This is a genomic window from Staphylococcus sp. T93, assembly GCF_016743875.1.
Lineage (GTDB): Bacteria > Bacillota > Bacilli > Staphylococcales > Staphylococcaceae > Staphylococcus > Staphylococcus aureus.
Window position 1 is genome coordinate 2,652,886 of the sequence record NZ_CP068247.1, and the last position, 44,776, is coordinate 2,697,661.

General features: G+C 35.6%; 39 protein-coding genes, 8 tRNA genes and 4 rRNA genes. All 51 read left to right on the forward strand.

Annotation, left to right across the window (positions count from 1 at the left end):
• Positions 1-38: 38 nt before the first annotated feature.
• The 51 genes from JG553_RS13005 (at position 39) to JG553_RS13255 (ending at position 44,759) form a co-directional block, all read left to right on the forward strand.
• Positions 39-1,588 (forward strand): 16S ribosomal RNA (locus JG553_RS13005).
• A 369-nt stretch (positions 1,589-1,957) separates the two neighbouring features.
• Positions 1,958-4,881 (forward strand): 23S ribosomal RNA (locus JG553_RS13010).
• Between the two features lie 75 nt (positions 4,882-4,956).
• Positions 4,957-5,071 (forward strand): 5S ribosomal RNA (rrf, locus tag JG553_RS13015).
• Together the 16S, 23S and 5S rRNA genes form the textbook arrangement of a ribosomal RNA operon.
• Positions 5,072-6,511: 1,440 nt before the next feature.
• A complete protein-coding gene (locus JG553_RS13020) occupies positions 6,512-7,849 on the forward strand; it encodes an aminotransferase class V-fold PLP-dependent enzyme (RefSeq protein WP_000812832.1) in 1,338 nt (445 codons plus the stop codon).
• Position 7,850: 1 nt separating this feature from the next.
• A complete protein-coding gene (tmk, locus tag JG553_RS13025) occupies positions 7,851-8,468 on the forward strand; it encodes a dTMP kinase (protein WP_001272126.1) in 618 nt (205 codons plus the stop codon).
• Between the two features lie 27 nt (positions 8,469-8,495).
• Positions 8,496-8,825, forward strand: coding sequence for a cyclic-di-AMP receptor (locus JG553_RS13030; RefSeq protein ID WP_000781979.1), 330 nt, complete (start codon positions 8,496-8,498; stop codon positions 8,823-8,825).
• 213 nt (positions 8,826-9,038) lie between these two features.
• Complete coding sequence (locus tag JG553_RS13035) at positions 9,039-9,965, forward strand: DNA polymerase III subunit delta' C-terminal domain-containing protein (protein WP_000344337.1); 927 nt, start codon at positions 9,039-9,041, stop codon at positions 9,963-9,965.
• On the forward strand, positions 9,966-10,769 hold the full coding sequence (locus tag JG553_RS13040; RefSeq protein ID WP_001134194.1) for a PSP1 domain-containing protein: 804 nt from the start codon (positions 9,966-9,968) through the stop codon (positions 10,767-10,769).
• 16 nt (positions 10,770-10,785) lie between these two features.
• Positions 10,786-11,133: a DNA replication initiation control protein YabA gene (gene yabA / locus JG553_RS13045; protein WP_000375686.1), complete on the forward strand. Its 348-nt coding sequence runs from the start codon at positions 10,786-10,788 to the stop codon at positions 11,131-11,133.
• Between the two features lie 273 nt (positions 11,134-11,406).
• Positions 11,407-12,132 carry a tRNA1(Val) (adenine(37)-N6)-methyltransferase gene (locus JG553_RS13050; RefSeq protein WP_000910689.1) on the forward strand — a complete coding sequence of 242 codons (726 nt, stop codon included), beginning with the start codon at positions 11,407-11,409 and terminating at the stop codon, positions 12,130-12,132.
• Positions 12,125-12,373 (forward strand): GIY-YIG nuclease family protein, encoded by a 249-nt coding sequence (locus JG553_RS13055; RefSeq protein WP_000377064.1) that lies wholly within the window; start codon positions 12,125-12,127, stop codon positions 12,371-12,373. The genes JG553_RS13050 and JG553_RS13055 overlap by 8 nt, the downstream gene beginning before the upstream one ends.
• A 1-nt stretch (position 12,374) precedes the next feature.
• Positions 12,375-13,214, forward strand: coding sequence for a 16S rRNA (cytidine(1402)-2'-O)-methyltransferase (gene rsmI, locus JG553_RS13060; protein WP_000279926.1), 840 nt, complete (start codon positions 12,375-12,377; stop codon positions 13,212-13,214).
• Positions 13,215-13,498: 284 nt separating this feature from the next.
• Positions 13,499-15,472, forward strand: coding sequence for a methionine--tRNA ligase (gene metG / locus JG553_RS13065; protein WP_001051127.1), 1,974 nt, complete (start codon positions 13,499-13,501; stop codon positions 15,470-15,472).
• Positions 15,473-15,502: 30 nt separating this feature from the next.
• Complete coding sequence (locus JG553_RS13070) at positions 15,503-16,276, forward strand: TatD family hydrolase (protein ID WP_000904312.1); 774 nt, start codon at positions 15,503-15,505, stop codon at positions 16,274-16,276.
• 166 nt (positions 16,277-16,442) lie between these two features.
• A complete protein-coding gene (rnmV, locus tag JG553_RS13075; protein WP_000700080.1) occupies positions 16,443-16,979 on the forward strand; it encodes a ribonuclease M5 in 537 nt (178 codons plus the stop codon).
• A gap of 10 nt (positions 16,980-16,989) precedes the next feature.
• On the forward strand, positions 16,990-17,883 hold the full coding sequence (rsmA, locus tag JG553_RS13080; RefSeq protein ID WP_000886500.1) for a 16S rRNA (adenine(1518)-N(6)/adenine(1519)-N(6))-dimethyltransferase RsmA: 894 nt from the start codon (positions 16,990-16,992) through the stop codon (positions 17,881-17,883).
• 99 nt (positions 17,884-17,982) lie between these two features.
• The gene (veg, locus tag JG553_RS13085) at positions 17,983-18,246 is read left to right on the forward strand and encodes a biofilm formation stimulator Veg (protein WP_001126664.1); all 264 of its coding nucleotides are present in this window, start codon (positions 17,983-17,985) and stop codon (positions 18,244-18,246) included.
• A 309-nt stretch (positions 18,247-18,555) separates the two neighbouring features.
• Positions 18,556-19,404, forward strand: coding sequence for a 4-(cytidine 5'-diphospho)-2-C-methyl-D-erythritol kinase (gene ispE, locus JG553_RS13090; RefSeq protein ID WP_000638870.1), 849 nt, complete (start codon positions 18,556-18,558; stop codon positions 19,402-19,404).
• Between the two features lie 13 nt (positions 19,405-19,417).
• Entirely contained in the window at positions 19,418-20,242 is an 825-nt protein-coding gene (gene purR / locus JG553_RS13095) for a pur operon repressor (protein WP_001269643.1), read from the forward strand.
• A 16-nt stretch (positions 20,243-20,258) separates the two neighbouring features.
• Positions 20,259-20,639, forward strand: a complete 381-nt coding sequence (locus JG553_RS13100; protein ID WP_000691766.1) for a RidA family protein — start codon at positions 20,259-20,261, stop codon at positions 20,637-20,639.
• A gap of 71 nt (positions 20,640-20,710) precedes the next feature.
• On the forward strand, positions 20,711-21,013 hold the full coding sequence (gene spoVG, locus JG553_RS13105; protein WP_000868999.1) for a septation regulator SpoVG: 303 nt from the start codon (positions 20,711-20,713) through the stop codon (positions 21,011-21,013).
• Between the two features lie 189 nt (positions 21,014-21,202).
• Positions 21,203-21,334, forward strand: coding sequence for a hypothetical protein (locus tag JG553_RS13110; RefSeq protein ID WP_001789654.1), 132 nt, complete (start codon positions 21,203-21,205; stop codon positions 21,332-21,334).
• A 22-nt stretch (positions 21,335-21,356) separates the two neighbouring features.
• Positions 21,357-22,709, forward strand: a complete 1,353-nt coding sequence (gene glmU / locus JG553_RS13115) for a bifunctional UDP-N-acetylglucosamine diphosphorylase/glucosamine-1-phosphate N-acetyltransferase GlmU (protein ID WP_001252539.1) — start codon at positions 21,357-21,359, stop codon at positions 22,707-22,709.
• A gap of 146 nt (positions 22,710-22,855) precedes the next feature.
• On the forward strand, positions 22,856-23,821 hold the full coding sequence (locus JG553_RS13120; protein WP_000933774.1) for a ribose-phosphate diphosphokinase: 966 nt from the start codon (positions 22,856-22,858) through the stop codon (positions 23,819-23,821).
• 149 nt (positions 23,822-23,970) lie between these two features.
• Positions 23,971-24,624: a 50S ribosomal protein L25/general stress protein Ctc gene (locus JG553_RS13125; protein WP_000157650.1), complete on the forward strand. Its 654-nt coding sequence runs from the start codon at positions 23,971-23,973 to the stop codon at positions 24,622-24,624.
• A gap of 310 nt (positions 24,625-24,934) precedes the next feature.
• Entirely contained in the window at positions 24,935-25,507 is a 573-nt protein-coding gene (gene pth / locus JG553_RS13130; protein ID WP_000649791.1) for an aminoacyl-tRNA hydrolase, read from the forward strand.
• The gene (gene mfd / locus JG553_RS13135) at positions 25,507-29,013 is read left to right on the forward strand and encodes a transcription-repair coupling factor (protein WP_000154228.1); all 3,507 of its coding nucleotides are present in this window, start codon (positions 25,507-25,509) and stop codon (positions 29,011-29,013) included. Before pth ends, mfd begins: the two co-directional genes overlap by 1 nt.
• Positions 29,003-30,529, forward strand: a complete 1,527-nt coding sequence (locus JG553_RS13140; RefSeq protein WP_000680733.1) for a polysaccharide biosynthesis protein — start codon at positions 29,003-29,005, stop codon at positions 30,527-30,529. Before mfd ends, JG553_RS13140 begins: the two co-directional genes overlap by 11 nt.
• Positions 30,529-31,722 (forward strand): MazG nucleotide pyrophosphohydrolase domain-containing protein, encoded by a 1,194-nt coding sequence (locus JG553_RS13145; RefSeq protein WP_000951450.1) that lies wholly within the window; start codon positions 30,529-30,531, stop codon positions 31,720-31,722. The genes JG553_RS13140 and JG553_RS13145 overlap by 1 nt, the downstream gene beginning before the upstream one ends.
• A complete protein-coding gene (locus JG553_RS13150; protein WP_001234988.1) occupies positions 31,719-31,982 on the forward strand; it encodes an RNA-binding S4 domain-containing protein in 264 nt (87 codons plus the stop codon). Before JG553_RS13145 ends, JG553_RS13150 begins: the two co-directional genes overlap by 4 nt.
• Positions 31,983-31,999: 17 nt before the next feature.
• Complete coding sequence (gene divIC / locus JG553_RS13155; RefSeq protein ID WP_000792417.1) at positions 32,000-32,392, forward strand: cell division protein DivIC; 393 nt, start codon at positions 32,000-32,002, stop codon at positions 32,390-32,392.
• Positions 32,393-32,496: 104 nt separating this feature from the next.
• Positions 32,497-32,898 (forward strand): S1 domain-containing RNA-binding protein, encoded by a 402-nt coding sequence (locus JG553_RS13160; protein ID WP_000021445.1) that lies wholly within the window; start codon positions 32,497-32,499, stop codon positions 32,896-32,898.
• Between the two features lie 179 nt (positions 32,899-33,077).
• Positions 33,078-34,373 carry a tRNA lysidine(34) synthetase TilS gene (gene tilS / locus JG553_RS13165; RefSeq protein WP_001176715.1) on the forward strand — a complete coding sequence of 432 codons (1,296 nt, stop codon included), beginning with the start codon at positions 33,078-33,080 and terminating at the stop codon, positions 34,371-34,373.
• Between the two features lie 4 nt (positions 34,374-34,377).
• Positions 34,378-34,917 (forward strand): hypoxanthine phosphoribosyltransferase, encoded by a 540-nt coding sequence (gene hpt, locus JG553_RS13170; protein WP_000551283.1) that lies wholly within the window; start codon positions 34,378-34,380, stop codon positions 34,915-34,917.
• A 256-nt stretch (positions 34,918-35,173) separates the two neighbouring features.
• Complete coding sequence (gene ftsH / locus JG553_RS13175) at positions 35,174-37,267, forward strand: ATP-dependent zinc metalloprotease FtsH (RefSeq protein WP_001167888.1); 2,094 nt, start codon at positions 35,174-35,176, stop codon at positions 37,265-37,267.
• A 228-nt stretch (positions 37,268-37,495) separates the two neighbouring features.
• Positions 37,496-38,377 (forward strand): Hsp33 family molecular chaperone HslO, encoded by an 882-nt coding sequence (gene hslO / locus JG553_RS13180; protein WP_000148605.1) that lies wholly within the window; start codon positions 37,496-37,498, stop codon positions 38,375-38,377.
• A 178-nt stretch (positions 38,378-38,555) separates the two neighbouring features.
• Positions 38,556-39,488: a cysteine synthase A gene (cysK, locus tag JG553_RS13185; RefSeq protein ID WP_000057594.1), complete on the forward strand. Its 933-nt coding sequence runs from the start codon at positions 38,556-38,558 to the stop codon at positions 39,486-39,488.
• Between the two features lie 215 nt (positions 39,489-39,703).
• Positions 39,704-40,507 carry a dihydropteroate synthase gene (gene folP / locus JG553_RS13190; protein ID WP_000167924.1) on the forward strand — a complete coding sequence of 268 codons (804 nt, stop codon included), beginning with the start codon at positions 39,704-39,706 and terminating at the stop codon, positions 40,505-40,507.
• Entirely contained in the window at positions 40,485-40,850 is a 366-nt protein-coding gene (gene folB, locus JG553_RS13195; RefSeq protein WP_001154302.1) for a dihydroneopterin aldolase, read from the forward strand. Before folP ends, folB begins: the two co-directional genes overlap by 23 nt.
• On the forward strand, positions 40,847-41,323 hold the full coding sequence (folK, locus tag JG553_RS13200) for a 2-amino-4-hydroxy-6-hydroxymethyldihydropteridine diphosphokinase (RefSeq protein WP_000613716.1): 477 nt from the start codon (positions 40,847-40,849) through the stop codon (positions 41,321-41,323). Before folB ends, folK begins: the two co-directional genes overlap by 4 nt.
• A gap of 393 nt (positions 41,324-41,716) precedes the next feature.
• A complete protein-coding gene (locus tag JG553_RS13205) occupies positions 41,717-41,809 on the forward strand; it encodes a hypothetical protein (protein WP_001790128.1) in 93 nt (30 codons plus the stop codon).
• A 52-nt stretch (positions 41,810-41,861) separates the two neighbouring features.
• Positions 41,862-43,349: a lysine--tRNA ligase gene (lysS, locus tag JG553_RS13210; RefSeq protein WP_001288202.1), complete on the forward strand. Its 1,488-nt coding sequence runs from the start codon at positions 41,862-41,864 to the stop codon at positions 43,347-43,349.
• Positions 43,350-43,906: 557 nt separating this feature from the next.
• Positions 43,907-44,021, forward strand: a 5S ribosomal RNA gene (rrf, locus tag JG553_RS13215).
• Positions 44,022-44,033: 12 nt separating this feature from the next.
• Positions 44,034-44,109, forward strand: a tRNA-Val gene (locus JG553_RS13220).
• A gap of 16 nt (positions 44,110-44,125) precedes the next feature.
• A tRNA-Thr gene (locus JG553_RS13225) sits at positions 44,126-44,201 on the forward strand.
• A gap of 6 nt (positions 44,202-44,207) precedes the next feature.
• Positions 44,208-44,280: transfer RNA gene (locus tag JG553_RS13230), tRNA-Lys, on the forward strand.
• A gap of 33 nt (positions 44,281-44,313) precedes the next feature.
• Positions 44,314-44,388: transfer RNA gene (locus JG553_RS13235), tRNA-Gly, on the forward strand.
• Between the two features lie 7 nt (positions 44,389-44,395).
• Positions 44,396-44,484, forward strand: a tRNA-Leu gene (locus JG553_RS13240).
• A 5-nt stretch (positions 44,485-44,489) separates the two neighbouring features.
• Positions 44,490-44,566 (forward strand) — tRNA-Arg (locus JG553_RS13245).
• Between the two features lie 20 nt (positions 44,567-44,586).
• Positions 44,587-44,660 (forward strand) — tRNA-Pro (locus tag JG553_RS13250).
• 23 nt (positions 44,661-44,683) lie between these two features.
• Positions 44,684-44,759 (forward strand) — tRNA-Ala (locus JG553_RS13255).
• Positions 44,760-44,776 lie beyond the last annotated feature (17 nt).

The window sequence follows — 44,776 nt, forward strand, 5'->3', positions numbered from 1 at the left end:
ATTATTTAGTATTTATGAGCTAATCAAACATCATAATTTTTATGGAGAGTTTGATCCTGGCTCAGGATGAACGCTGGCGGCGTGCCTAATACATGCAAGTCGAGCGAACGGACGAGAAGCTTGCTTCTCTGATGTTAGCGGCGGACGGGTGAGTAACACGTGGATAACCTACCTATAAGACTGGGATAACTTCGGGAAACCGTAGCTAATACCGGATAATATTTTGAACCGCATGGTTCAAAAGTGAAAGACGGTCTTGCTGTCACTTATAGATGGATCCGCGCTGCATTAGCTAGTTGGTAAGGTAACGGCTTACCAAGGCAACGATGCATAGCCGACCTGAGAGGGTGATCGGCCACACTGGAACTGAGACACGGTCCAGACTCCTACGGGAGGCAGCAGTAGGGAATCTTCCGCAATGGGCGAAAGCCTGACGGAGCAACGCCGCGTGAGTGATGAAGGTCTTCGGATCGTAAAACTCTGTTATTAGGGAAGAACATATGTGTAAGTAACTGTGCACATCTTGACGGTACCTAATCAGAAAGCCACGGCTAACTACGTGCCAGCAGCCGCGGTAATACGTAGGTGGCAAGCGTTATCCGGAATTATTGGGCGTAAAGCGCGCGTAGGCGGTTTTTAAGTCTGATGTGAAAGCCCACGGCTCAACCGTGGAGGGTCATTGGAAACTGGAAAACTTGAGTGCAGAAGAGGAAAGTGGAATTCCATGTGTAGCGGTGAAATGCGCAGAGATATGGAGGAACACCAGTGGCGAAGGCGACTTTCTGGTCTGTAACTGACGCTGATGTGCGAAAGCGTGGGGATCAAACAGGATTAGATACCCTGGTAGTCCACGCCGTAAACGATGAGTGCTAAGTGTTAGGGGTTTCCGCCCCTTAGTGCTGCAGCTAACGCATTAAGCACTCCGCCTGGGGAGTACGACCGCAAGGTTGAAACTCAAAGGAATTGACGGGGACCCGCACAAGCGGTGGAGCATGTGGTTTAATTCGAAGCAACGCGAAGAACCTTACCAAATCTTGACATCCTTTGACAACTCTAGAGATAGAGCCTTCCCCTTCGGGGGACAAAGTGACAGGTGGTGCATGGTTGTCGTCAGCTCGTGTCGTGAGATGTTGGGTTAAGTCCCGCAACGAGCGCAACCCTTAAGCTTAGTTGCCATCATTAAGTTGGGCACTCTAAGTTGACTGCCGGTGACAAACCGGAGGAAGGTGGGGATGACGTCAAATCATCATGCCCCTTATGATTTGGGCTACACACGTGCTACAATGGACAATACAAAGGGCAGCGAAACCGCGAGGTCAAGCAAATCCCATAAAGTTGTTCTCAGTTCGGATTGTAGTCTGCAACTCGACTACATGAAGCTGGAATCGCTAGTAATCGTAGATCAGCATGCTACGGTGAATACGTTCCCGGGTCTTGTACACACCGCCCGTCACACCACGAGAGTTTGTAACACCCGAAGCCGGTGGAGTAACCTTTTAGGAGCTAGCCGTCGAAGGTGGGACAAATGATTGGGGTGAAGTCGTAACAAGGTAGCCGTATCGGAAGGTGCGGCTGGATCACCTCCTTTCTAAGGATATATTCGGAACATCTTCTTCAGAAGATGCGGAATAACGTGACATATTGTATTCAGTTTTTGAATGTTTATTTAACATTCAAATATTTTTTTGGTTAAAGTGATATTGCTTATGAAAAATAAAGCAGTATGCGAGCGCTTGACTAAAAAGAAATTGTACATTGAAAACTAGATAAGTAAGTAAAATATAGATTTTACCAAGCAAAACCGAGTGAATAAAGAGTTTTAAATAAGCTTGAATTCATAAGAAATAATCGCTAGTGTTCGAAAGAACACTCACAAGATTAATAACGCGTTTAAATCTTTTTATAAAAGAACGTAACTTCATGTTAACGTTTGACTTATAAAAATGGTGGAAACATAGATTAAGTTATTAAGGGCGCACGGTGGATGCCTTGGCACTAGAAGCCGATGAAGGACGTTACTAACGACGATATGCTTTGGGGAGCTGTAAGTAAGCTTTGATCCAGAGATTTCCGAATGGGGAAACCCAGCATGAGTTATGTCATGTTATCGATATGTGAATACATAGCATATCAGAAGGCACACCCGGAGAACTGAAACATCTTAGTACCCGGAGGAAGAGAAAGAAAATTCGATTCCCTTAGTAGCGGCGAGCGAAATGGGAAGAGCCCAAACCAACAAGCTTGCTTGTTGGGGTTGTAGGACACTCTATACGGAGTTACAAAGGACGACATTAGACGAATCATCTGGAAAGATGAATCAAAGAAGGTAATAATCCTGTAGTCGAAAATGTTGTCTCTCTTGAGTGGATCCTGAGTACGACGGAGCACGTGAAATTCCGTCGGAATCTGGGAGGACCATCTCCTAAGGCTAAATACTCTCTAGTGACCGATAGTGAACCAGTACCGTGAGGGAAAGGTGAAAAGCACCCCGGAAGGGGAGTGAAATAGAACCTGAAACCGTGTGCTTACAAGTAGTCAGAGCCCGTTAATGGGTGATGGCGTGCCTTTTGTAGAATGAACCGGCGAGTTACGATTTGATGCAAGGTTAAGCAGTAAATGTGGAGCCGTAGCGAAAGCGAGTCTGAATAGGGCGTTTAGTATTTGGTCGTAGACCCGAAACCAGGTGATCTACCCTTGGTCAGGTTGAAGTTCAGGTAACACTGAATGGAGGACCGAACCGACTTACGTTGAAAAAGTGAGCGGATGAACTGAGGGTAGCGGAGAAATTCCAATCGAACCTGGAGATAGCTGGTTCTCTCCGAAATAGCTTTAGGGCTAGCCTCAAGTGATGATTATTGGAGGTAGAGCACTGTTTGGACGAGGGGCCCCTCTCGGGTTACCGAATTCAGACAAACTCCGAATGCCAATTAATTTAACTTGGGAGTCAGAACATGGGTGATAAGGTCCGTGTTCGAAAGGGAAACAGCCCAGACCACCAGCTAAGGTCCCAAAATATATGTTAAGTGGAAAAGGATGTGGCGTTGCCCAGACAACTAGGATGTTGGCTTAGAAGCAGCCATCATTTAAAGAGTGCGTAATAGCTCACTAGTCGAGTGACACTGCGCCGAAAATGTACCGGGGCTAAACATATTACCGAAGCTGTGGATTGTCCTTTGGACAATGGTAGGAGAGCGTTCTAAGGGCGTTGAAGCATGATCGTAAGGACATGTGGAGCGCTTAGAAGTGAGAATGCCGGTGTGAGTAGCGAAAGACGGGTGAGAATCCCGTCCACCGATTGACTAAGGTTTCCAGAGGAAGGCTCGTCCGCTCTGGGTTAGTCGGGTCCTAAGCTGAGGCCGACAGGCGTAGGCGATGGATAACAGGTTGATATTCCTGTACCACCTATAATCGTTTTAATCGATGGGGGGACGCAGTAGGATAGGCGAAGCGTGCGATTGGATTGCACGTCTAAGCAGTAAGGCTGAGTATTAGGCAAATCCGGTACTCGTTAAGGCTGAGCTGTGATGGGGAGAAGACATTGTGTCTTCGAGTCGTTGATTTCACACTGCCGAGAAAAGCCTCTAGATAGAAAATAGGTGCCCGTACCGCAAACCGACACAGGTAGTCAAGATGAGAATTCTAAGGTGAGCGAGCGAACTCTCGTTAAGGAACTCGGCAAAATGACCCCGTAACTTCGGGAGAAGGGGTGCTCTTTAGGGTTAACGCCCAGAAGAGCCGCAGTGAATAGGCCCAAGCGACTGTTTATCAAAAACACAGGTCTCTGCTAAACCGTAAGGTGATGTATAGGGGCTGACGCCTGCCCGGTGCTGGAAGGTTAAGAGGAGTGGTTAGCTTCTGCGAAGCTACGAATCGAAGCCCCAGTAAACGGCGGCCGTAACTATAACGGTCCTAAGGTAGCGAAATTCCTTGTCGGGTAAGTTCCGACCCGCACGAAAGGCGTAACGATTTGGGCACTGTCTCAACGAGAGACTCGGTGAAATCATAGTACCTGTGAAGATGCAGGTTACCCGCGACAGGACGGAAAGACCCCGTGGAGCTTTACTGTAGCCTGATATTGAAATTCGGCACAGCTTGTACAGGATAGGTAGGAGCCTTTGAAACGTGAGCGCTAGCTTACGTGGAGGCGCTGGTGGGATACTACCCTAGCTGTGTTGGCTTTCTAACCCGCACCACTTATCGTGGTGGGAGACAGTGTCAGGCGGGCAGTTTGACTGGGGCGGTCGCCTCCTAAAAGGTAACGGAGGCGCTCAAAGGTTCCCTCAGAATGGTTGGAAATCATTCATAGAGTGTAAAGGCATAAGGGAGCTTGACTGCGAGACCTACAAGTCGAGCAGGGTCGAAAGACGGACTTAGTGATCCGGTGGTTCCGCATGGAAGGGCCATCGCTCAACGGATAAAAGCTACCCCGGGGATAACAGGCTTATCTCCCCCAAGAGTTCACATCGACGGGGAGGTTTGGCACCTCGATGTCGGCTCATCGCATCCTGGGGCTGTAGTCGGTCCCAAGGGTTGGGCTGTTCGCCCATTAAAGCGGTACGCGAGCTGGGTTCAGAACGTCGTGAGACAGTTCGGTCCCTATCCGTCGTGGGCGTAGGAAATTTGAGAGGAGCTGTCCTTAGTACGAGAGGACCGGGATGGACATACCTCTGGTGTACCAGTTGTCGTGCCAACGGCATAGCTGGGTAGCTATGTGTGGACGGGATAAGTGCTGAAAGCATCTAAGCATGAAGCCCCCCTCAAGATGAGATTTCCCAACTTCGGTTATAAGATCCCTCAAAGATGATGAGGTTAATAGGTTCGAGGTGGAAGCATGGTGACATGTGGAGCTGACGAATACTAATCGATCGAAGACTTAATCAAAATAAATGTTTTTGCGAAGCAAAAATCACTTTTACTTACTATCTAGTTTTTGAATGTATAAATTACATTCATATGTCTGGTGACTATAGCAAGGAGGTCACACCTGTTCCCATGCCGAACACAGAAGTTAAGCTCCTTAGCGTCGATGGTAGTCGAACTTACGTTCCGCTAGAGTAGAACGTTGCCAGGCAAAAAATGGATGCGATGAGCCGCATTGAGACCGCAAGGTCTCTTTTTTTTATGTCTAAAACGTCAAAATAAAAAGCAAACACAAAGAAAAATGGCTTGGCGAAGTGAAAACGTTTGAATCTGACGAAACGAGAAAAGAGCGCAACGAGTTTAGTAGAGCTAAATGAGTAAGCGAGAGCCGAAGAAGAGGAAAGAAGCAAGCGATTGTCACAAGTCAAGAAAGGTTCTTAGCGTCGATGGTAGCCAACTTACGTTCCGCTAGAGTAGAACGTTGCCAGGCAAAAAATGGATGCGATGAGCCGCATTGAGACCGCAAGGTCTCTTTTTTTTATGTCTAAAACGTCAAAATAAAAAGTAAACACAAAGAAAAATGGCTTGGCGAAGTGAAAACGTTTGAATCTGACGAAACGAGAAAAGAGCGCAACGAGTTTAGTAGAGCTAAATGAGTAAGCGAGAGCCGAAGGAGAGGAAAGAAGCAAGCGATTGTCACAAGTCAAGAAAGGTCTTTAGCGACGATGGTAGCCAACTTACGTTCCGCTAGAGTAGAACGTTGCCAGGCAAAAAATGGATGCGATGAGCCGCATTGAGACCGCAAGGTCTCTTTTTTTTATGCCTAAAACGTCAAAATAAAAAGTAAACACAAAGAAAAATGGCTTGGCGAAGTGAAAACGTTTGAATCTGACGAAACGAGAAAAGAGCGCAACGAGTTTAGTAGAGCTAAATGAGTAAGCGAGAGCCGAAGGAGAGGAAAGAAGCAAGCGATTGTCACAAGTCAAGAAAGGTCTTTAGCGACGATGGTAGCCAACTTACGTTCCGCTAGAGTAGAACGTTGCCAGGCAAGTTGAGACCGTGAGGTCTCTTTTTTTATGTCTAAAACGTCAAAATAAAAAGTAAACACAAAGAAAAATGGCTTGGCGAAGTGAAAACGTTTGAATCTGACGAAACGAGAAAAGAGCGCAACGAGTTTAGTAGAGCTAAATGAGTAAGCGAGAGCCGAAGGAGAGGAAAGAAGCAAGCGATTGTCACAAGTCAAGAAAGGTTCTTAGCGAGGATGGTAGCTAACTTACGTTCCGCTAGAGTAGAACGTTGCTAGACAAGAAATGAATGCGATGAGCCGCATTGAGTGTGAAATTGATATTTTAATAATGTGCACTTTTGATTATTTAAATCTGTGACTAGAAGTATAAGTGAAGACATTCAGAAGTATTATAAAAAGTGAACAGCAGTAAGATAGTTTTTAATCATAAATCATCTTACTGCTGTTTTTAGATTTTATGTCTAATATCTTTTAAATCGAAGTACAAAAAGGAAATTAATTATTATACAATAGACAAGCTATTGCATAAGTAACACTAACTTTTGTCAAAGAAGTGTTACTATATAATTAATACTTTTGAAAGTAACTAATTCCAAAACAGTGTAAATAAAGGAAGCGTATATCATGAAGCAACCTATTTTAAATAAATTAGAAAGTTTAAATCAAGAAGAAGCGATTTCTTTGCATGTTCCGGGTCATAAAAATATGACTATCGGTCATTTATCTCAATTATCAATGACAATGGATAAAACTGAAATACCTGGATTAGATGATTTACATCATCCTGAAGAAGTCATTTTGGAAAGTATGAAGCAGGTGGAGAAACATTCAGATTATGATGCTTATTTCTTAGTGAATGGCACCACTTCAGGAATATTATCTGTCATCCAGTCTTTTTCACAGAAAAAAGGCGATATCTTAATGGCAAGAAATGTACATAAATCTGTGTTACATGCGCTCGATATTAGCCAACAAGAAGGGCATTTTATTGAAACGCATCAAAGTCCGTTAACGAATCATTATAATAAAGTTAATTTAAGCCGTTTGAATAATGACGGTCACAAACTTGCTGTGTTGACTTATCCTAACTATTACGGTGAAACATTTAATGTAGAAGAGGTTATCAAATCTTTGCACCAATTAAATATTCCTGTACTCATTGACGAAGCACACGGCGCGCACTTTGGATTGCAAGGATTTCCAGATTCTACATTAAATTATCAAGCTGACTATGTTGTTCAATCTTTTCATAAAACGTTACCAGCTTTAACGATGGGCTCGGTACTTTATATTCATAAAAATGCACCTTATAGAGAAACTATTATAGAATATCTAAGCTACTTCCAAACATCTAGTCCTTCGTATTTGATTATGGCTAGTTTAGAGTCAGCTGCCGAGTTCTATAAAACATATGATAGTACCGTGTTTTTTGATAAGAGAGCGCAATTAATCGAATGTTTGGAGAAGAAGGGTTTTGAAATGCTTCAAGTTGATGATCCGTTGAAGTTGCTGATAAAATATGAAGGTTTTACAGGTCATGATATTCAAAATTGGTTTATGAATGCACATATCTATTTAGAATTAGCGGACGACTATCAAGCATTAGCGATATTGCCGTTATGGCATCATGATGATACGTATTTATTTGATTCGCTTTTACGTAAAATTGAAGATATGATTTTACCGAAAAAATCAGTTTCTAAAGTTAAACAAACACAACTTTTAACAACTGAAGGTAACTATAAACCAAAACGCTTTGAATATGTTACTTGGTGTGATTTGAAAAAGGCAAAAGGTAAAGTTCTGGCGCGACATATTGTCCCGTATCCGCCAGGGATTCCTATTATTTTCAAAGGAGAAACAATAACTGAAAATATGATAGAATTGGTAAATGAATATCTGGAAACTGGAATGATAGTTGAAGGAATTAAAAATAATAAAATTTTAGTTGAGGATGAATAAAATGTCAGCTTTTATAACTTTTGAGGGCCCAGAAGGCTCTGGAAAAACAACTGTAATTAATGAAGTTTACCATAGATTAGTAAAAGATTATGATGTCATTATGACTAGAGAACCAGGTGGTGTTCCTACTGGTGAAGAAATACGTAAAATTGTATTAGAAGGCAATGATATGGACATTAGAACTGAAGCAATGTTATTTGCTGCATCTAGAAGAGAACATCTTGTATTAAAGGTCATACCAGCTTTAAAAGAAGGTAAGGTTGTGTTGTGTGATCGCTATATCGATAGTTCATTAGCTTATCAAGGTTATGCTAGAGGGATTGGCGTTGAAGAAGTAAGAGCATTAAACGAATTTGCAATAAATGGATTATATCCAGACTTGACGATTTATTTAAATGTTAGTGCTGAAGTAGGTCGCGAACGTATTATTAAAAATTCAAGAGATCAAAATAGATTAGATCAAGAAGATTTAAAGTTTCACGAAAAAGTAATTGAAGGTTACCAAGAAATCATTCATAATGAATCACAACGGTTCAAAAGCGTTAATGCAGATCAACCTCTTGAAAATGTTGTTGAAGACACGTATCAAACTATCATCAAATATTTAGAAAAGATATGATATAATTGTTAGAAGAGGTGTTATAAAATGAAAATGATTATAGCGATCGTACAAGATCAAGATAGTCAGGAACTTGCAGATCAACTTGTTAAAAATAACTTTAGAGCAACAAAATTGGCAACAACAGGTGGGTTTTTAAGAGCGGGTAATACAACATTCTTATGTGGTGTCAATGATGACCGTGTAGATGAAATATTGTCTGTGATTAATCAAACGTGTGGTAATAGAGAACAGTTGGTTTCACCTATTACACCTATGGGAGGCAGTGCGGATTCGTACATTCCATATCCAGTTGAAGTTGAAGTTGGCGGTGCTACTGTATTTGTTATGCCAGTTGATGCATTCCATCAATTTTAATTCTATAATACAATCATCAATTAGAGATACTTAAAATAGTGTATTAATAAGTTATTAACAATTTTGGGTTGCTTGACTGCGACTAGTTCAGATGCCAATAGATTTGATTTTTGTGGTTCTAAAAATAATCACAAATCATGGTCGCTATTGTTGCAGTAATTAGTTGCTCTTTGGCAACCTTTTTATATAAAAGCAAAAGGGAGTTTGTAATGAATGGATGAACAGCAACAATTGACGAATGCATATCATTCAAATAAATTATCGCATGCCTATTTATTTGAAGGTGATGATGCACAAACGATGAAACAAGTTGCGATTAATTTTGCAAAGCTTATTTTATGTCAAACAGATAGTCAATGTGAAACAAAGGTTAGTACATATAATCATCCAGACTTTATGTATATATCAACAACTGAGAATGCAATTAAGAAAGAACAAGTTGAACAACTTGTGCGTCATATGAATCAACTTCCTATAGAAAGCACAAATAAAGTGTACATCATTGAAGACTTTGAAAAGTTAACTGTTCAAGGGGAAAACAGTATCTTGAAATTTCTTGAAGAACCACCGGACAATACGATTGCTATTTTATTGTCTACAAAACCTGAGCAAATTTTAGACACAATCCATTCAAGGTGTCAGCATGTATATTTCAAGCCTATTGATAAAGAAAAGTTTATAAATAGATTAGTTGAACAAAACATGTCTAAGCCAGTAGCTGAAATGATTAGTACTTATACTACGCAAATAGATAATGCAATGGCTTTAAATGAAGAATTTGATTTATTAGCATTAAGGAAATCAGTTATACGTTGGTGTGAATTGTTGCTTACTAATAAGCCAATGGCACTTATAGGTATTATTGATTTATTGAAACAGGCTAAAAATAAAAAACTGCAATCTTTAACTATTGCAGCTGTGAATGGTTTCTTCGAAGATATCATACATACAAAGGTAAATGTAGAGGATAAACAAATATATAGTGATTTAAAAAATGATATTGATCAATATGCGCAAAAGTTGTCGTTTAATCAATTAATTTTGATGTTTGATCAACTGACGGAAGCACATAAGAAATTGAATCAAAATGTAAATCCAACGCTTGTATTTGAACAAATCGTAATTAAGGGTGTGAGTTAGATGCCAAATGTAATAGGTGTTCAGTTTCAAAAAGCGGGAAAATTAGAATATTATACACCTAATGATATACAAGTAGATATAGAAGACTGGGTAGTTGTCGAATCTAAAAGAGGCATAGAGATAGGTATTGTTAAAAATCCATTAATGGATATTGCTGAAGAGGATGTTGTGTTACCTCTTAAAAATATTATTCGCATTGCTGATGACAAAGATATTGATAAATTTAATTGTAATGAACGAGATGCTGAAAATGCATTAATACTATGTAAAGACATTGTAAGAGAACAAGGTTTGGACATGCGTTTAGTCAATTGCGAATATACATTAGATAAATCGAAAGTTATTTTTAATTTTACGGCGGATGATCGTATTGATTTTAGAAAATTAGTAAAAATATTAGCGCAACATTTAAAAACACGTATCGAGTTGAGACAAATTGGTGTAAGGGATGAAGCCAAATTGCTTGGCGGTATCGGACCTTGTGGTAGGTCGTTATGTTGTTCTACATTTTTAGGGGATTTTGAACCAGTATCGATTAAGATGGCTAAGGATCAAAATTTATCATTAAATCCAACTAAAATTTCTGGTGCATGTGGTCGTTTGATGTGTTGTTTAAAATATGAAAATGACTATTATGAGGAAGTACGTGCACAATTACCTGATATTGGTGAAGCAATTGAAACGCCTGATGGTAACGGGAAAGTAGTTGCTTTAAATATATTAGACATTTCTATGCAGGTGAAGCTTGAGGGACATGAACAGCCACTTGAATATAAATTAGAAGAAATAGAAACTATGCATTAAGGAGGCATTATTACATTTGGATCGCAATGAAATATTTGAAAAAATAATGCGTTTAGAAATGAATGTCAATCAACTTTCAAAGGAAACTTCAGAATTAAAGGCACTTGCAGTTGAATTAGTAGAAGAAAATGTAGCGCTTCAACTTGAAAATGATAATTTGAAAAAGGTGTTGGGCAATGATGAACCAACTACTATTGATACTGCGAATTCAAAACCAGCAAAAGCTGTGAAAAAGCCATTACCAAGTAAAGATAATTTGGCTATATTGTATGGAGAAGGATTTCATATTTGTAAAGGCGAATTATTTGGAAAACATCGACATGGTGAAGATTGTCTGTTCTGTTTAGAAGTTTTAAGTGATTAATCAAGCACACTCAAATAGTGTTATAATTATAAATGAATATGGTTTGGATAAGTCTGAGACAATGCATGTTTCAGGCTTTAATTGTGTATAAAGTTTTGGTGATTGCATAAGAGATGGCGGTACTAAATGTTATTATTAAGTGTGCACGCAGTATCATTAGTTATAAAATGTAGCTGTTAAAAGTCAAAAATACATCGAATGTAGTTAGGCATATAATATAAAAAGAGTTTTCAATTACTCAATAGAAAAAGGTTGTCTTCATAGGAGTTAAAAATGTTAAAAGAGAATGAACGATTTGATCAACTAATCAAAGAAGATTTTAGTATTATTCAAAATGATGATGTTTTTTCATTTTCAACGGATGCTTTGTTGTTAGGGCATTTTACAAAACCTAGAACAAAAGATATTGTGTTGGACTTATGTTCAGGCAATGGGGTGATACCCTTGTTATTGTTTGCGAAACATCCACGACATATAGAAGGTGTTGAGATTCAAAAAACACTTGTCGATATGGCGCGACGCACATTTCAATTCAATGATGTTGATGAATATTTAACAATGCATCACATGGATTTGAAAAACGTTACTAAAGTATTTAAACCTTCACAATATACTTTAGTAACGTGTAATCCGCCTTATTTTAAAGAGAATCAGCAACACCAACATCAAAAAGAAGCACATAAGATAGCGAGACATGAGATTATGTGTACACTTGAAGATTGCATGATTGCAGCCCGTCATTTATTAAAAGAAGGTGGCAGGCTAAACATGGTACATCGTGCAGAGAGACTAATGGATGTCTTGTTTGAAATGAGAAAAGTGAATATTGAACCTAAGAAAGTCGTTTTTATATATAGTAAAGTAGGGAAATCAGCACAAACGATAGTAGTAGAAGGTCGAAAAGGTGGAAATCAAGGTTTAGAAATCATGCCCCCATTTTATATTTATAATGAAGATGGTAATTATAGCGAAGAAATGAAGGAAGTATATTATGGATAGTCATTTTGTATATATTGTAAAATGTAGTGATGGAAGTTTATATACAGGATACGCTAAAGACGTTAATGCACGTGTTGAAAAACATAACCGAGGTCAAGGAGCCAAATATACGAAAGTAAGACGTCCGGTGCATTTAGTTTATCAAGAAATGTATGAGACAAAGTCTGAAGCATTGAAGCGTGAATATGAAATTAAAACTTATACCAGACAAAAGAAATTGCGATTAATTAAGGAGCGATAGTATGGCTGTATTATATTTAGTGGGCACACCAATTGGTAATTTAGCAGATATTACTTATAGAGCAGTTGATGTATTGAAACGTGTTGATATGATTGCTTGTGAAGACACTAGAGTAACTAGTAAACTGTGTAATCATTATGATATTCCAACTCCATTAAAGTCATATCACGAACATAACAAGGATAAGCAGACTGCTTTTATCATTGAACAGTTAGAATTAGGTCTTGACGTTGCGCTCGTATCTGATGCTGGATTGCCCTTAATTAGTGATCCTGGATACGAATTAGTAGTGGCAGCCAGAGAAGCTAATATTAAAGTAGAGACTGTGCCTGGACCTAATGCTGGGCTGACGGCTTTGATGGCTAGTGGATTACCTTCATATGTATATACATTTTTAGGATTTTTGCCACGAAAAGAGAAAGAAAAAAGTGCTGTATTAGAGCAACGTATGCATGAAAATAGCACATTAATTATATACGAATCACCGCATCGTGTGACAGATACATTAAAAACAATTGCAAAGATAGATGCAACACGACAAGTATCACTAGGGCGTGAATTAACTAAGAAGTTCGAACAAATTGTAACTGATGATGTAACACAATTACAAGCATTGATTCAGCAAGGCGATGTACCATTGAAAGGCGAATTCGTTATCTTAATTGAAGGTGCTAAAGCGAACAATGAGATATCGTGGTTTGATGATTTATCTATCAATGAGCATGTTGATCATTATATTCAAACTTCACAGATGAAACCAAAACAAGCTATTAAAAAAGTTGCTGAAGAACGACAACTTAAAACGAATGAAGTATATAATATTTATCATCAAATAAGTTAATCACTTTATCGATTATATGAAATTTTAAACGATTTTATAAACGCAAGCTGTAATTTTAAATGGTAAGTTATCATTTTGCATTGATACTGATAAAATGATGTTGACTATGATAAAAAAATGATGACATCGACGTTTTTTAATGTAAAATAAATACATTGAAAGTAATAAATACCTTAACATTGAATAAGATGAAAATGAGATGACGAGATAAATGTTCGCGTCCGTTGAAATGCATAGAAATCTTAGATATTATTTGAAGTGAGACATTACGAGGAGGAACAGTTATGGCTAAAGAAACATTTTATATAACAACCCCAATATACTATCCTAGTGGGAATTTACATATAGGACATGCATATTCTACAGTGGCTGGAGATGTTATTGCAAGATATAAGAGAATGCAAGGATATGATGTTCGCTATTTGACTGGAACGGATGAACACGGTCAAAAAATTCAAGAAAAAGCTCAAAAAGCTGGTAAGACAGAAATTGAATATTTGGATGAGATGATTGCTGGAATTAAACAATTGTGGGCTAAGCTTGAAATTTCAAATGATGATTTTATCAGAACAACTGAAGAACGTCATAAACATGTCGTTGAGCAAGTGTTTGAACGTTTATTAAAGCAAGGTGATATCTATTTAGGTGAATATGAAGGTTGGTATTCTGTTCCGGATGAAACATACTATACAGAGTCACAATTAGTAGACCCACAATACGAAAACGGTAAAATTATTGGTGGCAAAAGTCCAGATTCTGGACACGAAGTTGAACTAGTTAAAGAAGAAAGTTATTTCTTTAATATTAGTAAATATACAGACCGTTTATTAGAGTTCTATGACCAAAATCCAGATTTTATACAACCACCATCAAGAAAAAATGAAATGATTAACAACTTCATTAAACCAGGACTTGCTGATTTAGCTGTTTCTCGTACATCATTTAACTGGGGTGTCCATGTTCCGTCTAATCCAAAACATGTTGTTTATGTTTGGATTGATGCGTTAGTTAACTATATTTCAGCATTAGGCTATTTATCAGATGATGAGTCACTATTTAACAAATACTGGCCAGCAGATATTCATTTAATGGCTAAGGAAATTGTGCGATTCCACTCAATTATTTGGCCTATTTTATTGATGGCATTAGACTTACCGTTACCTAAAAAAGTCTTTGCACATGGTTGGATTTTGATGAAAGATGGAAAAATGAGTAAATCTAAAGGTAATGTCGTAGACCCTAATATTTTAATTGATCGCTATGGTTTAGATGCTACACGTTATTATCTAATGCGTGAATTACCATTTGGTTCAGATGGCGTATTTACACCTGAAGCATTTGTTGAGCGTACAAATTTCGATCTAGCAAATGACTTAGGTAACTTAGTAAACCGTACGATTTCTATGGTTAATAAGTACTTTGATGGCGAATTACCAGCGTATCAAGGTCCACTTCATGAATTAGATGAAGAAATGGAAGCTATGGCTTTAGAAACAGTGAAAAGCTACACTGAAAGCATGGAAAGTTTGCAATTTTCTGTGGCATTATCTACGGTATGGAAGTTTATTAGTAGAACGAATAAGTATATTGACGAAACAACGCCTTGGGTATTAGCTAAGGACGATAGCCAAAAAGATATGTTAGGCAATGTAATGGCTCACTTAGTTGAAAATATTCGTTATGCAGCTGTATTATTACGTCCATTCTTAACACATGCGCCGAAAGAGATTTTTGAACAATTGAACATTAACAATCCTCAATTTATGGAATTTAGTAGTTTAGAGCAATATGGTGTGCTTAATGAGTCAATTATGGTTACTGGGCAACCTAAACCTATTTTCCCAAGATTGGATAGCGAAGCGGAAATTGCATATATCAAAGAATCAATGCAACCGCCTGCTACTAAAGAGGAAAAAGAAGAGATTCCTAGCAAACCTCAAATTGATATTAAAGACTTTGATAAAGTTGAAATTAAGGCAGCAACGATTATTGATGCTGAACATGTTAAGAAGTCAGATAAGCTTTTAAAAATTCAAGTAGACTTAGATTCTGAACAAAGACAAATTGTATCAGGAATTGCCAAATTCTATACACCAGATGATATTATTGGTAAAAAAGTAGCAGTTGTTACTAACCTGAAACCAGCTAAATTAATGGGACAAAAATCTGAAGGTATGATATTATCTGCTGAAAAAGATGGTGTATTAACCTTAGTAAGTTTACCAAGTGCAATTCCAAATGGTGCAGTGATTAAATAACTGTATTTTTAAAAATTAGGAGAGATAATTATGTTAATCGATACACATGTCCATTTAAATGATGAGCAATACGATGATGATTTGAGTGAAGTGATTACACGTGCTAGAGAAGCAGGTGTTGATCGTATGTTTGTAGTTGGTTTTAACAAATCGACAATTGAACGCGCGATGAAATTAATCGATGAGTATGATTTTTTATATGGCATTATCGGTTGGCATCCAGTTGACGCAATTGATTTTACAGAAGAACACTTGGAATGGATTGAATCTTTAGCTCAGCATCCAAAAGTGATTGGTATTGGTGAAATGGGATTAGATTATCACTGGGATAAATCTCCTGCAGATGTTCAAAAGGAAGTTTTTAGAAAGCAAATTGCTTTAGCTAAGCGTTTGAAGTTACCAATTATCATTCATAACCGTGAAGCAACTCAAGACTGTATCGATATCTTATTGGAGGAGCATGCTGAAGAGGTAGGCGGGATTATGCATAGCTTTAGTGGTTCTCCAGAAATTGCAGATATTGTAACTAATAAGCTGAATTTTTATATTTCATTAGGTGGACCTGTGACATTTAAAAATGCTAAACAGCCTAAAGAAGTTGCTAAGCATGTGTCAATGGAGCGTTTGCTAGTTGAAACCGATGCACCGTATCTTTCGCCACATCCGTATAGAGGGAAGCGAAATGAACCGGCGAGAGTAACTTTAGTAGCTGAACAAATTGCTGAATTAAAAGGCTTATCTTATGAAGAAGTGTGCGAACAAACAACTAAAAATGCAGAGAAATTGTTTAATTTAAATTCATAAAGTTAAAAGTGAGAAAGATCACCGCCATAAATGTAAACGATGCTATATTCGTTTAATATGCTATGGTTCTTTCTCACTTTTTTAAATTAAAATATCGTGCATGTGGAATACGTGCGATAGAGATGGTTAGAGCTTTGAAATTAAGAATTGTAGGAAGGCGTTTTAAATGAAAATCAATGAGTTTATAGTTGTAGAAGGACGAGATGATACTGAGCGTGTTAAACGAGCTGTTGAATGTGATACGATTGAAACGAATGGTAGTGCCATCAACGAACAAACTTTAGAAGTAATTAGAAATGCTCAACAAAGTCGAGGCGTTATTGTATTAACAGATCCAGATTTCCCAGGAGATAAAATTAGAAGTACAATTACTGAACATGTCAAAGGTGTTAAACATGCGTATATTGATAGAGAAAAAGCTAAAAATAAAAAAGGGAAAATTGGTGTTGAACATGCCGACTTAATTGATATTAAAGAAGCGTTAATGCATGTTAGTTCACCCTTTGATGAAGCTTATGAATCAATTGATAAATCTGTGCTAATAGAGTTGGGGTTAATTGTTGGGAAAGATGCAAGGCGCCGTAGAGAAATTTTAAGTAGAAAATTGCGAATCGGCCATTCCAATGGTAAGCAGTTATTGAAAAAGTTAAATGCATTTGGTTATACCGAAGCGGATGTAAGGCAAGCTTTAGAAGATGAATGAGGAAGTGAAAATGTTGGATAATAAAGATATTGCAACACCATCAAGAACGCGAGCGTTGTTAGATAAATATGGCTTTAATTTTAAAAAAAGTTTAGGACAGAACTTTTTGATAGATGTGAATATCATTAATAATATCATTGATGCAAGTGATATTGATGCACAAACTGGGGTGATTGAAATTGGTCCAGGCATGGGGTCATTGACAGAACAATTGGCCAGACATGCTAAAAGAGTATTGGCATTTGAAATTGATCAACGTTTAATACCTGTATTAAATGATACACTATCACCTTATGATAATGTGACGGTGATTAATGAAGATATTTTAAAAGCGAATATTAAAGAAGCTGTTGAAAATCATTTACAAGATTGTGAAAAAATAATGGTTGTTGCAAACCTGCCGTACTATATTACGACGCCAATTTTATTAAATTTGATGCAACAAGATATACCAATTGATGGCTACGTGGTGATGATGCAAAAAGAAGTGGGCGAACGCTTAAATGCTGAAGTAGGTTCAAAAGCATATGGTTCGTTATCAATTGTCGTACAATACTATACAGAGACTAGTAAAGTATTAACGGTACCTAAATCTGTATTTATGCCACCACCTAATGTTGATTCAATAGTTGTAAAACTGATGCAGAGAACTGAACCGTTAGTAACAGTAGATAACGAGGAAGCATTCTTTAAGTTAGCAAAAGCAGCATTTGCACAAAGAAGAAAGACAATTAACAATAACTATCAAAATTATTTTAAAGATGGTAAACAACACAAAGAAGTGATTTTACAATGGTTGGAACAAGCAGGTATTGATCCAAGACGTCGCGGTGAAACGCTATCTATTCAAGATTTTGCTAAATTGTATGAAGAAAAGAAAAAATTCCCTCAATTAGAAAATTAAATGATTGACAAAGCAAAGCACTATTGTTAAAATTTAAATTTTGTTTGACGAAAACGTTGCAAATATGGTATTATGTAACTTGTAGCGAGGTGGAGCAATATGCCAAAATCAATTTTGGACATCAAAAATTCTATTGATTGTCATGTAGGAAATCGTATTGTACTGAAAGCCAATGGAGGCCGTAAGAAAACAATAAAACGTTCTGGAATTTTAAAAGAAACATATCCGTCAGTTTTCATTGTTGAGTTAGATCAAGACAAACACAACTTTGAGAGAGTATCTTATACATACACTGATGTGTTAACTGAAAATGTTCAAGTTTCATTTGAAGAGGATAATCATCACGAATCAATTGCACACTAAATAAGACATATAGAGATGTTAGACGTTTCTTAGTATAAGAAGTAAATATTATGATAATTATTTGAGTGTTGGGCATTATGTTCAATACTCTTTTTATTTACAAAATGTTTAACACTGATGTTTCGCTTATAGATTTTTCAGTAAATGGATAATTGTATTTATAAACACAAATACAAGTAAATACTAAGTAATTAGATGGAGAAAATTACTTTTTTATTAAAAAAACACTAAAAAACAAATTAAAATGTCAAATATTAATTCTCTTTATGTTAAAATCATCATATTAAGATAACGAAAAGAGGGCGGAAAATGATATATGAAACGGCACCAGCCAAAATTAATTTTACGCTCGATACACTTTTTAAAAGAAATGATGGCTATCATGAGATTGAAATGATAATGACAACAGTTGATTTAAATGATCGTTTAACTTTTCATAAAAGAAAAGATCGAAAGATAGTTGTTGAGATTGAACATAATTATGTGCCTTCTAATCATAAAAATCTCGCATATCGTGCAGCGCAACTATTTATTGAGCAATATCAACTAAAGCAAGGTGTAACAATTTCTATCGATAAAGAAATACCTGTTTCTGCTGGCTTAGCTGGAGGTTCGGCTGATGCAGCAGCAACGTTAAGAGGATTGAATCGACTTTTTGATATAGGGGCGAGTTTGGAAGAATTGGCTCTACTAGGCAGTAAAATCGGGACAGATATTCCGTTTTGTATTTATAATAAAACTGCACTATGTACTGGAAGAGGAGAGAAAATCGAGTTTTTAAATAAACCACCTTCAGCTTGGGTGATTCTTGCTAAACCAAACTTAGGCATATCATCACCAGATATATTTAAGTTGATTAATTTAGATAAGCGTTACGACGTACATACGAAAATGTGTTATGAGGCCTTAGAAAATCGAGATTATCAACAATTATGTCAAAGTTTGTCTAATCGATTAGAGCCAATTTCTGTTTCAAAACACCCACAAATCGATAAATTAAAAAATAATATGTTGAAAAGTGGTGCAGATGGTGCGTTAATGAGTGGAAGCGGACCTACTGTGTATGGGCTAGCACGAAAAGAAAGCCAAGCAAAAAATATTTATAATGCAGTTAACGGTTGTTGTAATGAAGTGTACTTAGTTAGACTATTAGGATAGAAGGGTTGAAAAGATGAGATATAAACGAAGCGAGAGAATTGTTTTTATGACGCAATATTTGATGAACCATCCGAATAAATTGATTCCATTAACTTTTTTTGTGAAAAAATTTAAACAGGCGAAGTCTTCAATAAGTGAAGATGTCCAAATTATAAAAAATACATTCCAAAAAGAAAAGTTAGGTACAGTAATTACTACTGCTGGCGCAAGTGGTGGTGTTACGTATAAACCAATGATGAGTAAAGAAGAGGCGACTGAAGTTGTTAATGAGGTCATTACTCTATTAGAAGAGAAAGAACGTTTGTTACCTGGCGGATATTTATTTTTATCAGATTTGGTAGGTAATCCATCGCTACTAAACAAAGTTGGTAAGTTAATTGCCAGTATTTACATGGAAGAAAAATTAGATGCTGTTGTTACCATTGCGACAAAAGGTATTTCATTGGCAAATGCGGTTGCTAATATTTTAAATTTACCAGTAGTAGTGATTAGAAAAGACAACAAGGTGACTGAAGGTTCTACAGTTTCAATTAATTACGTTTCAGGATCTTCAAGAAAAATAGAAACAATGGTACTTTCGAAGAGAACTTTAGCAGAAAATTCAAATGTTTTAGTTGTCGATGATTTTATGAGGGCTGGTGGCTCTATTAATGGTGTTATGAATTTAATGAATGAGTTTAAAGCCCATGTAAAAGGGGTATCAGTACTTGTAGAATCAAAAGAAGTTAAACAAAGATTGATTGAAGATTATACTTCCTTAGTGAAATTATCTGATGTAGATGAATATAATCAAGAGTTTAACGTAGAACCTGGCAACAGTTTATCTAAGTTTTCATAAAAGGAGTTTTAGTATTATGAAAATCATTAACACAACAAGATTACCGGAAGCACTTGGACCATATTCGCATGCAACAGTTGTGAATGGTATGGTTTATACTTCTGGTCAGATTCCATTGAATATTGATGGACATATCGTAAGCGCTGATGTTCAAGCACAGACAAAACAAGTTTTAGAAAATTTAAAGGTTGTTTTGGAAGAAGCAGGATCTGATTTGAATTCTGTTGCGAAAGCGACCATTTTCATTAAAGATATGAATGATTTCCAAAAAATAAATGAAGTGTATGGTCAATATTTTAATGAACACAAGCCAGCGCGTAGTTGTGTAGAGGTTGCGCGTTTGCCAAAAGATGTGAAAGTAGAAATTGAATTAGTAAGTAAAATTAAGGAATTATAATTTTCGATTAATATGTTTAATCAAGCTTCTAAATAAAACAGAGAGATATATACTATAGGGGGGCTCACTACATGAAAGTGACAGATGTAAGACTTAGAAAAATACAAACAGATGGACGAATGAAAGCACTCGTTTCCATTACATTAGATGAAGCTTTCGTAATTCATGATTTACGTGTAATTGAAGGAAACTCTGGCTTGTTCGTTGCAATGCCAAGTAAACGTACACCAGATGGTGAATTCCGCGACATCGCGCATCCTATTAATTCAGATATGAGACAAGAAATTCAAGATGCAGTGATGAAAGTATATGATGAAACAGATGAAGTAGTACCAGATAAAAACGCTACATCAGAAGATTCAGAAGAAGCTTAATCAATTTTATATTTAGCGATGTAATACATTTGCAATAAGTTGATTTGATACTGTCGATAAAGCATAAAGCTTTGTCGGCAGTTTTTTTAGTTTGTATTAATGTTTTTTTATTTTTAATGAAAGGCTAATAAATATATACGTTAACAGATTATGATGATATGAAAATTATTGATTCATTGCTGATAAAAATTGCGTTTGAATGATGCTCGTATTTTTGAAGTAAGAAAAAAGTTGTTTTTAAAATTACAACGAATTAAAAACAATGCCTTTTATATGTTGAAAGAGTATTGCAGATTAAATTATAATAATGACGAAGTGTAAAATTTAATGGGGGTTAATGTTCATGCGAAGACACGCGATAATTTTGGCAGCAGGTAAAGGCACAAGAATGAAATCTAAAAAGTATAAAGTGCTACACGAGGTTGCTGGGAAACCTATGGTCGAACATGTATTGGAAAGTGTGAAAGGCTCTGGTGTCGATCAAGTTGTAACCATCGTAGGACATGGTGCTGAAAGTGTAAAAGGACATTTAGGCGAGCGTTCTTTATACAGTTTTCAAGAGGAACAACTCGGTACTGCGCATGCAGTGCAAATGGCGAAATCACACTTAGAAGACAAGGAAGGTACGACAATCGTTGTATGTGGTGACACACCGCTCATCACAAAGGAAACATTAGTAACATTGATTGCGCATCACGAGGATGCTAATGCTCAAGCAACTGTATTATCTGCATCGATTCAACAACCATATGGATACGGAAGAATCGTTCGAAATGCGTCAGGTCGTTTAGAACGCATAGTTGAAGAGAAAGATGCAACGCAAGCTGAAAAGGATATTAATGAAATTAGTTCAGGTATTTTTGCGTTTAATAATAAAACGTTGTTTGAAAAATTAACACAAGTGAAAAATGATAATGCGCAAGGTGAATATTACCTCCCTGATGTATTGTCGTTAATTTTAAATGATGGCGGCATCGTAGAAGTCTATCGTACCAATGATGTTGAAGAAATCATGGGTGTAAATGATCGTGTAATGCTTAGTCAGGCTGAGAAGGCGATGCAACGTCGTACGAATCATTATCACATGCTAAATGGTGTGACAATCATCGATCCTGACAGCACTTATATTGGTCCAGACGTTACAATTGGTAGTGATACAGTCATTGAACCAGGCGTACGAATTAATGGTCGTACAGAAATTGGCGAAGATGTTGTTATTGGTCAGTACTCTGAAATTAACAATAGTACGATTGAAAATGGTGCATGTATTCAACAGTCTGTTGTTAATGATGCTAGCGTAGGAGCGAATACTAAGGTCGGACCGTTTGCGCAATTGAGACCAGGCGCGCAATTAGGTGCAGATGTTAAGGTTGGAAATTTTGTAGAAATTAAAAAAGCAGATCTTAAAGATGGTGCCAAGGTTTCACATTTAAGTTATATTGGCGATGCTGTAATTGGCGAACGTACTAATATTGGTTGCGGAACGATTACAGTTAACTATGATGGTGAAAATAAATTTAAAACTATCGTCGGCAAAGATTCATTTGTAGGTTGCAATGTTAATTTAGTAGCACCTGTAACAATTGGTGATGATGTATTGGTGGCAGCTGGTTCCACAATCACAGATGACGTACCAAATGACAGTTTAGCTGTGGCAAGAGCAAGACAAACAACAAAAGAAGGATATAGGAAATAATCATTTACGTATTTAAAATGGCTAGGATAAAAGGATAATCCTATGTAATATTAATGTAATCTTTATGATTTAATGATTCGCATAGTAATGGAGTTACATTTTATATATAATAGTAATTGCGTAAGTAAATAATTGGAGGACTATAAATGTTAAATAATGAATATAAGAATTCGTCATTAAAGATTTTTTCATTGAAAGGAAACGAAGCATTAGCGCAAGAAGTTGCTGACCAAGTAGGAATTGAACTAGGTAAATGTTCAGTTAAACGTTTTAGTGATGGAGAAATTCAAATTAATATCGAAGAGAGTATTCGTGGTTGTGACGTATTTATTATTCAACCAACATCATATCCTGTGAATCTACATTTAATGGAATTATTAATTATGATTGATGCTTGTAAACGTGCTTCTGCAGCAACAATCAATATTGTAGTGCCATATTATGGATATGCAAGACAAGATAGAAAAGCCCGTAGCCGTGAGCCAATCACTGCTAAATTAGTTGCAAACTTAATCGAAACAGCTGGCGCAACTCGTATGATTGCGTTAGACTTACATGCACCACAAATTCAAGGATTCTTTGATATTCCAATTGACCACTTAATGGGTGTGCCAATTCTTGCTAAACATTTCAAAGATGATCCGAATATTAACCCAGAAGAATGTGTCGTTGTTTCACCAGACCATGGCGGCGTTACACGTGCACGTAAATTAGCTGACATTTTAAAAACTCCAATTGCAATTATAGATAAACGTCGTCCTAGACCAAATGTTGCTGAAGTGATGAACATTGTTGGTGAGATTGAAGGACGTACGGCAATTATTATTGACGATATTATTGATACAGCAGGTACAATCACTTTAGCTGCACAAGCATTAAAAGATAAAGGTGCTAAAGAAGTATATGCTTGTTGTACACACCCTGTTTTATCAGGACCGGCTAAAGAACGTATCGAAAATTCTGCTATAAAAGAATTAATCGTAACAAACTCAATTCATTTAGATGAAGATCGCAAACCATCTAACACTAAAGAATTATCTGTTGCTGGTTTAATCGCACAAGCTATCATTCGTGTATACGAAAGAGAATCAGTTAGCGTATTATTTGACTAATATTTAAAAGGCGTTTGACGAACATATTCCAAACGTGTATAATAGTTTCGTTCGTGATTATACGAATAAATAAACACTTGCAAGCAACGATGATGTTGATGGGTAAGTGAGGTGCTCGTTTTGAGCAAAAATGAAAGGTGGAAATGAGAATGGCTTCATTAAAGTCAATCATCCGTCAAGGTAAACAAACACGTTCAGATCTTAAACAATTAAGAAAATCTGGTAAAGTACCAGCAGTAGTATACGGTTACGGTACTAAAAACGTGTCAGTTAAAGTTGATGAAGTAGAATTCATCAAAGTTATCCGTGAAGTAGGTCGTAACGGTGTTATCGAATTAGGCGTTGGTTCTAAAACTATCAAAGTTATGGTTGCAGACTACCAATTCGATCCACTTAAAAACCAAATTACTCACATTGACTTCTTAGCAATCAATATGAGTGAAGAACGTACTGTTGAAGTACCAGTTCAATTAGTTGGTGAAGCAGTAGGCGCTAAAGAAGGCGGCGTAGTTGAACAACCATTATTCAACTTAGAAGTAACTGCTACTCCAGACAATATTCCAGAAGCAATCGAAGTAGACATTACTGAATTAAACATTAACGACAGCTTAACTGTTGCTGATGTTAAAGTAACTGGCGACTTCAAAATCGAAAACGATTCAGCTGAATCAGTAGTAACAGTAGTTGCTCCAACTGAAGAACCAACTGAAGAAGAAATCGAAGCTATGGAAGGCGAACAACAAACTGAAGAACCAGAAGTTGTTGGCGAAAGCAAAGAAGACGAAGAAAAAACTGAAGAGTAATTTTAATCTGTTACATTAAAGTTTTTATACTTTGTTTAACAAGCACTGTGCTTATTTTAATATAAGCATGGTGCTTTTTGTGTTATTATAAAGCTTAATTAAACTTTATTACTTTGTACTAAAGTTTAATTAATTTTAGTGAGTAAAAGACATTAAACTCAACAATGATACATCATAAAAATTTTAATGTACTCGATTTTAAAATACATACTTACTAAGCTAAAGAATAATGATAATTGATGGCAATGGCGGAAAATGGATGTTGTCATTATAATAATAAATGAAACAATTATGTTGGAGGTAAACACGCATGAAATGTATTGTAGGTCTAGGTAATATAGGTAAACGTTTTGAACTTACAAGACATAATATCGGCTTTGAAGTCGTTGATTATATTTTAGAGAAAAATAATTTTTCATTAGATAAACAAAAGTTTAAAGGTGCATATACAATTGAACGAATGAACGGCGATAAAGTGTTATTTATCGAACCAATGACAATGATGAATTTGTCAGGTGAAGCAGTTGCACCGATTATGGATTATTACAATGTTAATCCAGAAGATTTAATTGTCTTATATGATGATTTAGATTTAGAACAAGGACAAGTTCGCTTAAGACAAAAAGGAAGTGCGGGCGGTCACAATGGTATGAAATCAATTATTAAAATGCTTGGTACAGACCAATTTAAACGTATTCGTATTGGTGTGGGAAGACCAACGAATGGTATGACGGTACCTGATTATGTTTTACAACGCTTTTCAAATGATGAAATGGTAACGATGGAAAAAGTTATCGAACACGCAGCACGCGCAATTGAAAAGTTTGTTGAAACATCACGATTTGACCATGTTATGAATGAATTTAATGGTGAAGTGAAATAATGACAATATTGACAACGCTTATAAAAGAAGATAATCATTTTCAAGACCTTAATCAGGTATTTGGACAAGCAAACACACTAGTAACTGGTCTTTCCCCGTCAGCTAAAGTGACGATGATTGCTGAAAAATATGCACAAAGTAATCAACAGTTATTATTAATTACCAATAATTTATACCAAGCAGATAAATTAGAAACAGATTTACTTCAATTTATAGATGCTGAAGAATTGTATAAGTATCCTGTGCAAGATATTATGACCGAAGAGTTTTCAACACAAAGCCCTCAACTGATGAGTGAACGTATTAGAACTTTAACTGCGTTAGCTCAAGGTAAGAAAGGGTTATTTATCGTTCCTTTAAATGGTTTGAAAAAGTGGTTAACTCCTGTTGAAATGTGGCAAAATCACCAAATGACATTGCGTGTTGGTGAGGATATCGATGTGGACCAATTTCTTAACAAATTAGTTAATATGGGGTACAAACGGGAATCCGTGGTATCGCATATTGGTGAATTCTCATTGCGAGGAGGTATTATCGATATCTTTCCGCTAATTGGGGAACCAATCAGAATTGAGCTATTTGATACCGAAATTGATTCTATTCGGGATTTTGATGTTGAAACGCAGCGTTCCAAAGATAATGTTGAAGAAGTCGATATCACAACTGCAAGTGATTATATCATTACTGAAGAAGTGATCAGCCATCTTAAAGAAGAGTTAAAAACTGCATATGAAAATACAAGACCCAAAATAGATAAATCAGTGCGCAATGATTTGAAAGAAACGTATGAAAGCTTTAAATTATTCGAAAGTACATACTTTGATCATCAAATACTACGTCGCTTAGTAGCGTTTATGTATGAAACACCTTCGACAATTATTGAGTATTTCCAAAAAGATGCAATCATTGCAGTTGATGAATTTAATCGTATTAAAGAAACTGAAGAAAGTTTAACAGTAGAGTCTGATTCGTTTATTAGCAATATTATTGAAAGTGGTAATGGATTTATAGGACAAAGTTTTATAAAATATGATGATTTTGAAACATTGATTGAAGGCTATCCTGTCACTTATTTTTCATTATTCGCTACAACAATGCCGATAAAACTAAATCATATTATTAAATTTTCATGTAAACCTGTCCAACAATTTTATGGGCAATATGACATTATGCGTTCTGAATTTCAACGATATGTTAATCAAAACTATCATATCGTGGTTTTGGTCGAAACCGAAACTAAAGTTGAACGTATGCAAGCGATGTTAAGTGAAATGCATATTCCATCAATAACAAAATTGCATCGCTCAATGTCATCGGGGCAAGCAGTGATTATTGAAGGCAGTTTATCTGAAGGATTTGAACTACCTGATATGGGATTAGTTGTCATTACTGAGCGTGAGCTTTTTAAATCAAAACAGAAAAAGCAACGAAAACGTACGAAAGCTATCTCAAATGCTGAAAAAATTAAGTCTTACCAAGATTTAAATGTGGGAGATTATATTGTTCATGTGCATCATGGTGTTGGTAGATATTTAGGTGTTGAGACGCTCGAAGTGGGGCAAACGCATCGTGATTATATTAAATTGCAATATAAAGGTACGGATCAACTATTTGTTCCAGTAGATCAAATGGATCAAGTTCAAAAATATGTAGCTTCGGAAGATAAGACGCCAAAATTAAATAAACTCGGTGGCAGTGAATGGAAAAAAACAAAAGCTAAAGTTCAACAAAGTGTTGAAGATATTGCTGAAGAGTTGATTGATTTATATAAAGAAAGAGAAATGGCAGAAGGTTATCAATATGGGGAAGACACAGCTGAGCAAACAACATTTGAATTAGATTTTCCATATGAACTTACGCCTGACCAAGCTAAATCTATCGATGAAATTAAAGATGACATGCAAAAATCGCGTCCAATGGATCGCTTGCTATGTGGTGATGTTGGTTATGGTAAAACTGAAGTTGCAGTGAGAGCAGCATTCAAAGCTGTAATGGAAGGAAAGCAGGTTGCATTTTTAGTTCCTACAACTATTTTAGCTCAGCAACATTATGAGACGTTAATTGAGCGTATGCAAGATTTTCCTGTTGAAATTCAATTAATGAGTCGTTTTAGAACGCCTAAAGAGATAAAACAAACTAAGGAAGGACTTAAAACTGGATTTGTTGACATAGTTGTTGGTACACACAAATTACTTAGTAAAGATATACAGTATAAAGATTTAGGGCTGTTGATTGTAGATGAAGAACAACGATTTGGTGTACGCCATAAAGAGCGTATTAAAACATTAAAACATAATGTAGATGTACTAACATTGACTGCAACCCCAATACCTAGAACATTGCATATGAGTATGCTAGGTGTGCGGGATTTGTCAGTGATTGAAACGCCGCCAGAAAATCGTTTCCCAGTTCAAACATATGTATTAGAACAGAACATGAGTTTTATCAAAGAAGCTTTAGAAAGAGAACTATCCCGTGATGGCCAAGTGTTTTATCTTTATAATAAAGTGCAATCCATTTATGAAAAACGAGAACAACTCCAGATGTTAATGCCAGATGCTAACATTGCAGTTGCTCATGGACAAATGACAGAGCGCGATTTAGAAGAAACGATGTTAAGTTTTATCAATAATGAATATGATATTTTAGTAACGACGACGATTATTGAAACAGGTGTCGATGTCCCAAATGCAAATACTTTGATCATTGAAGATGCAGATCGCTTTGGATTGAGTCAGTTGTATCAATTAAGAGGTCGTGTTGGTCGTTCAAGTCGTATTGGTTATGCATACTTCTTACATCCAGCAAATAAGGTACTAACTGAGACTGCAGAAGATCGATTACAAGCGATTAAAGAATTTACGGAGTTAGGCTCAGGATTTAAGATTGCGATGCGTGATTTGAACATTCGTGGTGCTGGTAATTTGTTAGGTAAACAACAGCACGGCTTTATTGATACAGTTGGATTTGATTTGTACAGTCAAATGTTAGAAGAAGCTGTAAATGAAAAACGTGGTATTAAGGAACCAGAATCTGAGGTGCCAGAAGTCGAAGTTGATTTAAACTTGGATGCATATTTGCCAACAGAATATATTGCAAATGAACAAGCTAAAATTGAAATTTATAAAAAGCTACGAAAAACTGAAACATTTGATCAAATTATCGACATTAAAGATGAATTAATTGATCGTTTCAATGATTATCCTGTTGAAGTAGCACGTTTGCTTGATATAGTGGAAATAAAAGTACACGCATTACATTCAGGTATCACGTTGATTAAAGATAAAGGGAAAATAATTGATATTCATTTATCTGTAAAAGCCACTGAAAATATTGATGGCGAAGTGCTGTTCAAAGCAACACAACCTTTAGGTAGAACAATGAAGGTTGGTGTTCAAAATAATGCAATGACAATTACTTTAACGAAACAAAATCAATGGCTTGATAGTTTGAAGTTTTTAGTTAAGTGCATTGAAGAAAGTATGAGAATCAGTGATGAAGCATAAAGAAGCATTTAATGGCGTTGTCGTGTTAACTGCTGCATTAATTGTCATTAAAATTCTGAGTGCTGTATATCGAATTCCATATCAAAATATATTAGGCGATACAGGTTTGTATGCATATCAACAAGTGTATCCAATTGTAGCATTAGGAATGATATTATCGATGAATGCCATTCCTAGTGCAATTACACAAAATATAGGGAAGTATCATAGTGACGAAGCATATGCAAAAGCAGTCGCTTATATACAATTAGTTGGTATATTATTATTTATTGCTATTTTTGTGTTTGCGAACAATATTGCACATATGATGGGTGATGGCCATTTAACACCAATGATTCAAGCTGCAAGTTTAAGCTTTATATTTATAGGTATGCTTGGCGTGTTAAGAGGTTATTATCAATCTGCAAATAATATGACAGTTCCGGCTATTTCCCAGGTTATAGAACAAGTTATACGAGTAGGTATTATCATTGTTACTATTGTTATTTTTGTAGACAGAGGTTGGACGATATATGAAGCGGGAACAATTGCTATTTTAGCATCAACGATAGGTTTTTTAGGTTCTTCAATTTATTTAGTAGCGCACCGACCTTTTAAGTTTAAAATGGTAAATAACACTGCAAAGATCGTTTGGAAACAGTTCGCACTTTCGGTTTTGATTTTCGCTATCAGTCAATTAATCGTAATTTTATGGCAAGTGATTGATAGTGTTACTATTATTAAGTCACTTCAAGCGATACGCGTGCCATTCGATGTTGCCATAACTGAAAAAGGAGTCTATGACCGTGGTGCATCATTTATTCAGATGGGATTGATTGTAACTACAACATTTAGTTTTGCGCTCATTCCTCTGTTAAGTGACGCAATCAAAATGAATAATCAGGTACTTATGAATCGTTATGCAAATGCGTCATTAAAGATTACGATTTTAATAAGTACAGCAGCGGGAATAGGATTAATTAATTTATTGCCTTTAATGAACGGTGTGTTTTTTAAGACGAATGATTTAACCTTAACGTTAAGTGTTTATATGATTACGGTCATTTGTGTATCGTTAATTATGATGGATATGGCATTATTACAAGCGCAACATGCTGTGAGACCTATTTTTGTTGGTATGACGGCAGGATTGGTTATTAAATTTATACTTAATATCATTTTGATTCGTTTAAGTGGCATTATTGGTGCGAGCATTAGTACTGTTGTATCATTAATTATATTCGGTACGATTATCCATATTGCTGTCACGAGAAAATACCACTTATATGCGATGAGACGATTTTTTATCAATGTTGTTTTAGGTATGGTATTTATGTCGATTGTTGTTCAATGCGTGTTAAACATAGTGACAACACACGGTAGAATCACTGGACTCATTGAATTATTATGTGCAGCAGTATTAGGTATCATTGCATTGTTTTTCTATATTTTTAGATTTAATGTTTTGACATATAAAGAGTTAACTTATTTACCATTTGGTTCAAAGTTGTATCAAATTAAGAAAGGAAGACGTTGATGGCACATACCATTACGATTGTTGGCTTAGGAAACTATGGCATTGATGATTTGCCGCTAGGGATATATAAATTTTTAAAGACACAAGATAAAGTTTATGCAAGAACGTTAGATCATCCAGTTATAGAATCATTGCAAGATGAATTAACATTTCAGAGTTTTGACCATGTTTATGAAGCACATAACCAATTTGAAGATGTCTATATTGATATTGTGGCGCAATTGGTTGAAGCTGCTAATGAAAAAGATATTGTCTATGCGGTTCCGGGTCATCCTAGAGTTGCTGAGACAACTACAGTGAAATTACTGGCTTTAGCAAAGGACAATACTGATATAGATGTGAAAGTTTTAGGTGGGAAAAGCTTTATTGATGATGTGTTTGAAGCAGTTAATGTAGATCCAAATGATGGCTTCACACTGTTAGATGCGACATCATTACAAGAAGTAACACTTAATGTTAGAACGCATACATTGATTACGCAAGTTTATAGTGCAATGGTTGCTGCTAATTTGAAAATCACTTTAATGGAACGATATCCTGATGATTACCCTGTTCAAATTGTCACTGGTGCACGAAGCGATGGTGCGGATAACGTTGTGACATGCCCATTATATGAATTGGATCATGATGAAAATGCATTCAATAATTTGACGAGTGTATTCGTACCAAAAATCATAACATCGACATATTTGTATCATGACTTTGATTTTGCAACGGAAGTGATTGATACTTTAGTTGATGAAGATAAAGGTTGTCCATGGGATAAAGTGCAAACGCATGAAACGCTAAAGCGTTATTTACTTGAAGAAACATTTGAATTGTTCGAAGCTATTGACAATGAAGATGATTGGCATATGATTGAAGAACTAGGAGATATTTTATTACAAGTGTTATTGCATACTAGTATTGGTAAAAAAGAAGGGTATATCGACATTAAAGAAGTGATTACAAGTCTTAATGCTAAAATGATTCGTAGACACCCACACATATTTGGTGATGCCAATGCTGAAACTATCGATGACTTAAAAGAAATTTGGTCTAAGGCGAAAGATGCTGAAGGTAAACAGCCAAGAGTTAAATTTGAAAAAGTATTTGCAGAGCATTTTTTAAATTTATATGAGAAGACGAAGGATAAGTCATTTGATGAGGCCGCGTTAAAGCAGTGGCTAGAAAAAGGGGAGAGTAATACATGAGATTAGATAAATATTTAAAAGTATCACGGTTAATAAAGCGACGTACGCTAGCAAAAGAAGTAAGTGATCAAGGTAGAATTACAATAAATGGTAATGTTGCTAAAGCTGGATCGGATGTTAAAGTTGAAGATGTGCTGACGATTCGCTTTGGTCAAAAATTAGTAACAGTTAAAGTAACTGCATTAAATGAACATGCATCTAAAGATAACGCGAAGGGTATGTATGAAATCATTGAAGAGCGTCGACTTGAAGAAGCGTAAATTGGAGGTGACAAGCAATGAAAAATAAAGTAGAACATATAGAAAATCAGTACACGTCGCAAGAGAACAAGAAAAAACAACGTCAAAAAATGAAAATGCGTGTTGTTCGTAGGCGTATTACAGTATTTGCGGGCGTATTACTTGCGATAATTGTTGTTTTATCAATCTTGCTTGTTGTCCAAAAACATCGCAATGATATTGATGCACAGGAGCGAAAAGCGAAAGAAGCACAGTTTCAAAAGCAACAAAATGAAGAAATTGCGTTAAAAGAAAAGTTGAATAATCTGAATGACAAAGATTACATTGAAAAAATTGCGCGTGATGATTATTACTTAAGCAACAAAGGTGAAGTGATTTTTAGGTTGCCAGAAGACAAAGATTCGTCTAGCTCAAAATCTTCGAAAAAATAAATCCAAATTGATTCAAAATTATCCGAGTATAGACATTGTGAAAAAATCCAAACAAGGATATAATAAGGGAAAATCGAATCAAATCGGGAGGATTTATTTAACATATGTCAATCGAAGTTGGAAATAAGCTTAAAGGTAAAGTCACTGGTATTAAAAAGTTTGGTGCATTCGTAGAATTACCTGAAGGAAAAAGTGGTTTAGTTCACATTAGTGAAGTCGCAGATAATTATGTTGAAAACGTAGAAGAGCACCTTTCTGTTGGTGATGAAGTAGACGTAAAAGTATTATCTATTGCTGATGATGGAAAAATTAGTCTTTCAATTAAGAAAGCTAAAGACCGTCCACGTAGACAACATACGAGTAAACCAAGTCATCAAAAACCAGTGCAAAAAGCCGAAGATTTTGAAAAGAAATTAAGCAATTTCTTAAAAGATAGTGAAGATAAATTAACTTCAATCAAACGTCAAACAGAATCTAGACGCGGTGGCAAAGGTTCAAGACGTTAATTAAAATAAATAAAGACTGTTTCGATAAGGAATATATTTAGAATGATGCGTATCGAATAATCGATTGCAGCGTTAGACAATCTAAGACTGTTTCTTAAATAAGGAGCAGTCTCTTTTATTTGTAATGATATAACTAAGACTTATACCATTTTTGAAAATTGTAAAAGTGAGGTGATGTTATGCAGTTAAATAGTAATGGTTGGCATGTTGATGACCATATTGTTGTCGCTGTTTCTACAGGTATTGATAGTATGTGTTTATTGTATCAACTACTAAATGATTATAAAGATAGTTATAGAAAACTAACATGCTTACATGTCAATCATGGCGTTAGGTCAGCTTCAATTGAGGAAGCCAGATTTTTAGAAGCATACTGCGAACGTCATCACATCGATTTACATATCAAAAAGTTAGATTTGTCGCATAGTCTCGACCGAAATAACAGCATTCAGAATGAAGCTCGAATTAAACGTTACGAATGGTTTGATGAAATGATGAATGTATTAGAAGCGGATGTATTGCTAACGGCGCATCATTTGGACGATCAATTAGAAACTATTATGTATCGTATTTTTAATGGGAAATCAACACGTAATAAACTAGGATTTGATGAGTTATCGAAGCGAAAAGGTTATCAGATTTATCGACCACTTTTAGCTGTCTCTAAAAAAGAAATAAAACAATTCCAAGAGAGATATCATATTCCATATTTTGAAGATGAATCTAATAAAGATAACAAATATGTTAGAAATGATATTCGTAATAGAATTATTCCAGCTATTGATGAAAATAATCAACTTAAAGTATCGCATTTATTAAAATTAAAACAATGGCATGATGAACAATATGATATTTTGCAATATTCAGCTAAACAATTTATTCAAGAATTTGTGAAGTTTGATGAACAGTCAAAATATTTAGAGGTTTCTAGACAAGCTTTTAATAACTTACCAAACTCATTAAAGATGGTTGTGTTGGACTGCCTATTATCAAAGTATTATGAGTTGTTTAATATTAGTGCTAAAACATACGAAGAGTGGTTTAAACAATTTAGTAGTAAGAAAGCACAATTCAGTATTAATCTCACGGATAAATGGATAATTCAAATCGCATATGGTAAATTAATAATAATGGCTAAAAATAATGGCGATACATATTTTAGAGTTCAAACAATTAAAAAGCCAGGTAATTATATTTTTAACAAATATCGATTAGAGATACATTCTAATTTACCAAAATGTTTATTTCCGCTTACAGTGAGAACACGACAAAGTGGCGATACATTTAAACTGAATGGGCGCGATGGTTATAAGAAAGTGAATCGCCTGTTTATAGATTGTAAAGTGCCACAGTGGGTTCGGGATCAAATGCCAATCGTATTGGATAAACAACAGCGCATTATTGCGGTAGGAGATTTATATCAACAACAAACAATAAAAAAATGGATTATAATTAGTAAAAATGGAGATGAATAGCGTTATGCATAATGATTTGAAAGAAGTATTGTTAACTGAAGAAGATATTCAAAATATCTGTAAGGAATTGGGAGCACAATTAACAAAGGATTATCAAGGTAAACCATTAGTATGCGTGGGTATCTTAAAAGGCTCAGCAATGTTTATGTCAGATTTAATTAAACGAATTGATACCCATTTATCAATTGATTTCATGGATGTTTCTAGTTATCACGGAGGCACTGAGTCAACTGGTGAAGTTCAAATCATTAAAGATTTAGGTTCTTCTATTGAAAATAAAGACGTATTAATTATTGAAGATATCTTAGAGACTGGTACTACACTTAAGTCAATTACTGAATTATTACAATCTAGAAAAGTTAATTCATTAGAAATAGTTACTTTATTAGATAAACCAAACCGTCGTAAAGCGGACATTGAAGCTAAGTATGTAGGTAAAAAAATACCAGATGAATTTGTTGTTGGTTACGGTTTAGATTATCGTGAATTATACCGAAACTTACCATATATCGGTACGTTAAAACCTGAAGTGTATTCAAATTAATTTTTTAATCAATTTCAGTTATTATTACTATGCGTTTGAGAAATAATAGTGTAGACTCAAAAATATGAAAAATGTATTTCATATATATTTAATTTTAGACAAGACATATGTCTTGAAAAGTTGAAAAATATAGAGATTGATAAAACTAATACGGGTGTGAATGACATTGATGTTAAGCTCAATTACTAGCTTATAAAACATGTCATATGTTACAATTTTTGTTAGTTTTATTATGGGAAGTAGGAGGAAATGACGCATGCAGAAAGCTTTTCGCAATGTGCTAGTTATCGTAATAATAGGCGTTATTATTTTTGGTCTATTTTCATATTTAAACGGTAATGGAAATATGCCGAAACAGCTTACATATAATCAATTTACTGAGAAGTTGGAAAAAGGTGACCTTAAAACTTTAGAAATCCAACCACAACAAAATGTCTATATGGTAAGTGGTAAAACGAAAAATGATGAAGACTATTCATCAACTATTTTATATAACAACGAAAAAGAATTACAAAAAATTACTGATGCTGCTAAAAAGCAAAACGGTGTAAAATTAACGATTAAAGAAGAAGAAAAACAAAGTGTCTTTGTGAGTATACTTTCAACATTAATTCCAGTTGTAGTCATAGCGTTATTATTTATTTTCTTCCTAAGCCAAGCACAAGGTGGCGGTAGTGGCGGTCGTATGATGAACTTTGGTAAATCTAAAGCAAAAATGTACGATAATAATAAACGTCGTGTTCGTTTCTCTGATGTAGCAGGGGCAGATGAAGAAAAACAAGAATTAATTGAAATTGTTGATTTCTTGAAAGATAATAAAAAATTCAAAGAAATGGGATCTAGGATTCCTAAAGGTGTCTTACTTGTTGGACCTCCAGGTACTGGTAAAACATTACTTGCTAGAGCGGTTGCAGGTGAAGCTGGCGCACCATTCTTCTCTATTAGTGGTTCAGACTTTGTAGAGATGTTTGTTGGTGTTGGTGCGAGCCGTGTTCGTGACTTATTCGATAATGCTAAGAAAAACGCGCCTTGTATCATCTTTATCGATGAGATTGATGCTGTTGGTCGTCAACGTGGTGCAGGTGTTGGTGGCGGTCATGATGAACGTGAACAAACCCTAAACCAATTATTAGTTGAAATGGATGGTTTCGGTGAAAATGAAGGTATCATTATGATAGCTGCTACAAACCGTCCTGATATCCTTGACCCAGCCTTATTACGTCCAGGTCGTTTTGATAGACAAATTCAAGTTGGTCGTCCAGATGTGAAAGGCCGTGAAGCAATTCTTCATGTTCATGCTAAAAACAAACCACTTGATGAAACGGTTGATTTAAAAGCAATTTCACAACGTACACCTGGTTTCTCAGGTGCTGATTTAGAGAACTTATTAAATGAAGCATCTTTAATTGCTGTACGTGAAGGTAAAAAGAAAATTGACATGAGAGATATCGAAGAGGCAACGGATAGAGTTATAGCCGGACCTGCTAAGAAATCTCGAGTTATTTCTAAGAAAGAACGTAATATTGTTGCTCATCACGAAGCTGGTCATACAATTATCGGTATGGTACTTGATGAGGCAGAAGTAGTGCATAAAGTTACTATTGTTCCACGTGGACAAGCAGGTGGTTATGCAATGATGCTACCTAAACAAGATCGTTTCTTAATGACTGAACAAGAGTTATTAGATAAAATCTGTGGTTTACTTGGTGGACGTGTATCAGAAGATATTAACTTTAACGAAGTATCAACAGGTGCTTCAAATGACTTCGAACGTGCAACACAAATCGCACGCTCAATGGTTACGCAATATGGTATGAGTAAAAAATTAGGACCATTACAGTTCGGTCATAGCAATGGTCAAGTATTCTTAGGTAAAGATATGCAAGGTGAGCCTAATTATTCAAGCCAAATCGCATATGAAATTGATAAAGAAGTTCAACGAATCGTTAAAGAACAATACGAACGTTGTAAACAAATTTTATTAGAGCACAAAGAACAATTAATTTTAATTGCTGAAACATTATTAACAGAAGAAACATTAGTTGCTGAACAAATTCAATCATTATTCTACGAAGGTAAATTACCTGAAATTGATTATGATGCAGCTAAAGTTGTTAAAGATGAAGATTCTGAATTTAATGATGGTAAATTCGGTAAATCTTATGAAGAGATTCGTAAAGAGCAATTAGAAGATGGACAACGTGACGAAAGTGAAGATCGTAAAGAAGAAAAAGATATTGCTGAGGATAAAAAAGAAGCTGATAAATCTGATGAAAAAGATGAACCAGCACATCGACAAGCCCCAAATATCGAAAAACCTTACGATCCAAATCACCCAGACAATAAATAATCGATTATATTCAGTACCTCTTTCTATGATAAAGTTATAGAAAGAGGTACTTTTATCGTTTTTGAAAATACGTATTAGATTTTAAGTCGTTGAATTGTTATAGCAGAAAATAATTGTAAAACAAGTTACTTCATTATTTAGAATGATGGGTGTAGAATAAGTACAATTGTTGCATTTTATGAAGTAAAGTAATTTTTTAAATATAGAGTAATAGAGGAGATTGAAATAATGACACACGATTATATTGTTAAAGCATTAGCATTTGATGGAGAGATTAGGGCTTATGCTGCTTTGACAACTGAAACTGTTCAAGAAGCACAAACGAGACATTATACATGGCCGACAGCATCTGCTGCAATGGGAAGAACAATGACAGCAACAGCTATGATGGGCGCAATGTTGAAAGGTGATCAAAAATTAACTGTCACTGTAGATGGCCAAGGACCTATTGGACGAATTATTGCCGATGCAAATGCTAAAGGCGAGGTGCGTGCTTATGTAGACCATCCACAAACTCATTTTCCATTAAATGAGCAAGGTAAACTTGATGTAAGACGAGCGGTAGGGACAAATGGATCTATTATGGTTGTTAAAGACGTTGGAATGAAAGACTATTTCTCTGGAGCAAGTCCAATTGTTTCAGGAGAACTTGGTGAAGATTTTACTTATTATTATGCTACAAGTGAACAAACACCTTCATCGGTAGGTCTTGGTGTATTGGTAAATCCTGATAATACGATTAAAGCAGCAGGAGGATTTATCATTCAAGTTATGCCAGGTGCCAAAGATGAAACAATTTCAAAATTAGAAAAAGCAATTAGTGAAATGACACCAGTTTCTAAATTAATTGAACAAGGATTAACGCCAGAAGGATTACTAAACGAAATCTTAGGTGAAGACCATGTGCAAATTTTAGAGAAAATGCCTGTTCAATTTGAATGTAATTGTAGTCATGAGAAATTTTTAAATGCTATTAAAGGATTGGGCGAGGCTGAGATTCAAAATATGATTAAAGAAGATCATGGTGCTGAAGCAGTATGTCATTTCTGTGGAAATAAATATAAATATACTGAAGAAGAATTAAACGTGTTGCTAGAAAGTTTAGCGTAATTTAATTTAAATCAATACGCTAAAATGTTTATTTTTAGCGGTTTAGTGAAATGTAGAACTAAATAGTTGTATAATCCTTAGTGATTTTGTTTGCTTTCTAGAATTTATTTGATAAAATAATTCTATATCCGATAAATAAACTAAGATTTCAACAACTAACTAAAAAGGAGTGTTCTTAATGGCACAAAAACCAGTAGATAATATTACTCAAATTATTGGCGGTACACCGGTAGTCAAATTGAGAAATGTAGTAGATGACAATGCAGCAGATGTTTATGTAAAATTGGAATATCAAAATCCAGGTGGTTCTGTAAAGGATAGAATTGCTTTAGCAATGATTGAAAAAGCAGAGCGAGAAGGCAAAATTAAACCTGGCGATACAATTGTAGAACCAACAAGTGGTAATACAGGTATCGGTTTAGCATTTGTATGTGCTGCTAAAGGATATAAAGCAGTATTTACTATGCCCGAAACAATGAGCCAAGAGCGTCGTAATTTATTAAAAGCATACGGTGCGGAATTAGTTTTAACGCCTGGATCAGAAGCGATGAAAGGTGCAATTAAAAAAGCTAAAGAATTGAAAGAAGAACATGGTTACTTCGAGCCACAACAATTTGAAAACCCTGCGAACCCTGAAGTTCATGAGTTAACTACAGGTCCTGAGTTATTACAACAATTTGAAGGGAAAACTATCGATGCGTTCCTAGCTGGTGTTGGTACTGGTGGTACGTTATCTGGTGTAGGTAAAGTTCTGAAAAAAGAATATCCTAACATCGAAATTGTTGCTATAGAGCCTGAGGCTTCTCCAGTATTGAGCGGTGGTGAGCCAGGTCCACATAAATTACAAGGTTTAGGTGCTGGATTTATTCCAGGCACTTTGAATACAGAAATCTATGACAGTATTATTAAAGTAGGAAATGATACAGCGATGGAAATGTCTCGTCGAGTTGCTAAAGAGGAAGGTATTTTAGCAGGTATTTCATCAGGTGCTGCGATTTATGCTGCCATTCAAAAAGCAAAAGAATTAGGAAAAGGTAAAACAGTAGTAACAGTATTGCCGAGTAATGGTGAACGCTACTTATCAACACCTTTATATTCATTCGATGACTAATTAATGTCATTTAAAAGAGTGAGTTATCTTTTTGAGATAACTTGCTCTTTTTTTCTACCATGTATATTTTTAAAAATATGAGCGTTAAATTAAACATTTTTCTGATAAAAATATCCAGTGAATGATAAGATAATAAACGTACATACTAATAACTAGTAAATAGCAGGAGTAAATTTTATTAGAGTTAAACAATACATAATTAAAGGGTGGTTAACATGACTAAAACAAAAATTATGGGCATATTAAACGTCACACCTGATTCATTCTCAGATGGTGGAAAATTTAATAATGTTGAATCAGCTATAAATAGAGTGAAAGCCATGATAGATGAAGGTGCTGACATTATAGATGTTGGAGGTGTTTCAACGAGACCCGGTCATGAAATGGTTTCATTAGAAGAAGAGATGAACAGAGTATTACCTGTTGTTGAAGCTATTGTCGGTTTTGATGTAAAAATTTCAGTCGATACATTTCGAAGTGAGGTTGCTGAAGCATGTTTAAAATTAGGCGTTGATATGATTAATGATCAATGGGCGGGTCTGTATGATCATCGTATGTTCCAAATTGTAGCTAAATATGACGCGGAAATTATTTTAATGCATAATGGAAATGGTAATCGTGATGAACCGGTTGTCGAAGAAATGTTAACATCTTTGTTAGCACAAGCACATCAAGCTAAAATAGCTGGTATACCTTCAAATAAAATTTGGCTAGATCCAGGTATAGGTTTCGCTAAAACTAGAAATGAAGAAGCCGAAGTTATGGCAAGACTGGATGAACTTGTTGCAACAGAATATCCAGTTTTATTAGCGACAAGCCGGAAACGTTTCACTAAAGAGATGATGGGTTATGATACAACACCGGTTGAAAGAGATGAAGTAACTGCAGCTACGACTGCATATGGTATTATGAAAGGCGTTAGAGCAGTACGCGTTCATAATGTCGAGTTGAATGCTAAATTAGCTAAAGGTATAGATTTTTTAAAGGAGAATGAAAATGCAAGACACAATCTTTCTTAAAGGTATGCGCTTTTATGGATATCATGGTGCTTTATCAGCTGAAAATGAAATAGGGCAAATTTTCAAAGTGGATGTAACTTTGAAAGTAGACTTAGCTGAAGCTGGGCGTACTGATAATGTTATTGATACAGTTCATTATGGTGAAGTGTTCGAAGAGGTTAAATCAATTATGGAAGGTAAGGCCGTTAATTTACTTGAGCATCTAGCTGAACGTATTGCAAATCGTATAAATTCACAATATAATCGTGTAATGGAAACGAAAGTGAGAATCACTAAAGAAAACCCACCGATTCCGGGTCATTATGATGGAGTAGGTATCGAAATAGTGAGGGAGAATAAATGATTCAAGCATACTTAGGATTAGGTAGTAATATTGGTGATAGAGAAAGCCAGTTAAACGATGCTATAAAGATTTTGAATGAATATGATGGTATTAACGTATCTAATATTTCTCCGATTTATGAAACAGCACCAGTTGGGTATACTGAGCAACCTAACTTTTTAAATTTGTGTGTTGAAATTCAAACAACACTCACAGTATTACAACTGTTGGAATGTTGTTTGAAGACAGAAGAATGTTTACACCGTATTAGAAAGGAACGATGGGGTCCTAGAACTTTAGATGTGGATATTTTGTTGTATGGAGAAGAAATGATAGATTTACCAAAACTGTCGGTGCCACATCCGAGAATGAATGAACGTGCATTTGTTTTAATCCCATTAAATGATATAGCAGCAAATGTCGTAGAACCACGTTCGAAATTGAAAGTGAAAGATTTAGTTTTTGTCGATGACAGTGTAAAGAGATATAAATAATGTATTGTTGAGAACATTCATATTTATTGGGAATAGATTATTGATTATTGGAGATGTTTCCGCATTTTGATTATCTCTAAATGCATTTGATTTCGAATTAGTATATGATGATTTAGTATGTGTTAGAATTAAGTTATTTCATAAAATCAAAGTAAGCAATATTTGATAAATTGCTGTAATTTATTTAGGCTTTTGTTGAAGTTTGTGGAAGATAATTTTTATACATTTACTTAGGGTTGTATTAATGATAATCGTATTTTAAATGAATAAGTAATTCATAAACGAAAACAGAAATTGCTTTATTACATTTACAAGCTCTTGTAAAATTAAAAAAGTGATAAAATTGATGTTATGAATATAAGAAAACATGCCACATCATAACTTTAAGGTGTAATGGTTAATGATAAAGTATTAGAAACATCGAAAGAGATGTATGTTGAGCAAAAATGTCTGATATTTTATAAAACTTTAAAGGAAAATGTTTGAGTGTACCAGTTGGAATACTAAAGGATTACAACAAGTTAAAGGAGAGAAAGTTATGTCAGAAGAAATGAATGACCAAATGTTGGTTCGACGTCAAAAATTACAAGAATTATATGATCTTGGTATAGACCCGTTTGGTTCTAAATTTGACCGTTCAGGTTTATCTAGTGATTTGAAAGAAGAGTGGGACCAGTATTCTAAAGAAGAATTGGTAGAAAAAGAAGCGGATAGTCATGTCGCTATAGCTGGACGATTAATGACTAAGCGTGGTAAAGGTAAAGCAGGATTTGCACACGTTCAGGACTTAGCTGGACAAATTCAAATTTACGTTCGTAAAGATCAAGTTGGCGATGACGAATTTGATTTATGGAAAAATGCTGATTTAGGCGATATCGTTGGTGTTGAAGGTGTAATGTTCAAAACAAATACTGGCGAATTATCGGTTAAAGCGAAGAAATTCACGCTACTAACTAAATCATTGCGACCATTACCGGATAAATTCCACGGTTTACAGGATATTGAACAGAGATATCGTCAAAGATATTTAGATTTAATTACGAACGAAGATAGCACTCGTACATTTATTAATCGTAGTAAAATCATTCAAGAAATGCGTAATTATTTAAATAATAAAGGTTTCTTGGAAGTAGAAACACCTATGATGCACCAAATTGCTGGTGGAGCAGCTGCTAGACCATTTGTAACACATCATAATGCATTAGATGCAACGTTATACATGCGTATTGCTATTGAGTTGCATTTAAAACGTTTAATTGTCGGTGGACTTGAAAAAGTATATGAAATTGGTAGAGTATTCCGTAATGAAGGTGTATCAACTAGACATAACCCTGAATTCACAATGATTGAATTATATGAAGCATATGCAGATTATCATGACATTATGGATTTAACAGAATCTATGGTGAGACATATTGCCAATGAAGTGTTAGGTTCTGCAAAAGTACAATACAATGGGGAAACGATTGATTTAGAATCTGCTTGGACTCGTTTGCATATTGTTGATGCTGTAAAAGAAGCTACTGGTGTAGATTTTTATGAAGTTAAAAGTGATGAAGAAGCTAAAGCTTTAGCTAAAGAACATGGTATTGAAATTAAAGATACAATGAAATATGGTCATATTTTAAATGAATTCTTTGAGCAAAAAGTTGAAGAAACACTTATTCAGCCAACGTTTATCTATGGTCATCCGACTGAAATTTCACCTTTAGCGAAGAAAAATCCTGAAGATCCTAGATTTACTGATCGTTTCGAATTGTTCATTGTAGGTAGAGAGCATGCAAATGCATTTACTGAATTAAATGATCCTATTGATCAAAAAGGTCGTTTTGAAGCGCAACTTGTTGAAAAAGCGCAAGGTAATGATGAAGCGCATGAAATGGATGAAGATTACATTGAAGCGTTAGAATATGGTATGCCTCCGACAGGTGGTCTTGGTATCGGTATTGACAGATTGGTTATGTTATTAACTGACTCTCCATCAATCAGAGACGTATTATTATTCCCTTATATGAGACAAAAATAAATGACGTTGATTGTTAGTAAGAGCTCTCGTGTATACAACATGTGTATGCGAGGGCTTTCTTAATTATGGTAATTAGTTCGTGTTTGAATGTTTTTGATAGTAATAGTTAACGATAGTGGTGCTATTTTTGACTGTTAAACAAGGTAGTTGGCTGATAGATGAAAATGACGATACGTATATAGAGTAGTTCGGATGAGAAATGTTAACGATAGACATTGAGATATCTTATAACAAAAATTGCTATATTAGTATAATTTATCTTAATCAGCTATAAAAGTACTTTAAAATTGTATAGAATGTGTATGGTTTTGTACATATGTGTATGATAGAATACTAAAAGTGTTATGAATTAGAGGGCACGAGAAATGTCAGTTTTGAAGAATAAAAAAGTTGATTAAAAGTGTTGACTTTATCAATTGAATGAAGTAATATATAAAAGTCGTCAAAAACAGACGAAACACACTAAAAGCTGATGTGACAAAGTTTACATCAAAGTGTAAAATTAACTATTGCACCTTATTAATTAAGCGTGTATCATGAATAAGTAAGTTATTTTGTCTGGTGACTATAGCAAGGAGGTCACACCTGTTCCCATGCCGAACACAGAAGTTAAGCTCCTTAGCGTCGATGGTAGTCGAACTTACGTTCCGCTAGAGTAGAACGTTGCCAGGCAAATGACAAATCGGAGAATTAGCTCAGCTGGGAGAGCATCTGCCTTACAAGCAGAGGGTCGGCGGTTCGAACCCGTCATTCTCCACCATTTATTCTTAGATATAGCCGGCCTAGCTCAATTGGTAGAGCAACTGACTTGTAATCAGTAGGTTGGGGGTTCAAGTCCTCTGGCCGGCACCATCTTTTGAGCCATTAGCTCAGCTGGTAGAGCATCTGACTTTTAATCAGAGGGTCAGAGGTTCGAATCCTCTATGGCTCATTACGATTTAATTTTTATATTTAGCAAAATAATGCAGAAGTAGTTCAGCGGTAGAATACAACCTTGCCAAGGTTGGGGTCGCGGGTTCGAATCCCGTCTTCTGCTCCATTATTTTGCCGGGGTGGCGGAACTGGCAGACGCACAGGACTTAAAATCCTGCGGTGAGAGATCACCGTACCGGTTCGATTCCGGTCCTCGGCACCATTTTAGCGCCCGTAGCTCAATTGGATAGAGCGTTTGACTACGGATCAAGAGGTTATGGGTTCGACTCCTATCGGGCGCGCCATTTTTAAATTAATTGAATAACGGGAAGTAGCTCAGCTTGGTAGAGCACTTGGTTTGGGACCAAGGGGTCGCAGGTTCGAATCCTGTCTTCCCGATTACTTCTTAAATTCCATTTTATGGGGGCTTAGCTCAGCTGGGAGAGCGCCTGCTTTGCACGCAGGAGGTCAGCGGTTCGATCCCGCTAGTCTCCACCATTTATTTTTTTACACGA

Bases quoted from the DNA above. Each gene is read 5' to 3' on its own strand.
- JG553_RS13020 (WP_000812832.1), top strand. From the start codon at position 6,512: ATGAAGCAACCTATTTTAAATAAATTAGAAAGTTTAAATCAAGAAGAA.
- tmk (WP_001272126.1), top strand. From the start codon at position 7,851: ATGTCAGCTTTTATAACTTTTGAGGGCCCAGAAGGCTCTGGAAAAACA.
- JG553_RS13030 (WP_000781979.1), top strand. From the start codon at position 8,496: ATGAAAATGATTATAGCGATCGTACAAGATCAAGATAGTCAGGAACTT.
- JG553_RS13035 (WP_000344337.1), top strand. From the start codon at position 9,039: ATGGATGAACAGCAACAATTGACGAATGCATATCATTCAAATAAATTA.
- JG553_RS13040 (WP_001134194.1), top strand. From the start codon at position 9,966: ATGCCAAATGTAATAGGTGTTCAGTTTCAAAAAGCGGGAAAATTAGAA.
- JG553_RS13050 (WP_000910689.1), top strand. From the start codon at position 11,407: ATGTTAAAAGAGAATGAACGATTTGATCAACTAATCAAAGAAGATTTT.
- JG553_RS13055 (WP_000377064.1), top strand. From the start codon at position 12,125: ATGGATAGTCATTTTGTATATATTGTAAAATGTAGTGATGGAAGTTTA.
- rsmI (WP_000279926.1), top strand. From the start codon at position 12,375: ATGGCTGTATTATATTTAGTGGGCACACCAATTGGTAATTTAGCAGAT.
- metG (WP_001051127.1), top strand. From the start codon at position 13,499: ATGGCTAAAGAAACATTTTATATAACAACCCCAATATACTATCCTAGT.
- JG553_RS13070 (WP_000904312.1), top strand. From the start codon at position 15,503: ATGTTAATCGATACACATGTCCATTTAAATGATGAGCAATACGATGAT.
- rnmV (WP_000700080.1), top strand. From the start codon at position 16,443: ATGAAAATCAATGAGTTTATAGTTGTAGAAGGACGAGATGATACTGAG.
- rsmA (WP_000886500.1), top strand. From the start codon at position 16,990: ATGTTGGATAATAAAGATATTGCAACACCATCAAGAACGCGAGCGTTG.
- veg (WP_001126664.1), top strand. From the start codon at position 17,983: ATGCCAAAATCAATTTTGGACATCAAAAATTCTATTGATTGTCATGTA.
- ispE (WP_000638870.1), top strand. From the start codon at position 18,556: ATGATATATGAAACGGCACCAGCCAAAATTAATTTTACGCTCGATACA.
- purR (WP_001269643.1), top strand. From the start codon at position 19,418: ATGAGATATAAACGAAGCGAGAGAATTGTTTTTATGACGCAATATTTG.
- JG553_RS13100 (WP_000691766.1), top strand. From the start codon at position 20,259: ATGAAAATCATTAACACAACAAGATTACCGGAAGCACTTGGACCATAT.
- spoVG (WP_000868999.1), top strand. From the start codon at position 20,711: ATGAAAGTGACAGATGTAAGACTTAGAAAAATACAAACAGATGGACGA.
- glmU (WP_001252539.1), top strand. From the start codon at position 21,357: ATGCGAAGACACGCGATAATTTTGGCAGCAGGTAAAGGCACAAGAATG.
- JG553_RS13120 (WP_000933774.1), top strand. From the start codon at position 22,856: ATGTTAAATAATGAATATAAGAATTCGTCATTAAAGATTTTTTCATTG.
- JG553_RS13125 (WP_000157650.1), top strand. From the start codon at position 23,971: ATGGCTTCATTAAAGTCAATCATCCGTCAAGGTAAACAAACACGTTCA.
- pth (WP_000649791.1), top strand. From the start codon at position 24,935: ATGAAATGTATTGTAGGTCTAGGTAATATAGGTAAACGTTTTGAACTT.
- mfd (WP_000154228.1), top strand. From the start codon at position 25,507: ATGACAATATTGACAACGCTTATAAAAGAAGATAATCATTTTCAAGAC.
- JG553_RS13140 (WP_000680733.1), top strand. From the start codon at position 29,003: ATGAAGCATAAAGAAGCATTTAATGGCGTTGTCGTGTTAACTGCTGCA.
- JG553_RS13145 (WP_000951450.1), top strand. From the start codon at position 30,529: ATGGCACATACCATTACGATTGTTGGCTTAGGAAACTATGGCATTGAT.
- JG553_RS13150 (WP_001234988.1), top strand. From the start codon at position 31,719: ATGAGATTAGATAAATATTTAAAAGTATCACGGTTAATAAAGCGACGT.
- divIC (WP_000792417.1), top strand. From the start codon at position 32,000: ATGAAAAATAAAGTAGAACATATAGAAAATCAGTACACGTCGCAAGAG.
- JG553_RS13160 (WP_000021445.1), top strand. From the start codon at position 32,497: ATGTCAATCGAAGTTGGAAATAAGCTTAAAGGTAAAGTCACTGGTATT.
- tilS (WP_001176715.1), top strand. From the start codon at position 33,078: ATGCAGTTAAATAGTAATGGTTGGCATGTTGATGACCATATTGTTGTC.
- hpt (WP_000551283.1), top strand. From the start codon at position 34,378: ATGCATAATGATTTGAAAGAAGTATTGTTAACTGAAGAAGATATTCAA.
- ftsH (WP_001167888.1), top strand. From the start codon at position 35,174: ATGCAGAAAGCTTTTCGCAATGTGCTAGTTATCGTAATAATAGGCGTT.
- hslO (WP_000148605.1), top strand. From the start codon at position 37,496: ATGACACACGATTATATTGTTAAAGCATTAGCATTTGATGGAGAGATT.
- cysK (WP_000057594.1), top strand. From the start codon at position 38,556: ATGGCACAAAAACCAGTAGATAATATTACTCAAATTATTGGCGGTACA.
- folP (WP_000167924.1), top strand. From the start codon at position 39,704: ATGACTAAAACAAAAATTATGGGCATATTAAACGTCACACCTGATTCA.
- folB (WP_001154302.1), top strand. From the start codon at position 40,485: ATGCAAGACACAATCTTTCTTAAAGGTATGCGCTTTTATGGATATCAT.
- folK (WP_000613716.1), top strand. From the start codon at position 40,847: ATGATTCAAGCATACTTAGGATTAGGTAGTAATATTGGTGATAGAGAA.
- JG553_RS13205 (WP_001790128.1), top strand. From the start codon at position 41,717: ATGGTTAATGATAAAGTATTAGAAACATCGAAAGAGATGTATGTTGAG.
- lysS (WP_001288202.1), top strand. From the start codon at position 41,862: ATGTCAGAAGAAATGAATGACCAAATGTTGGTTCGACGTCAAAAATTA.